We start from the raw sequence: 56,555 nt of genomic DNA, 5'->3' as shown, positions 1-56,555 counted from the left end.
GCACCGCCGTCGCCTCGGGCGGCCTGCCGTGGCGGTACACCTGCGACGGCCGGGTGGCGATCGCCTCGCCGCCCAAGCCGACCGCCGAGTTCGACGGCACCTCGTTCGTGCTGGAGCGGGCCCTGCCGGCGGACTTCGCGCTGGTACGCGCGTGGAAGGGGGACCGGCACGGCAACCTGGTGTTCCGCAAGGCCGCCCGCAACTTCAACCCGGTGTGCGCCATGGCCGGCCGGATCTCCGTCGCCGAGGTCGAGCACCTCGTCGAACCCGGCGAGCTCGACCCGGACGCGGTCCACCTTCCCGGCATCTACATCGACCGCGTCCTTCCGCTGACACCCGGTCAGGTCGCGGACAAGGGCATCGAGCGGCTGACCACGAGGCCCCGCCGAAGCGCGGGGCGAGGAGCGTGACCATGGCACTGACCAGAGACCGGATGGCCGCCCGCGCCGCACGGGAGCTGAGGGACGGCGACTACGTCAACCTGGGCATCGGATTGCCGACCCTGGTACCCAACCACGTCGACGACGCTGTGGAGTTGGTGCTGCAATCCGAGAACGGGATCCTCGGCACCGGCCCGTACCCGTACCACGGGGACCAGGACCCCGACCTGATCAACGCCGGGAAGGAAACCGTCACGGTGCGGCCCGGCGCCAGCTTCTTCGACTCCGGCGCAAGCTTCGGGATGATCCGCTCGGGCCGGATCGACGTGGCGATCCTGGGAGCGATGCAGGTCTCGGCGCGGGGCGACATCGCCAACTGGATGATTCCCGGAAAGATGGTCAAGGGGATGGGCGGCGCGATGGACCTGGTGCACGGCGCCCGCAAGGTGATCGTTCTGATGGAGCACGTGGCCCGGGACGGCACCTTCAAGATCGTCGACAACTGCTCGCTGCCCCTCACCGGCGAACGCGTGGTCCAGCGGATCATCACCGACCTCGCCGTGCTGGACGTCACCGACCGCGGACTGCGTCTCGTCGAGTGCGCGCCCGGGGTCACCGAGGCCGAGGTCCGCGCGGCCACCGAACCCGAGCTGATCCCGGGTCCCGCGTGAGAACCGCGCTGCCGTCCGGTGCGCCTCCGTCGCCGTGCCGGACAACGGCGGCCACGACCTCGGACGGAGCGCCGGCCCGCCGACGCCCGGGAGCCACGGGTGGATCGCCGCGACCAGCACGTCGGCTTCGAACCGAACCGCGGGCTCGTCCCGGCGCGTTGGCCACCGCCCGGTGCGGCGTGCGACGGCCGGTCCCGCGTTCGACCGGATGCCGTGCCGTGTGGTCCCGCCGGTCGGCGTCATGCCAAGACCGTCCCCGCACCGCGGCTCCGCCCTGTGAGCGAGTGGCCGTCGGCGGTGCGGTGAAAATGATCCCTCGGCCCCGGGACCGGCCGGGCGGCGCCCTGGGGAACAACGCCGGCATCATGGACAGCATGTCGGCGCCCGCCGACGTGAGCGACGCCGAGTGGGAGCGGGTCATCCGCGCCGAGGCCGTCTGCCCCGGGGGCACCGCGACCGGCATCACCGGGGACGCCGACCGGACCGCGCACGGCCCGGCGGCGCTCGGCCCGCACTTCGTCAGCCTCGGCCGGGTGCCGCGGCCCGAGGAGCAGGCGGCGGTGATCCTGTTCCTCGCCTCGGATGCCGCGAGCAACATCAACGGCGCGATCCTGCCCGCCGACGACGGCTGGTCCGCGGCCTGACACAGCGTCGGCCGCTCGGCACGAGCCCTCGTGCGACGTGCGGGCGAGGGCGTCAGCCGGTGACCCCGAGCTGGCTCAGCAGGGTCGCGTTGTCCTCGATGTGCCAGTCCTCGACGATCTTGTCGGTGCCGGCGTGCTGGATGTCGATGGCGTCGAAGCGGACCTGCTGGCCCTTGCCGTGGACGCCGTCGAAGGTGCCGGTGAAGTGGCCGCGGAAGACCAGCCGAGCGGTGATCTTGTCGCCCGTGATCAGGAGGTCGGCCAGTTCACAGGTCAGGTCGGGGACGGCGGCGCGGAAGTTCTTCGAGGCGAACGCCGGGCCGGTCGGCCCCTGCGGTCGGCCGGCGGGCAGGGTGTTGTCCTTGAAGCGTGGGCCGACGGCGGCGTCGAGGTACTTCTGCTCCCCGGTGTTCCAGAAGGTGTACAGCTGCTGGGCCAGGTGCACCTCCTGGGAGGCGCGCCGCCTGCCGATCGAGCGGTCCACGGTCAGCGCCGCAGGCTGGACCAGGCCGGGCGTGCGGTCGATGAGGCTCCGCGGCGACGCCTGCGAACTCGGCTCGGCGGCCTGGCGGTGGTAGTCCATGGCGCCGACGGCCATACCGGCGCCGGCCGTGAGGGCCGCCGCGCCGACGAGGGCGGCGGCGGTGATGAGGATGGTACGGGTCAGCTTGTGCATGAGCGGATTCCTTTTGCTGTGCTTGATGCAACTGTCGTCGCTGTGAAGGGGGTTGAGGGCCTGCGGGCGTGGCCGGCGGCCGGCAGGCCCACTGGCGGACCGCTGGACGGAGCCGAGCCGAAACAGCCTTCGAGGCCGCCCCGTCCGGGGCGCCGGGCGGCGGATGGACGGAGGAGCTGTCGCCGGCCGCCCGGGTGCTCCGGCCCGTCTGGCGGTGAGGTGCTCAGCGGCGCGAGCCCGGCGCGGCGGAAGCGGCCCGGACGCAGAACGTGAGCTGGGCGCCGGCCCGACCTGGCAAGCCCGCCGCGCGAGCGGCGGTGCCCGTGGTGCCGGCGCGGGTACGGATCTCGTGCGGGGGCATGCGGGGGAGCCCTGGCAGGGAGGGTCAGAGCTGGCGCAGCGCGCCGCCGTCGACGGCCCACTCGGCGCCGGTGATCTGGCGCGCGAGAGGCGAGAGCAGGTAGGCGATGACCCGTGCGACATCGTCGGGGCTGCCGAGCCGGGCGGTGGGCAGGCGTCGCACCTCGCGGACGAAGTGGTCGATCGCCGCCTCCGGTTCCAGGTGGAACTGGGCGGCGAGCTGCTCGGCGAATCCGCCGGGGCCGTCCCACAGCCGGGTCCGGGTCGGCCCCGGCGCGACGACGTTGGAGCGCACCCCGCGCGGGCCGAACTCGGCCGCCAGTGTCTTGGACAGCGACAGCAGCGCGGTTTTGGCGGCCGCGTAGTCCACCAGCGGCACGTCCGGCATCCTGGCCGCCTCGCTGGTGACGTGGACCAGGGAGCCGCCGCGCAGGAGCAGGGCGGGCAGCGCGGCTCGGGTCATCCGCACCGCGCCGTGGAAGTTGAGCTCGAACGTGGCGTGCCACTGCTCGTCACTCACGTCCAGGAATCCGGTGCGGGAGTCCAGCCCGCCGACGTTGTTCACGAGTCCGTCCAGTCGCCCGTGCCGGGCGAGCACCTCCTCCACCACCCGTTGGGCCGCGCCGGGCTCGGTGAGGTCGGCCGCCAGGCCGCTGACCCGCGGGCCGAGGGCTTCGACGCCCTCGGGGTGGCGGGCCACGGCGACGACGGCGGCGCCCTCGGCCGCCAGCACGCCCACCGTGGCCTCGCCGATCCCGGCGGACGCGCCGGTCACCACCACGACTGCGTCATCGAGTCGAAGGTCCATCGGTCGGGCTCCTTTCAGGCGAGGCGGCCGCCGCCGTCGACGTGCAGCACGGTGCCGGTGACGTACGGGTTGTCGATGGCGTAGAACACGGCCTTGATCAGGTCGTCGGGGGTGCCGACGCGGCGGGCGGGGTTGCGCTCGGCCACCTGGCGCAGGAACGCCTCCTTGTCCGCGCCCAGCCCGTCCCAGGAACCGCTGTCGACGATGCCCGGCGAGACGGCGTTGACCCGCACCGGCGCGATCTCGACCGCGAGGGCCTGGACCAGGAAGGCCAGCGCGCCGTTGGTGGTGGCCATCACGGTCCGCGACGGGGCCGGACGCCACGCGGCCACACCGGAGAAGAAGGTGAACGAGCCGGCATCGGCGACCTGGTCGCCCAGATGCTTGGCCAGCAGCAGGGGACCGACCACCTTGGCGGCGAACGCGCGCTGGACGTCGGCGAGTTCGAGGTCCTTCAGCGGACCGTTGGCCGGCATGGCCGCGGTGGAGACCAGGTGGTCGAAGCGGCCGGCCCGCCGGGACAGGGCCGCGATCGTGGCCTCGTCGGCGAGGTCGACCGGGATCACCTCGGACGGCCCGGACAGCTCGCCGGCGGTCCACTCAAGCTTGCGCGGATCGGGACCGGCCAGGACGAGGTCGGCGCCGGCGGCGGACGCCGCCTGGGCGAGCAGGCAGCCGGTGCGGGAACCCGCGCCCACCACGACCAGGCGCTGCCCCTTGAGGAACGCGTAACGGGACATGGGAGTACTCCTTCGAGGTGTCGGGAAGAAACCGCAGCGCTGTTGCCCGCGGCGGTCACACCACGACCTTCTCCCGGGGCCACGGGATGAGTCCAAGTCTTGTTTTCACCTGGAGCGATAAAATTTCCTCATGGCAACGCTGCGGCAGCTCGAATACCTGGTCACCGTCGTCGACACCGGTTCCTTCACCCGCGCGGCCGAGCGACTGCACGTCACCCAACCCGCCCTCTCCCATCAGATCCGCGCACTGGAGAGCGCTGTCGGGGGTCCGCTGCTCGAACGGCTCCCGCGCGCGATCCGCCTGACCCCCATGGGCCGCGCGGTCCTTCCGCATGCCCGCGCCGCGCTCGCCGAGGCCGAGCGCCTGCACTCCGTCGCCCGTCGCAGTGCCGGACTGGACGAAGGCGAGCTGGAGGTCGCGACCGTGTACTCGGTCAGCCTCGGCATCCTCCCGCCCGTCCTGCGCGTCTGGCGCCGGCGGCACCCGGGGATACGCATCCGGCTGCACGAGTACCCGCATGCCGCCCAGCTCCAGGCAGCCATGGCCGCCGGCGGGGCCGACCTCGCCGTCGGCCCTCCACCGGCCGACTGGGAGGGACCGACCCGCGAACTCGGCGTGGAGGAGTTCGCCGTCGTCCTGCCCGCCGACGACCCGCTGGCCGACTCCCCGACCCGCACCATCGCCCTCGCCTCGCTCGCCGACCGCGCCTGGGTCCACTACTCACCCGGCAACGGCCTCGCCGACCTGCTCGACGGCGTCTGTCTCCGGGCCGGCTTCCGGCCCGAGGCTGCCATCCGCGCCGAACAGACCTCCGCCGTCCCGCTGCTCGCCGCCGCCGGCCTCGGCCCCGCCCTCGTCCCCGCCAACATCATCCCGCCCCACTTCGACGGTGCCGCGCTCCGGCCAGACCCTCCCATCCGCCGCACCCTCACGGCCTACACGCGCACCCGCCCCGACCCGCTGACCGTCGCCTTCGCCGACCACCTCGGCCACCAGGCCCGCCTGAACCCCCTCCACTTCCCGGATCGCGCACCGGAATAGCCGGCTGGGGCGGCGCACGAACGGTCGACAACGGCGGCGACCAGCCGGCCGGCGTGGTGCGGTGAGAGTCCGGCGGTGAGGTCGGTGAGCGCGTGGGCGGCCAGGAGGCGGGGACGGGCACCGAGACCGATGACGCGACAGCGGGGGACGACACGGGCCACCTTCCCGCCGACGACGGCGCGCCCGAGAGGATGTTGCGAACATGTCAATGCGTCCCTTACCTTTACGCGCGTCAACTTGACCTGAGCACCAGGGTGTTGATGGCACGCCCTGGACCGCAGCCCGTATCCCACCGCGACCAGCGCTCACCGAGCGTTCACGTTCTGACCGCCCCACCACCGACCGTCGACGGCACCACCACGGCCGGCCCGAGCGCTTCGCGGTATCCCTCCACACTCTAGGAGCACCATGTTCGCAGCCGCCCTCTCGCGGTTCAGATCCGGTAACAGCGGTACCGGCCCTCGCCGGACCCTCCTCCGGGCGGGCGGGCTGCTGGCCGCGGTCCTCAGCGTGCCGATCCTGCCCGGCACGGCCTCGGCGGCGGCCGCCGAAGGCCACGGGATCCCGGTGCGCATGACGCACCCGGAGCAGGACCATGCCGGATCGGGGCTCCAGCACCCGAGCGCGGGATCACTGGCGCTGACCGCGTCGGCGGCCGTCAGCACGGGCCCGGCCGGTCTCGACGTCAGCCACTACCAGACCAACGTCGACTGGACATCCGTCAAGAACAACGGCGCCGCCTTCGCCTACGTCAAGGCCACCGAAGGCACCAATTACACGGACCCGTCCTATTCCCAGCAGTACAACGGCGCGTACAACGCGGGACTGATCCGCGGCGCCTACCACTTCGCGCTCCCCGGCAACTCGACCGGTACCGTCCAGGCCGACTGGTTCGTCGGCCACGGCGGCGGCTGGACCGCCGACGGCAGGACGCTGCCGCCCGCCCTGGACATCGAGTACAACCCGTACGGGGCCACCTGCTACGGGCTGAGCCAGAGCGCGATGGTCTCCTGGATCCGGGACTTCAGCAACGAGGTGCACGCCAAGGTCGGTCGCTACCCGACGATCTACACCACCACCGACTGGTGGACCACCTGCACCGGCAACAACAGCAGCTTCGGAACCACCAACCCGCTGTGGATCGCCCGTTACTCCAGCAGCCCCGGCACACTGCCCGCCGGCTGGTCGACCCAGACGATCTGGCAGTACGCCGACTCCGGAACCTTCCCCGGCGACCAGGACACCTTCAACGGCACGCTCACGGACCTCCAGGCCTTTGCCAAGGGAAGCGGCTACACCCCACCGCCCACCGCCAGTTGGCCCACTGTGCAGCAGGGAGCCAGTGGTGAGCGGGTCAAGACCGTCCAGTACCTGCTCAACGCCCATGGTTCCGCGCTGACGGTGGACGGTTCGTTCGGGCCGGGGACCGACTCCGCGGTGCGTTCGTTCCAGTCCGCGCACGGCCTCAGCGTGGACGGCGTCGTCGGACCCGCCACCTGGCAGGCCCTCATCGTCACCGTGCAGCAGGGATCGTCGGGACCCGCGGTCCAGGCGGTGCAGAGCCAGCTCAACGCCCATGGTTCCGCGCTGACGGTGGACGGTTCGTTCGGGCCGGCGACCGACTCCGCGGTGCGTTCGTTCCAGTCCGCGCACGGCCTCACCGTGGACGGCATCGTCGGTTCGAACACCTGGCAGAGCCTCGTTTCCTGAGCTTCGGCACGCCATCACAGATGAGGAGATCTCTATGACACGGGCACGACACTCCGTCAGCGGCATCGACCGCCGCGCCCTGCTCCGGGGCGCGGCGGGGCTGACGGCCACGCTCGGCTTGGCAGGAGCCGTCAACCTCCAGGCGGCGGGCCGGGCATCGGCCTACGGCTGGTCGCGCACCCTCCAGCAGGGCGCCTCCGGATCCGACGTGGTGGAACTGCAGATCCGCGTCGGTGGTTGGGCCGCGTCCAGTGCCCAGCAGACCTATGTCGCCTGGGACGGCGACTTCGGCCCGGCCACGAACGCCGCCGTGCAACGCTTCCAGTCCGCCTACGGGTTGAGTGCGGACGGCGTCGTCGGTCCGCAGACGCAGAGTGTGCTCAACAGCCTTGAGTCCAGCGACGGTTCCACCGCCCACTTCGACTGGAGCGAGTTCTCTTCGCAGGACGGCTCCGGTTTCAGCGGTGGCAAGGTCGACGCCGCGACGGTCAAGGAGAACGTGCGCCGACTGATGTACAAGCTGGAGGCCGTGCGCAAGAAGGCCGGAAACAGCTCGATCACGGTCGACTCCGGCTTCCGCAGCATCGCGCACAACGCCGCGGTGGGCGGCGCGTCCAACAGCATGCACGTCTACGGCGTCGCCGCGGACATCGTCGTCTCCGGCTACAGCACCCTGGGGACCTACAGGATCGCCGAGACCTGCGGCTTCTCCGGCCTTGAGGCCTACACGCACTCGTGGCAGCACGTCGACAGCCGGGTCCAGTACCCCTCTTACGGCTCCGGCTCGTGGTGGTGGGAGAGCGGCGTGATGTGATCCGCCCGCTCCGGTACACCGGGCCCGTCCGCGTCGTCATGGCACGGACGGGCCCGCCGTCGATCCGGTCGGCGATGCGCCGGTTCAGGAGGTGATCGCCTCACGAGGGTCACGCGGCCCGGCACAGGAGGGCGGCGGCCGGTCGCCCGCCCTCCCGGCCTCCTGGTCACTCGTGCCGCAGGGCCTTGTGTCCCTTCCGCTGCCCGCGGACCGCCACGGCCACCTGGAGCGGATCCGAGACGGACTTCACCGTCATGCTCGGGAACTCCCCGCCGTAGCCGACCGTGTTGAGCGCGACGACCCGGTAGACGTACGACGAGTTCACCGATGCCGTCGGGTCGACGAAGGTGCGGGTCTCGTGGATGTTCGGCTGGTCGAGTGGCGAGGCGACGGTGCCGGCGTCGGACCACGTGGTGCCGTCACTCGACCGCTGGACGACGAAGGACGTCTCGTTGATCGAGTTGTCCTGCCACTGCAACTGGATCCGCGCCCCGGAGCCCGTGCCCACGACCGTGGACGTGAGCCCGCTCGCCTTCACGGGCGGCAGTGCCAGCGACTCGGGACGCATCATGTCCATCTCCTCATGGCTGAGGATGTGACAGTGGATCACGTACTCCCAGCCGAAGTTCACCAGCTTGTTGCTGATGGCCGCCGTCGGGTTGCCCTGCGGGTCGACGTTGTTGAACATCGACGTGTCACCGGGTGGCATCGCCGGGTCCAGCGGCCGCACGGAGTTCGGCACCTCGAAGGGCACGGTCGGCACGACCGGCCGCAGCGCGACGATCGTGTCCTCCAGCGGACTCATCCGCACCGTGTCCTTCCAGCCCAGTTCGTTGCCGTCCGGCCGGATGACGATGTTGTCCCAGGTGACCCGGTTGAGGAGTTGGACGTCGTACAGGTGGAAGTGGATCGGGTGTGTGTCCACCCCGTTGTGGGTGAACCGCCAGATCTGCGTCCCGTCCGCAGCGGATCCGATGGGCGTCACCTTCACGTCTCCCCTGGGGAGATCGGTGCCGTCGATCAGCTCGGTCTGCGGGTTGATGTACGGGTACAGCGTGACGTTCTGTCCGCCTGGCGTGGGTGGCTGCGCCTCGACGCCGAGGTTCGCCTCCATCCGGCCGAAGTCGTCGAAGGACGTCGCGTTCATCTCGTCGTGGATGGCCTTCGGTTGCAGCGGCATCGTCGTCTTGGCGGTGGGCGCCTTGAGCGTGTTGAAGCTGAACTTCGAGGTGTCGTTCACACGGACCAGGCCGTCGCAGGTGTTCACCGTCGTGTTGGTGACGTTGCAGTTGCTGCTGGCGGCGAAGGACTTGCCGTAGGCCGAGTTGTAGGCCGACTGGCCGACGATCACCGGGTTCTGCCCGGACTCGAAGACGCCGGAGCCGTCCGCGTGGTGTTTGAAGGCGGCCTGCAGCCTGGTCAGGTCGAAGGCCGGGGCCGGCGTGGTGTCCGCGATGGTCACCTGCATGACCGTGCGGGTGTTGGGACCGTACCCCGGCAGGATCTTCGGGGCGCCGGTCGGGCTGAGGTCGGGCGCGCCCGTGTAGTAGTCGTACGACGCCACGCGCGCCGGATAGGCCGCGGGCGCGTCGTTGTAGAGGATGAGTGTCTTGCCGGCGAACTTGGAGAAGTCCACCAGCACGTCGGCGCGCTCGGCCGGCGCCAGGGTCAGCGAGTGCTTGTCCACGTTGCCGACGTCGAAGCGGGTCGGGTCGGTGATCCAGGTCGTCGGCTGCTGACCGTCGATGACGGCCGGCGCCGGCAGGAAGCCCCCCTCGTTGGCGATCTGGACCCAGTCCGGGCCGGCGGCGTCGTTGTTGGAATCGACCGGGGTGGGTGAGACGTTGGGATCGGTCTGGGCGGCCTCCAGCTCGTTCGGTTTCAGCGCCACCTCGGTGGTGCCGTCACCCTGCTTCGGGTCGGCGCCGTACCACTGGAAGTTGAAGAACCGGTCGTTGGCGGCATTGAGCAGCCGCAGCCTGTAGGTCTTCGGCTGCAGCGTCACCTTGGGGTAGGCGACCCCGTTGACGATGGGCGTGTCGTTGAACTGCTCCATGCCCATCGAGACGTTCGGCGTGCCGGGGATCTGCTCCGGCTCGCAGTACGGCGCGGTCTGGTACTGCCAGGTCGACGGATCGTCCAGCTTGCACGTGGGCTCGTAGTACGGGTTCGCGATCGGCCCGTACTTGGCGTCGCCGGCCGGCGGCCAGAACCACGGCCCGTACATCCAGCGCCCGTACGAGCTCATGCCTGACGGGTCACCCGGGTTCTGCGCGGGCATGTAGACGTGGTGGTACCAGAAACTGCCCTTGGTACCCCAGCGTTTCGTGTTCCAGGTGGGGTCCTGGCCGTACGACACCGTCTTGCCGTTCGCGTCCTTCTGGTCCTTGAGCTGGGAGTCGTCCGGCACGAAGGTGCGGTCCTGGACGAGCAGCGGGAGGGTCGAATCGGCGTCGGGGATCGTGCCGTTGCCGACCAGCGCCTTCTCGGTGTCGTCGGTGATGGTGTAGCCGGCCGCCTCACCGGCGTAGACGTTCAGCCGGGTGATGCCGTAGGAGTGGTCGTGGTAGAACATCAGCCGGGCGCTCTGCTGGTTGGTGTAGTAGAACGTCGAGCAGCCGTCGTCCTTCGCCGCGCAGAGTTCCGTCCCGCCGCCGTCCGTCATGTCCGGCACGTTCTGGACGCTGACGCCCTGCGGCCAGTCCGTGTTCTCGCCGGCCGGGGTGATCCACTGGTGGGGGGTGCCGTCGCTGATCCACGGCGTGATGCCGCCGTGCAGATGCAACGTGGCCCGGTTGTCCTTGAAGCAGCCCGTCTTGTCGTTCGTGCACGCCGGATTGCGCACCTCGTCCATGACGGTGCCGTCGTTCTTCGGCGCGGGCATCGCCATCGGGCCCATGCCGGAGCCCATGCCGGTGCTGTCGACCGGCAGGAAGAGGTCACCGTCGGCGCCCTTGGGGAGCAGGTTGCGGAACACGATCCGCACCGGCCGGTCCTTGGTCGCGGTGATGACCGGGCCCATCCACTGCGGTGAGGTCACGCCCGTGTACGGCAGTTGCTGCCGGGTGCCGTCCGTCAACTCGTTGTAGAGCGGCACTTTGCGTCCGGGCACGGCGTCGGTCGACAGCTGGACATAGCCCCGCACCAGGGTCGGCGGCAGGTCCGAGGAGAACCGGGTGCGGTACTGCACGAGACCGATGACGTATTCGTCGGCCGGCTTGCCGCTGGTGGTGACGGACTCCGGCACCCCCAGGGGGATGAATTTCTCCGACGGCTTCGTCGACGGTTCCCGCAACTGTCCGACGTCGGGACAGCCCGTACCGTCCGCCTTGGGGTCGCAGGTCGTCGGCAACTGGTCCTGGAACTTCTTCATCCCGACCGAGAGGTAACCGGCCCCGGGGTCGGTCACCTTGACGGAACTGATCGCACCGACGCTCGTGCCGGCGTCCGCCGTGGCCCCGGAACCCTTGCCCGTCGGGTCCGTGACGGTGACGTCGGGCGTTCCGGTGTAGCCGGAGCCGATCGTGTCAGCGGTGAGCGCCAGGAGCTTCAGGCTGCTGGAGGCAGTCGCCGGCGTAGCGCCGGGAACCGGATCGGCCAGCGTCCCGTTGTGGATGCTGACGCCGGGTGCGCTGCTGTAGCCGCTGCCGGGGTCGTCCACGGTCACCTTGCGGACACTGCCGTCGGCGGCCAGATCCGCCGGGTCGACGTGGCCCTTGGCCACGGTGCCGTTGGGGTCGTCGGGAAGGTCGAAGTCCACGGTCGGCATGGTGTAGCCCGATCCGCCGTCCTTGACGGTCACGGCGTCCACCCCGCCGGAGGCGGTCGCCGCGGCACCGCTGCCGCCACCACCGGTGATGTCGACCGCGAAGCGGCCGTAGCCGCCGCCCCCCGCCGTGACGGTGTAATCGATCACACCCCCGCTCGACTGGACGGTGGCGCTGGCGGTCGCCGCCGTGGTGCCTCCGTCGACGGTGACGGACGTCGCACCGGCGACGTAGCCGTGGCCCGGCGCGGTCACGTCGATGCCGGCGATGCCACCGGTCTGCGGGTCCACCGTGGCGGTCGCCTCGGCGCCGGTCCCGGTGGTGGCCGGGGCCACCGTCGCCGCGAAGGAGTACGTGCGGTCCTGGGTCGGGTAGAGCGGGTACTCGCTCGAACCCACGGTCACCGTGCCGCCCTCGGCCGGAGGCACGTTGGTCGGCGGAGAGGTGCTCTTGTCGACGCCGGCCGGGTACATGAAGGCGTCGACGCCGGACGCCACACCGGTGTCCACCGGGATTCCCTGACCGTAGAAACCGATGACGTCGCCGGCCTTGACGGCGACGTCGGGGACGTCGTACGTCGCGACCTCCCCGTTCTTGGAGGCCGGCTCGGGCACCGTCTCCGGCCCGCTGTCGGCCACGACGGTGTACTGCTTCGGCGTGTCCGTCGGCCGCAGGACGTAGGCGTGGAAGAGGCCGCCCGCGGACCCCGTGGGGCTTCCCGCCGGGTCGACCTGGTTCCAGGTCTGGAAGCTCTTGAGGGTGCCCTTGGGCAGTGGAGAGCCGTCCAGGACGACGAACACCGGCCCGAGCTCGCCCGGCGGCGTCGCGTAGTCGGTCGCGTTCGCCCGGTCGACCAGCTTGTTCCCCACCGACATGGCGATGGACTTGATGACCACTTTGGCCTTCGACTGGGTGAGCGGGCTGTTGGCCCAGTTCGGCCAGGGGCCGAAGTAGTGCGGGACCTTCGTCTCGTCCGTCGGGCTGCTCGGCCCGCCGGCGGAAGCCGCCTGCGCCTGCTGCGCCGACGACGGCGGCAGCCCCACCAGGACCGCTGCTGCCACCGCCCCGACGCCGATCAGCGCGACCGTACGCCGTCCTCTTTTCCCCCGCGGCCTCGTCGCCTGTCGCATGAACACGCCTTCCTCCTCCCCTCGGTCACCCGTCCGCCGTCGCGAGCGGGTCCGGCCCCGATCGGCCCAGCGGGAGGCGGCGGGAACGAGTGCCCCGGGTCCCTGCCGCAGGCTGGTGGCGTGTTCCACGGGGCCGGGCGACAAGTGTGCGGTCGGCCGCCGAGCGCATGGTCGAAGATGACGCGACTCTCATCAAGCTGTCATGACGGCACCGCGAGGGCCCGGACCGCCGCCCGGGACGTTTCCGAACGCCTGGCGCCGTCGCTCCGCGTGCGGTCGTTTCCTGTGATGTCATGACACCCAGCCGTGGTGGGCGCCAAATCAGAACAATTCCCTCACCTTTGTGAAACCGCCTGCGCAGCGCCGGGCGTGGCCCTTAAAAAGGTTCGGGGGAGCTGTAGAGGGCGGTCCGGAGGGACGCCGTCGGGCACACGGCGGGGGGGAAGGCGGTGGGCCGTCATGGCTCGGCTGTTGGTGGTCGAGGACGAGGCGCGACTGCGCGCCTACCTCAGACGTACGCTCGGGGTGGACGGGCACCTCGTGGACACCGCGACGACCGGTCCGGAGGCCGTTCGCTGCCTGCGGGGCGGCGAGTTCGACCTGGTCGTGCTCGATCTCATGCTGCCGGGATTCGACGGTTTCGAGGTGATGCGGCGCGCCTTCGAACAGCGCCCCGACCAACGGGTGCTCGTCCTGTCCGCCGCCATGGACGTCGGAACGCGCGTCCGCTGCCTGCAGATCGGGGCCGTCGACTTCCTCGGCAAGCCCTTCGCGACCGCGGAGTTGGTGGAACGCGTCCGCACCAGGCTGCGCACGGCGTCCACCAGCGTGTCCCGGCGATGGCTCCATGTCGGGGACGTCACCCTCGATCTCGAACGGCAGGTGCTGAGCCTCGGCGGCAGGGACGTGTCCCTCTCGCACCGGGAGTTCATGCTGCTCGGCCATCTCATGCGGCGAGCGGGACAGGCATGCAGCAGGCATGAACTCCTGGCGAGCGTCTGGGGGTACGCCGACGACCTCGGGAGCAACGTGGTCGACGTGACGGTCCGCCGGATCCGCGGCAAGGTGCCCCGGCCGGTCATCGAGACGGTGCGCAACATCGGGTACGCGTTCAATGCCGGCTGAACGCCGACGTCTTCTCTTCGTCGGCTGGGTCCTCTTCGTGACGTGCAGTCAGCTGTTGCTGTTCGTCGTGCCCAGCCTGGAGACCGTGGTGTTCCACCTGGTGTGGGTGAGCATGTCCATCGTCTACGGCATCCAGGGCTGGTCGACCCGTCGTACGGCCGTCGTGCTGATCGCCGTCGCCCTGGTCACCGGAACAGCGCTGGGCGAGTTCGTCACACGGGGCTCCGCCGGCTGGGACGAACTCGCCGAGGTACCGCTGATGGCACTGGTGTTCCTCGCCATGGTCTGGCACGTGCGCCGGCGGGCCGCCGCCCTCGCCGAGATCCAGGGCCTCGTCGAGCGGGAGCGTCGCGCGCAGGACCTCAAGGAGCTGTTCGTGCGCACCTGCTCGCACGAGATGCGTACGCCGATCACGGTGGCCCGCTGCTACGCGGAGATGGTGCAGAACGAACTGCCGGGCCCGCAGGGCAAGGAGGACCTCGACGTCGTGCTGGACGAACTGGACAAGCTCGGCCGCCTCGCCGGACGTCTTCTCGTCCTGGCCGACGCGTACGAGTCCACCGAGTTCGACCGGGGCCCCGTCGACCTCGGCTCGCTCCTGCGGCGCACGCTCCAGCGATGGCGGCCGGCCTCGGACCGCGACTGGTTCGTGGACGCGCCCTTCGTTCTGGTCGAGGGCGACGAGTCCCGGATCGAGGCCGCCCTCGACGCCCTGGTGGAGAACGCCGTGAAGTTCACCGGGGTCGGGGACGCCATCACTCTGCGCTGCCGGGCGACCCGCGACGGTGCCCTGATCGAGGTGGAGGACACCGGCATCGGTTTCGCGCGGTCGCGGGCCGACGACGAGAACGGCCTGCCATCGCCGTCGTACCGCTCCGGAACCGGGCTCGGCCTGGCCATCGTGCGCGCCGTCGTCGAGCGGCACGGCGGAAGCCTCACCGTGGACTCCGAGAGGCCGACCGGCTCGTTGCTCCGGATGCTTCTGCCCCCGCACCCGCCGGGCGGGGGAGCCGGCCACTGACCAGGAGCGCCGGCCGGACACGCTCGGCGCCGCGGTGCGCCCCGGGCCGGGCTGCGTCACGCGACCGGCCCCGAAGGCGCGGCGGACGTGCGGTCCGGTGGTGACCGGCGCGTGCTCCGGTACCTGTGACGTTCGAACCTTCGGGTGCGCTGGTACTTCAGGGCACTCCTGTGACGGTTGCGCCCTGTCCATGGCTGTGATGACTACTACCACGGGGATTTTGGGTGGGGCATGAGGACTGAACACAGAGGCGGGCGCGGTCGTCGTCGAGCCGGCCTGAAAACACGCACGTGGCTGGCGGTGGGGGCGGTCGTCGCCGGCGGCGGTGTGGCTGTGGCGACCGTCGCGATGGCCGGGTCGAGCGGCCGTGCAGGGGCGCCGGGGGCGCCGGGACCGGTCAGGACGCGTGTCCACTCGCTGTCCCTGACCGGGGCCGACGCGTCGCTCAAGTCGCTGGGGGCCCGGTCCACGGCTCCGTTCAGCATGGTGGGCGTCACCTGGAACGGTGCGCACGCCAAGTTGCGCGGCACGGTGGAGGTGCGGACCCGTTCCGCCGCCGACGGCCACTGGACGTCGTGGCTGAAGATGCAGCAGCCGGACGAACTGCCCGACGCCGCTGAGCTGAACCGTCCTGGTGTGCGCGGCGGGATGTCCCCCATGTGGTCGGGGCCGTCGAACGGCATCCAGGTTCGCGCGACCGGCGCGGGCAAGACTGCGGCGCTGCCCGCAGGGTTGCGGGTGGACCTGGTCGACCCGGGCAAGCCCGCCGCCGGCGGGACGCAGGGTTCCGGCATGGGCCTGGCGGCATACGCCCTCGACGCGACCGCCACCGATACCGCGACGGCCACAGCGGGCGGCGACACCTCGGGCGCCCCGGCCGCGACGGACTCCGCGTCGCCCACAGACTCGGCGTCGCCCACGGACTCCGCGTCGCCCACGGACTCGGCGTCCGTCTCGCCGTCCCCCGGGTCCACCGCCTCGGCTTCCGTCTCCGCCTCGCCGGGCGCGTCCCCGACGTCCTGGCCCAGCCAGCTTCCGTCGCTGTCCCAGGCGTACCCGTCCTGCACGACCTCCTCGGGCAGTCCGTCGCCGTCGGCGTCGCCGGCCCCGCCGGACCCGATGCCGGCCGCGACCACCTCGACGGTGGCACCGCCCACCGTGGTCACCCGGGCCGGCTGGGGCGCGGACGAGTGCGCGCGGGAATCTGGTTACCCGACGTACGGGTCGGGCGTGAAGGTGATGTTCGTCCACCACACGGACACCACCAACGACTACTCGTGCGCCGACTCCCCGGCGATCGTGCGCGGCATCTACGCCGAGCACCTCAACCAGGGCTGGCGCGACCTCGGGTACAACTTCCTCGTCGACAAGTGCGGCACCGTCTTCGAGGGCCGCTTCGGCGGAATGGCGCTGCCGGTCGTGGGCGCCCAGACCTACGGGTTCAACACCAACAGCATGGGCGTGGCCGCCATCGGCACGTACACCGACCTCAGCGGTGGCGACTCCACGGCCAGCACCTTCCCCGGGGCCGCGCCGAGCCAGGCGATGCTGGCCTCCATCGCCCGCATCGCTGCCTGGAAGTTCGGCATGACCGGTGTGAACCCGGGCACCGGTACCGCGTCGCTGCCCGAGGGCTCCTCCGACAGTTATGGCTTCACCCTGGGCAACAGCTACAGCTTCGACGTGATCTCCGGGCACCGTGACGGCTTCGCCACCGACTGCCCCGGCAACCAGCTCTACAACGCCCTGAGCACGATCCGCTCCTATGCGGCAGGCCCGGTCGGTCCGGTCTCCGTCACCGGGATGTCCGGCGGGGCGGCCAAGTCCGGGACGAGCTACTACACCAAGGGCGCGGCCACGGTGAGCTGGACGACCGCCACGCCGTCCGCGGTGATCTCCGGCTTCGACGTCCTGGCCGACGGCAAGGCCGTGGCGCACACCTCCGGCTCGGCCCGTTCCGCCTCGATCTCTGTCGCCGCCGGCAATCACAGCGTCCAGGTGCGCGCCACCCACGTTCGCGGGACCACCACGCTGTCCGGCTCGCTCACCCTGGTCGGCGACACGACCGCGCCCACCTTCCCGACCGCTCCCGGCGTGAAGGTACGCACCGGCACGGCGAACTCCACCGCGGTCCCGGTCACGGTGACCTGGAAGGCCGCCGACAACGCCGCGCTCGCCAAGGTCATGGCGACGTCGCCGTCCTCGGCCACCTTCGGTCCGACGGTGACGTCCTGGAACACCGTCGCCAAGCCCGGATCGTCGGACCTGTTCGCCCTGAAGGCGTACGACGTGGCCGGCAACACCGCGGGTGCCTCCGTGTCCCGGACGCCGACCATCATCCAGGAGACCTCCACCACCCGTACCGGCACCTGGACCCACCGGAGCGGCACCAGTTACCTGGGCGGCTACTCCTACAGTTCCTCGTCCGCCAACGCCTCGATCAGCTGGACCTTCACCGGACGCTCGGTGGCCTGGATCGTCTCGCGGGCCTCCACCTCGGGCCAGGCGTACGTCTACGTCGACGGCACCAAGGTCACCACGGTGGACCTGAAGTCCTCGACCACCCAGTACCGCCAGGCGATCTGGACGAAGACCTGGTCCAGCTCCGCCAAGCACACCCTGAAGATCGTCGTGGTCGGTACCTCGGGCCGTCCGACCGTCACCACCGACGGCATCTCGACCATCGGCTGACCGGCAGCTCCGCCCCACGCGGCAGCCCTGTGCCACGGACTTCCGACGGCACAGGGCTCCTGCGGGCACACCCGGCTCGGCCGTCCTGCCGGCAGCTCGGCTTGCTGTGTCCGGCTTGTCAGTCCCACCAGAAGGACCAGAGGGGAGAGTTGACGAGTGAGGCGGCGTGGTCGGGGTAGGGGACGGTGCCGTCGTTGACGTTGTCGGCGCCGGTCAGCACGTGTTCGAGGGCGACGTGGGCGGCATGGTCGGCGTCCCGGGGCGGGCGGGCGACGGAGACGTGGATCATCGCGCCGTCAAAGGCGACGACCCGCGCGCCGAAGCGGTCCTCCCAGCTGCGGAGCAGGGCGCACAGCAGGGGCAAGGGCGCTTCCGCGTGCCGGCCCATGACCGCGGGTACGTCGGCGGAGCGGGTGGCCGGAACCAGGGCCAGGTGAGGCTTGGGCAGCGGGCACGGGCCGGTCATGAGCCGGGAGACGGCGGTGCGGGCGGCGGTGTCGGGGTCGGCTCCGGCCAGGGAGGTGATGCCGGCCGCCAGGCCGGGCCAGCGGTCGAACGGCGCCCCGGGGTCCTCGTCCCAGGGTTCGACGTCCTCTGGCAGGTCCTCGGGTTCTCGCGGCGCCGCGAGCCGCCTCAGCTGGGAGGCCCGATAGGAGTGCCAGTCCCGTTCCAGCACATCGTGAAGGTCCAGTGCGTCGACGGCCGCGAGGGCGGTGGGCCGCCCAGGTCCGTACGGGGCGGAGACGAGCAGGGGCCACAGCCCGGTTTCCTCGCGTGCACTCTGGCAGTGCGTCCACGACCCCGCGGGATCCGAAACCGGCTCCGCGGACAGCCACATGCGCGGTGGCGGGACGTCGCCTCGGGCGACTTCGGGGAGCCCACGGCCCGGCGGAAGCCCATCGGGCAGTGACGAGAACATGCGCGCACGGTAGCCGCGCTCACTGACACCGCCCGTCCGGACCGTCGCTCATGCGCTCGTCGTAGCCGGTGGTGGGGTCGACGACGCGACCGGCGGCCCACCAGTTCTCCCTGGCTGTCTCGTTGATCGTCATGAGGATGTCCTCCTCGGGGACGTCGGCGAACAGCCCGAGGTTGTCGACGATCGCCTGGAACAGTTCGGCCTTCTGCTCGGCGGTGCGGTGGTTGAAGGACAGCTGGATGAACATGGCGCGCTCGCCGCGGCGCAGGCCGAACACGACCGGTTGCATATGGAAGTTGTCGGGCGAGACCTCGTGGAAGACGTGGAACTGGTCGTCTTGGGGGACCTTCAGGACGTCGACCATCGCCTGGTGGATGCCCAGCGACACATTCCGGCGGTACTCGGAGGTGGTCCCCTGGCGCAGATAGACGTTGATCAGAGGCATGATCTACTGACTTCCTTTTCTCGGTTCTTTTCCGGGTGGTTCTGGGGTGCTCGTTCAGGCCCTCCACGCTAGGAACGCGGGGGGTATTCCGCCAGCGAATGTTCGGCATAATGGTTATGCGGATTACTCATGGAGACGTTCATGGAGACGACCCTGGTCGGGCTGCGGGTGCTGCGCGAGGTGGCGGAGCGGGGCACTTTCACGGCCGCGGCAGAGGCGCTGGGGTACACGCAGTCGGCCGTCTCCCGGCAGATGGCCGCGCTGGAACAGGCGACCGGCGCCCGGCTCTTCGACCGCTACGCCGGCGGTGTCCGGCTGACCGGCTCGGGCCGTGCCCTGCTGCGGCACGCCGTCGTCGCCCTGGACGCCCTGGAGGCCGCCGACCGGGAGTTGCGCGGAGCGGAGGAGGTCGAGAGGGGGCGTGTCCGGCTCGGCTTCTTTCCCACCGCCGGAGCGCTGATCGTGCCCCGTGCCCTGGCGATGCTGCGCCAGGAGCACCCGCACCTTGAGGTGACGACGCGTGAGGCGACCACTCCCTCGCTGGTGCGCGCGCTGCGCGCCGGCACCCTGGATCTCGCGATCCTCTCCTCCAGGCCACCGCACCGCTCGCCCGACACGGACGATCCGCCCCTGAGTGTCGAGCCGCTGCTGGAAGTGCGCCTGGCCGTGGCGGTGCCGACAAGCGGCCCGTTCGCCGAACGGGGCAGCGTCAGCGTCGAGGAGATCGCGCGCGAGCCGTGGATCGCCAGTCCCGGTACCGCGGACGAGCCGCTGCTCGGCGTCTGGCCCGGTCTGCCCGGGCGGCCCAAGATCCGCCACACCGCCCGCGACTGGCTGACCAAGCTCCACCTGGTCGCGGCCGGTGCCGGCATCACCACAGCCACGCCGACGCTGCTGCCCGTCGTCCCGCCCGGCGTACGCCTCGTGCCCGTCGAAGGCGTCACGGAGGAGGTACGACGCGTCAGCCTGGTGCGCATGCCGGGCCCCCTCAAGGCACCCGCGCACGCGCTGGCACGTACCCTGCGCCGGCAAGCCGCCGACCTCGCGGACCTCCCTGACTGACCGTCGGCTCTGTCAGAGGTGACCGCTAACATCCAGCACCTCGTGAAACAGCGCAGTCGGATGCAGGGAGGGATGCGGCGTGGGCGCTTCGGGCTGGGAGTACTACGTGCCGTACCAGGAGGACCTCGACGCCGCGCTCCAGGAGTTGAGGGAGCAGACGTTCCGCGTGGGCGACTACTTCTGGGCGCGCGAGGGGGATGGAACGCTGCCGGAGGAGCGGAGACCGAGGCCGTCGACCGAGGAGGAAATGTGGGCCGACGAGTGGCAGCAGCACTCCGGCACGCACTCGATCCTCGACGTGTTCCGCGTGCAGCGTGAGGACGAGGAGCCCGAGATCTGCGCGGTCCAGCCGGTGACCGGAGAGGAGGCCCGGAGGGCCACGGGCACGGATCGGCTGACCCGGGCGCACATCCCGGCGATCGAGAACCTCGCCCGGGAACGCGGCTACGGACGCTGTGCCGTGCTTCACGGAGCCGACGGGAAACCGGAGGAGATCTACTTCTGGGGCTGGTCCGGAGACTGAGCTACCACCTGGCCTCGGGCTCGGGCTCGTAACGGGGAGCCGGCCTGGAGGAGTTGGGCGAAGGCCCGTCGAGGAGGGGTCCGGTGGGCTGCTCCGGGTGGGCCGGTCGGCGGCGTGCGGCGACCAGCGCCGGGACCGTGAGCGAGGCGAGGGTCGAGAGCAGGCCGCCCAGGAGCAGGGTGGATCTGGGTCCGAGGGCGTCGGAGGTCAGGCCGATCAGGGGGGCGCCGAGGGGGGTGCCGCCGAGGAGGACGAGGAAGTACACGGACAGTACGCGGCCGCGCAGGTGCGGGGCGGCGTGGAGCTGGGTCAGGGCGTTGGCGGTGGTGGTGACGGTGACCGCCAGGTAGCCGGTGGGCAGCAGCAGGGCCATGAAGGTGCCGTAGCCGGGCATCAGGGCGAGCGTGGATTCGAGCACTCCGAAGACGGCCGTCGCGGTGACCAGGCGCCGGGCGGTGGGCGGTCGGCCGGTGTGGGCCGTGTGGAGCGCGCCGACGAGACTGCCCATGGCGTAGGCGGCCGAGAGGTAGCCGAAGGCGGCGGCGCCGGAGTGGAAGACCTTGATCGCCATGAGGGAGATGGTGACCTGGAAGTTGAGGCCGAAGGTGCCGACGACGGCGATGAGCGCGGTCGGCAGCAGCAGGTCCGCGGTGGCGGTGATGTGGCGGAGTGCCTCGGCCAGGCGGGGCGCGCCACGAGGGGGCCCGCCGCGCTCGTGCGGGGCAGCGGCGGGGGTGAGCAGGCCGTAGAGGACGGCCGCGTACGAGACCCCGTTGACGAGGAAGACCGGTCCGATGCCCACGGCCGCGACGGTCAGCCCCGCCGCGGCGGGCCCGAGGATGCGGGCCACGTTGAACTGCGCGGAGTTCAGACTCACCGCGGCCGGCACCCGGTCCCGGCCGACCAGTTCGGTAATGAAGGCGTTGCGGGCCGGACTGTCCACGGCGGTGGCGATGCCGAGCGAGAGGGCCAGCGCGTACACGGCCCACAGGTTCACCGCGCCCGTCACCGTCAGCAGCCCCAGCAGCAGGGACTGCGCCGCCATGGCGGTCTGCGTGATCAGCAGCAGTCGGCGCTTGGGGTACCGGTCGGCCAGGACGCCCCCGGTCAGGCCGAACAGGGTCTGGGGCAGGAACTGCAGCGCGGTCACCCCGCCGACGGCGCTCCCGCTGTTCCCGGTGAGGTGCAGGACCAGCAGATCCTGGGCGGCGCGTTGCATCCAGGTGCCGACGTTGGAGGTCAACTGGCCCAGCAGATAACGACGGAAGGGCCGGACGGTGAGCGCGTCGAGCGCCGGGCCCGGGGCCTTCCGCGTCGTCCGTGGACCTCGTGCGCCCCGTGCGCCCCGTGCGCTCCGCGCCTTCTGGGCGATCCGTGCGCTCATGCCGTCCGGCCGGCGACGGCGTCGTGGGTGTCCGCTACGGGCGGGCCGACGACGGCGTCGTGGGTGTCCGCTACGGGCGGGTCGGCGTCCGTGCCGCGGTCGCCCACCGCGGGCGTGCCGGCGTCGGCGTCGTCGACATGGTGGAAGGTCGGACGGGGGTGCATGAGGAAGTCGTGGTGGGAGATGTTCCAGGCGTAGGCGCCGGCCATCGCGAAGGCGATCCGGTCGCCCACCCGGAGCCGGCCGACCGTGGCGCTGCGAGCCAGGACGTCCTTGGGCGTGCACAGTTGCCCGACCAGGGTCACCGGCTCGTCGCGGACCTCCGGGCGGGGCCAGTTCCGGTGCCAGGAGTCGTCGGGGATGACCTCGAAGGGCTGGTCGTGCTCTCTCGCGGCGGGGGTGCGCAGGTGGTGGGTGCCGCCGCGCAGGACGGTGAACGCGGTGCCGCGGCTGGACTTCACGTCCAGGATCTGGGTGACGTACCAGCCGCAGTAGGCGGTGACCGCGCGGCCCGGTTCGATCCGCAGTGTCAGGGCGGGATGGCGTTCCAGCGTCCTGCGCAGTCCGATGCCGAAGGCCCGCCAGTCGAAGACGTTGCGGGGGTCGGCGTAGTCGACGCCCATTCCGCCGCCGATGTTCACCTCGGTCAGGTCGATTCCCCGTTGCCACGCCCATCGGTCCGCCCAGCCCATGATCTGGTCGACGAGGGCGAGATGGGCGCGGGTGTCGAGACCGCTGGCCAGGTGGACGTGCAACCCCCGCAGCCGGACGCGGTGGTCGGCGGCGATGATCTGCAGGCAGCGGTCCAGTCGGCTGGGGTCCAGGCCGAACGGGCTGGGCCCGCCGCCCATGGCCAGCGCGACCGCGCGGACTGCCACGGGCACGTTGACGCGCAGGAGGACGTCGGCGGTGCGGTCGCCCAGTACGGTCGTCAGCGTGCGGAGCTCCTGCTCGCTCTCGATGTGCAGGCGCTCCACCCGGGCGTCCAGGGCCTGGGTCAGCTCGGCCACGGTCTTGCCGGGTCCGCCGAAGGAGATCGGTGCGTCCGGGAACAGGCCCCGGACATGGCGGAGTTCGCCGCCCGAGGCCACCTCGAAGCCGTCGACGTGCGCGGCGAGGGCCCGCAGCAGCCGGGGATCGGAGTTGGCCTTCGCCGCGTACAGGAACCGGACACGCCGAGGCAGGGCGGCACGGATGGCACGGGCGTGGGCGCGCAGGCCGCGCACGTCGTAGACGTACGCGGGCAGGTCGTCGTCGGCGAGCCGGTGGATGTGCCGGAGCAGGGCGGCTCTCACAGGTGCACCTCGCGGGGGAAGTCCGCGCCGAGCGGACTGGTCAGGGGGACGTAGGTGGCGTGCCGGTCGGCCCTGCGGGACCAGCGCAGCAGGAGGTTGGCCTTGGCGGGCAGCGGAACTCCGGAGAGCAGGGCGCGCAGCCGGGGCGGGTGGCCGGCGGCGCGCGCACAGGCGCCGAGGTGATCGCGGACCAGGCCCCAGAGCGCGGGCTCCCGTGCCGGGTCGAGGTCGGCGAGGGCGCCGAGCACCTCGGCGACATGGTTGACCAGCAGGCAGTACACGACCCGGTTCCAGCCGCGTTCGGCGTCGTAGACGAGCGGGCCGCGGACGTCCTCGGGCAGGGCTGCCAGCGCTCGTTCGTGCGGGCGGGGCAGGAGCTTGGTGCCCTCCAGGTCGCGGAAGATCATCTGCGCCGGTGTGCCGTCGGGGTTCACCGCGACGACGACGTTCTGCAGATGCGGCTCCAGTACGACGCCGTGATCGAAGTACGCGGCGAGCACCGGCGGCAGCAACAGCCCCAAGTAGGCGTCCCACCAGGGCAGTACGTCGCCGTCGCCGCGGGCCAGCAGGTGCGAGACGTGGGCGGCGCTGGTGGGGTACTCGTCGGCGACGGCGGCGGCGAGCAGGGGCGTCACCCCGGGCCGCAGGTGGTCGCGCAGCCCGGAGCGGACGATGACGCCGAGGCCCTCCAGCAGCGTGGTGTCGCCGCCGTCGGCGGCGAGCGTGCGGTAGCCGGGCTCGGCGAGCAGCGCGCTTCCGGGGAAGCGTTCGGCGAGCCCGGCCATGACCGGCTGGACCAGTCGGTTCAACGCGACGGCGCCGGACAGTTCGTAACTGGCGTGCCTTCGAACGCAGTTGGTCAGCCGGACGTTCAGGCTGAACTTCAGGAACGTGTCCGCGTCCCGCTGGTACAGCGTGCGCACCGACGCCGTGGGCACCCACTCGGGCCCGCTCACTCCGCCGTCCACGACGTCCCCCGCGGTCATCGCCGCACGCAGCCGCTCGTGCCGGCTCAGCAGCCGGAACTGCCAGGGGTGCACCGGCAGCATCACGAACTCCGGGTCGGCCGACGGGCACAGCGCGTCGAGCGCGCTCACGTCGCCTTCCTGCCGCACGAGTCGGCGGCGCACGGCCAGGTGCCGCAGGCGCAGCCGGGCCCCGGTCTCCGGCCCGTACGCCAGCCAGTCCGCCGGATCACCGGTACGGGCCTTGGGGGTGGGATGGAAGCGGTGTCCGAAGACCAGGGACTGTTCCGACGCCAGGTAGAGATCCTGACGCGGCATTCCGCCGGCCCGGTGTTCCAGGGCGGTGCGGATCGTCTCGTGGCTGTCGGCGACCTGGTCCAGGAACTCGCTGTTGGCCACACCGGTACGCAGCTCCAGTTCCTCCTGGATGTAGCCGGCCAGTTCCCGCCAGCCCACCGCGGCCCAGGTGCCGTCGTCGAGCCGTTCGACGGGGCCGTGGAAGCGGTGTGCGCCGATCATCGAGACACGGCGCAGCCGTGCCCGCAGGAGCAGGTCGCGTCGGGGCAGGCGGACCAGGAGACGGCCGCCGTCGACGGTGGCCTGGTGCTCGGGCGCGGAGACCTCGCGGATCAGGCAGTTGAGCAGGGTGTGGGCGGTGACGGCATCGGCGGTCCCGGCGGGTAGATCGGTCCGCGTCGCCCGAGCGGGGACGGTGGTGGAAGTCATCGGAGGCTCCGGTGCGGGTGCGGGTGCGGGTGCGGGTGCGGGTCAGCGGTGGCGAGCGAGGGGATTGGGTACGGCGGTCCACTGGGCCTTGCCGGGGTCGTCCGCCAGCCGCATCGCGATGGTCGCCTTCAGCGGCAGGGTGTCGCCGAAGAAGGCCGCGGCGTCGCCCGTGTCCGGCAGCTGCGCGTACACCCGGCGGCCGACCCGGGCCACCGTTTCCCACAGCGCGCCGGGATCGACCGAGCGGGTCCGGGCAAGGACATCGACCAACTCGCTGAACACCCCGCTGAGCAGCCCCCCGAACAGCTTGGTGCGCAGGGTGCAGGCATTGTCGCCGGCACGAGTACCGGCCAGGGACGGCAGGGTGAATCCCCAGGCGCCGAGCCTGTGGGGACTGATCCGCACCCCGTCCAGATCCCGGTACAGCACCCGCACGGGCCGGCCGTCCCGCAGCGCGACGAGCGTGTTCTGGCCGTGGGCCTCCAGCGCCACCCCCATCGACAGCAGGGTCAGGGCGGGCGGCAGCACGAGTTCGGCGAGTTCGGCCAGCCAACGCACCGGATCGCCCGTCACCACGGTCGCGCCGGTGGCGTGTACGGCCGTCAGCGGTACGGCGATCTCGTCGGCGTCGAGATGGGCCTCGGTGGACTCCCTGAGCATCGCGGCCAGGCTCGCGGAGGCCCGCCCGGCCACACGCACGGTGCCGCCGCCGAGTTCCCGCAGGATCCGCAGGCCGACGCCGTACCCGGCCTTGTCGACGACCGCCGAGACCAGCTCGGACAGGGGCGGCCCGTCGGCCACCTCCGCGGGGGAGAGGGTGCGCCGGTAGTTGGTGACCTGGACGTCGAGGGCGGTCTTGATGTGACAGCCCGCCAAGCCGGCCGATCCTGTGGGGCCGGGCTGCGGAGCCAGCGTGCGCAACGACAGCAACGGGCGGGCCGGAACCGTACGTTCGACCGTGGTGAGGTCGGGGTGGTGCACGAGGACATGGTCCCGCTGCCAGGGGTGGACGGGGAGCAGGCGTGTGCCGCCGTCCCACAGCTCCTCGGGCCAGGAGCCGGTGCCCTGCCACCGGTCGGCGGGCACGCGCAGCAGCGTCAGGTGGACCACCGGGTGGTGCTCGGGCGCGTAGGCCAGCACCTCGCTGACGGACATGCCGGTACGGGTACGGCAGCAGGGATGCTGAGGGTGCCCGTCGACCACCGCCTGTTCGGCGTCGACCGAGTCCCGCGGCGGCGCCGACCCCCCGGCGTTCGCCGCGCGCGCCAGGGCGAGGTTCACCACGCTGTTGTCGAGTTCCGCCGCCAGTCGCCGGGCGGCGGGGGTGCGGAGCCCCAACTGCGCGAGCAGCGCGGCGGGTTCACGGACCGGTCCGTCGGGCCCGGTCACGGCGAAGTCGTCGGGTACCTCGGCGAACCGCCGGGCCCCGAGGCCGGCCGCCGCGAGCCGGGTGCCGTGGCCGAGCGTCACGACCAGCGTCTCCCCCTCCCGCCGCCGAGCGGTCACTCCGGGGAGCGCCTCCCGGGCGAGGGCGCCCCAGAGACGGCCGAGCACGGCGGCCCGCGCACCCGGCAGCGCGGCCGTGAAAGGCTCCACGAGGTCCGGGCGCGCCCGGCGCAGTTCGTTCGTCGTCGTGTCGAGGGCATGGATCGGCATGGCGCGTTCCCGGATGTCGGTGGGATTTCCTGATCCGGACCCTAGGCGCCGTCGGGTAAGCGGAAATCCAGCGCGGATAAAGCGACGGCCGCGCAGGGGACGACCGGAATTCGGGGAGACCCGGGATTCTCCCGATCAGCGCGTCCGACTTCCGTGGCACCGCTCTGACCTGGTTGAACACCCGATTCTTAACTCTCCCCTCACCGCGTCCTGTCCGTGTGCTGTGTGTCTCCTGTCGTTCACGCGACATGGCGCAGAATCACTGAGAAGAGGGAACGCTCCGGCGATTTCTGCGCGCGACCCGGTCGCCGTTTGTGAGCCTGGCGGTATGCACGTGTTGCTGATCGAGGACGACGACCGGGTGGCCGAACCGCTGGCGGAGGGACTGCGGCGCTTCGGGTTCACCGTGGAACACGCGCGAACCGGCGCCGAGGGCCTGGCGGCGGGCGAACCCGCCATGGTGCTGCTCGACCTGGGGCTGCCGGACATGGACGGCATCGACGTCTGCCGCGCCCTGCGCGCTCGGTCGGCGGTGCCGATCATCATGATCACTGCCCGGGACTCGGAGGTCGACCGGGTGCTCGGCCTTGAGCTGGGCGCGGACGACTACGTGTCGAAGCCGTTCGGGGTCAGAGAGCTGGTGGCCCGGATCCGAGCCGTCACCCGCCGGGTCCGGGCCGTACCCCCCGACGGCGGCGGCTCCGTCCCGAGGGCTTACGGAGGACGCCCGACCGAGGTCCGCGGCGCCGACCGGATCGGCCCCCTGAGCATCGACCGCCGCACCCGGCAGGTACGGGTGCACGAGTTCCCGGTCGCCCTGGCCCCCAAGGAGTTCGACCTGCTGGTCTGCCTCGCCGAGGACCCCGGAGCCGTCTGCTCCCGCCAGCAGATCCTCGACACGGTCTGGGAACCCCATTACTACGGCCCCACGAAGACCCTCGACGTCCACATCGCCGCGCTCCGCCGCAAACTCGGCGACCCCTCCTGGATCGAGAACATCCGCGGCATCGGATTCCGCCTCACCCCGCCCACCGGCCCGTCTGCCGGCGCCGCGACACGGACCGAGCGGTGGCAGGGCACCCCGTGATCCGCCGTCTGCTGTTCAGCTACCTCGGCCTCATGCTGCTCGTCCTGCTGGCGCTCGAAGTGCCGTTCGGATTCGTCTACGCCCGCGGCGAGCTGAACCGCTTCACCGACACGGCGGAACTGGGCGCCGCGACGCTCGCCGCCGTGTGCGAGGAGAAGCTCGAACACGGACTGGCGGCGGACCTGCCCGGCCTCGCCCGCAGCTACGCGCGACGCACGGGCAGCAGCGTGGTGGTGACCGACCCCAAGGGCGTCGTCCTCACCGACACCGCCGGTGCGTCGGTCGGACGGAACATCTCCGCCGAACCCGACATCGCCGTCGCGCTGCGCGAAGGGCCCACCACCGGGATCAGCGAGGACCTGGCCCCGGGCCGGAAGGTCCTGTTCGTGACGGTCCCCGGCACCTCCAGCGACGACGTGCCCTGCGTCGTACGGTCGCTGTACTCCCTGGCGCCGCTCGCGCAGAAGGTCCGGGCCACCTGGCTGCTGCTCGCCCTGGTCGCCCTGGGCGCGCTGGCCATGGCGGCCCTGATCGGGTTCGCCTTCGCCCGGTGGATCACCCGGCCCCTGCGGGACCTGGAACAGGCCACCGCGCAACTGGCCGACGGCCGCCTCACCGACCCGCCCGCCGCCGACCGCGGGCCACCGGAACTGCGCCGGCTCGTCGCCTCCTTCACCCGCACCGCGACCCGCCTGCAGCATCTGCTGCACACCCAGGAGGCCTTTGCCTCCGAGGCGTCGCACCAGCTGAAGACCCCGCTGACCTCGCTGCGCCTGCGGCTGGAGAACTTCGAGCCGCACCTCGCGCCCTGCGCACAGGCGAGCCTGAACGAGGCACTCGACGAGGTGGGCCGACTCAGCCGCATGGTGCAGGGACTGCTCGCCCTCGCCCGGCTGGAGAACTCGGCGATCACCCCGGAGCCCGTCGACCTCGACGCCGTCATCGCCGAACGCGCGGCGATCTGGACGGCGTTCGCCGGCGATCAGCACGTGGGCATCACCGTGACCGGGCCGAGAGCGGGGGAGGTGTGGGCGGTCGCGGGAGCACTGGAGCAGATCATCGACAACCTTCTCTCCAACGCGCTGCGCGCCTCCCCGCCCCGCACCGTCATCACCCTGGCGACCGCCACCGAACCGGCCACCGGTGGTCGTACGGCTCCGCTGGTCGAGCTGCATGTGATCGATCAGGGTCCGGGCATGAGCGAGGCGGACCGGACCCGCGCCTTCGACCGTTTCTGGCGGGCCCCGGACGCCCACCACGACGGCACCGGCCTCGGCCTGCCCATGGTGCAGCGGCTCACCCATGCGAGCGGCGGCGAGGTCACGCTGGAGGCGGCTCCCGGCCGCGGACTGGACGTCGTCGTACGGCTGCGCTCCGTACGTCCCGCCCAGCCCGTGGCCCACCGCAGGATCCCTCCGCTGCGCGGTCACGCCGCGGCCGGAAGCCGGCCGCCCGGCGAACCGGCCTTGCGACCGGATGCGTGACCGGGCCGGCCAGTCGTCGTCGCCGACCGGTGAGGGCGGCGTTCACGGCCCGGCCGCGGCCACCGTACGATCGCGGGCTCCACGACGCGTTGCGCGGGGTCGCCCGGACCCGATCGCCTCCGAGCCCGATCCAGGGTGCGGCGGGGCGGGCCGGGTCGTGGTCGTGATGAGATGTCGTCGGCGTTCTTCGCCTGAGGAGGGGATGCTCTGGTGAGCGTGGGGGAGGACCTGGTGCGAGAGGACCCGGCCGCGATGGCTCGTCGGCCGCCCGCAGTGGACCCGGAGTTGCGGGCCGTGCTGGCGGGTCTGGACGGGGTGGCGAGATCTCCGCTGACCCCGGCCAACCTCGTGGCCAGGCAGCGGGCGGACGCCACTTCCCGGCCGCGGCCGACGATCGGGGAACTGCGTGCCGACGGCCGGTTCGAGGTGGAAGAGCTGCACAGACCGCCGGCCGGAGACTCCGGCGAGGTGGTGCTGGTCAGCGCCCGGCCCGCCGGGGCGACCGGACCGCTGCCCCTGCTGTACTACCTGCACGGCGGTGGGCTGGTCATGGGCAACGCCTGGTCCGTGTTGCCGCGGTTGCTGCGCGAGGTGGCACTCCCGCTCGGCCTCGCCGTTCTGTCCGTCGAGTACCGGCTGGCCCCGGGCACGCCGTATCCCGGCCAGTTGGAGGACTGCTGGACCGGCCTCGTGTGGGCCACGGAGCGGGCGGCCGACCTGGGTCTGGACCCGGACCGCGTGATCCTCGGCGGGAAGAGCGCCGGCGGCGGGCTGGCCGCGGCACTCGCCCTTCTGGTCCGCGACCGCGGTGGGCCGCGGCCGATCGGCCAGTTGCTGCTCAGCCCGATGCTGGACGACCGCAACAGCAGCTTCTCCAGCCACCAGATGGCCGGCCGCGACACCTGGGACCGCACCTCCAACGCGACCGCGTGGCAGGCGATGCTGGGCGAGCGGTACGGCTCCGACGACCTGCCGCCCTACGCGGCCCCCGCCCGCGCCACAGACCTCACCGGGCTGCCCCCGGCCTACCTTGAGGCCGGGTCGGCCGAGACCTTCCGGGACGAGGTCGTGGCCTACGCGAACATGATCTGGCAGGCCGGTGGCGCGGCCGAACTCCACGTGTGGCCCGGCGCCTGCCACGGCTTCGACACCCTCGCCCCGCACGCGGCCGTCAGCCGCGACGCCCGCGACGCCCGTGTCCGCTGGCTGCGCCGCCTCCTGCGCCCCGTCCCCGCGCCGGGCGAAAGCTGATCAGTGGCGAAGGCCGGGAGACGTCTCGCTCGCGTCGACCGCGGACTTGCGCGACCTGAGGGCCCAGGTGCGGCGGGCCCGCTGCCTGACCGGCCGTGAGCTAGGCAGTTTCGTTTGGATCAGTTGGTCGTTGGTCCGGGTGTGCCGTTGACTGATGCGCAGTGGGCGCGGATTGAGCCGTTGCTCCCGGACCGGACGCCGAAGCGGGGTGGCCGTTGGCGGGACCATCGTGAGGTGATCGACGCGATCGCCTACAAGTTCCAGACCGGCACGCAGTGGGTTCACCTGCCGGAGAGGTACGGCAACTGGCGAGGTGTCTACAACCGGCTGCGGATGTGGGCCGTCGACGGTACCTGGGAGCGGGTGTTCACCGCCCTGGTGGCCCAGGCCGACGCGGACGAGGGCCTCAACTGGGCCGTGTCGGTGGACTCCACGATCGTGCGGGCTCACCAGCACGCGGCCGGAGCCCGCAAAAAGGGGCCCCGGCCGGCGAACCGGATGACCATGCCATCGGCCGGTCCCGCGGCGGACTGACCACGAAGATCCACCTCGCCGCCGACGACCGCTGCCGGCCGCTGGCCTTCCACCTCACCGCCGGACAGGCCGGTGACGCACCCGCCTTCACCGACGTCATGGCCCGCCTGCGCGTTCCCCGCCGGCGAGGACGGCCCCGCACCAGGCCGGACCTGGTCCTGGCCGACAAGGCGTACTCCTCCCGCGCGATCCGCGAGCACCTGCGCAAACCCGGCATCCGGGCAGTGATCCCCGTCCCCGCCGACCAGCGCAAGCATCGGCTACGTCGGGGCAGCCGCGGCGGCAGGCCACCGGCCTTCGACCGCGAGACCTACAAGCAGCGCAACACCGTCGAGCGGTGCATCAACCGCCTGAAGCAGTGGCGCGGCATCGCCACCCGCTACGAGAAGACCGCCACCATCTACCTGGCCGGACTCCACATCGCGGGCATCTTCCTCTGGTCTGCCCGGTGATCCAAACGAAACTGCCTAGTGCCGGGGAAGTTCGAAGGCGTAGGCACGCGGCGCGGCGCATCCCTGGCAGGTGCCGGCGAACCGAGCGAGGGTGTGGTCGTCGGCGTCGGTGATCGCGTTCCGCCAGAGACAACGGAACTCCCCACATGCGCAGGGCCGTTCGCTGACAGCGATGAGTGCACGCGTGGCGGAGTCGTAACCTCTCTCTGCCGGAACCTGTGGGAAAGAGTCCGTACCATCGGGATCGGGCAGTCCGTACCGCTTCCGTACCCATGACGTCGCCTTGGCGGTCAGAGCCCCTGACCCGCCGCATTCGACACATTTACCCGGCCCCGCGTTGTTGCCGGCACAGACGCATCGTCCGTAGCCGCCGCTGCCGCCGCTGTAGGGCCTGCCTTCGCACAGCAGGCACACTCCCCAGCCGTGACAGTCGTCGCACAACACACCGGGGACCGTGCTCAGCGTGAACCATGGCCGGCCCAACTGCCGTCCGGTGTACACGACCGGCGTCCAGCCGGTGAACGTCAGGAGTCCGGGCCCGCTGCCCTCGTAGACCCTGACCTCGAAGTCCTCCCGCCGGGCCGTTGCCCAGCTTTCTCCCGGCGGGCCCGGAGACCGCCGGTGCGCGGTCCAGCCCTCCGTGGTGAAGGCGCGCAGGACGTCGTCGAAACCGGGAGACGACGGGCGATCGTCTCCGCCGACACAGCACAGGAAGAGGAAGCGGTGACCGACTGGCGCGGGATCCCGCAGCCGTACCGGGTCGGTCCACTCACGGGCCACCACGGGGCGGCGGTCCGGATACAGCGCGGAAGCGATCCGCAGGAGCTCTCCTTTGAGCCAGACCGCGCTTTCCGGTGTGCCCGGGTGCTCGGAGAAGACCTCGTCCATGTAACGCCCCCCTGACTCGATCACGGAGCAAGATACTTCAGATCACGCTCCTCATCAGCCGTCAATTCCGGCCTGAGCCGCAGGGATGTGCCGCCGGCCCGTCTGCGGCACCGCGACTCCGGTACGGCTTTCGTGGGGTCGCCCTCGATGATTCCCCCGGCCTGGGCGCCACCGGCGGTATTCCGTGCCTGCCGGGAGTCTCGCGTTCCTTCCTGGTTCCCCACGGTGAGGGCGTGCTGGAAGGCGCGCCTGTAAGCGGTGGGAGTGGTCTGGACTTCGCGGGCGAAGTGGAGACGCAGGTTCGTCGCGGTTCCCAGGCCGGTCTCGCCCGCGATCTCCTCGACGGTGAGGTCGGTGGTCTCCAGGAGGCGTCGGGCCTGTTGGAGGCGCTGCGCGTTGAGCCAGCGCAGAGGCGTGGTACCGGTTTCCGCGGTGAAGCGGCGGGCGAAGCCGCGGGGAGAGAGCGAGGCTCGGCGGGCCAGGTCGGCCACGGTCAGGGGGTGGTCGAGGTGCTGGAGGGCCCAGGCACATACGTCGGCCATGCCGTTGCCCGCGACGGGCAGGGGCCGGGAGACGTACTGGGCCTGGTTGCCCTCGCGGTGGGCGGGCACGACCAGCCGGCGGGCGAGTTCGGCGGCCGCGTCCGCGCCCAGGTCCTCGCGGACCAGGTGCAGGCACAGGTCGATGCCCGCGGTGAATCCTGCGCTGGTCATGACGGGGCCGGCGGCGATGTAGAGGGGCGCGGGGTCGACGTCGACCGCGGGATAGCGGTGGCCGAGATCGGGGGCGTCCAGCCAGTGAGTGGTGGCGCGGCGCCCGTCGAGGAGGCCGGCTGCCGCCAGCGCGAAGGCGCCCGTGCACACCGAGACGACGCGGGCGCCACGTGCCGCGGCGGCTCGCAGGGCTTCGGTCACCGCGGGCACGGGTGGATCGTGCGGCGCGTAGCCGGGCACGATGATCGTGTCGGCCTCGGCCAGGGCGTCCAGCCCCCGAGGGGCGACGAGGTCGAACCCGGTGGACGTGGCCACCGGCCCGGCCTCGGCGGCGCACAGGCTGAACCGGTACAGGCCGGGAGAGCCGGGTGCCCCGAACACCTGCGCGGGAATGGCGAGGTCGAAGGCGACGACCCCGGGGAGCGCAAGGGCGACGACATGGTGCATGGCAGAAATCTTATGGCTGCCGTCATTTCTGCCTATCGCGGTGCTCGCGCCCCTCTCCGCACGATGGACCGACCACCGGATGCCACTCAGGGCCCCGACCAGGGAGAACACCGATGCGTTTCCTCGACGCCGCCTCATTCACCGCGGAACGCCCCTGGGGTGCCACCGATCTCGCGTCCCTGGACGACGCGACGGTTCGGCTGCACTGGACCGACCAGCCGTACCAGTGGCACGTCAACGACGGTCCCGAGGTGTTCGTCGTCCTGGACGGGGCAGTGGACATGCACTACCGCGTGGACGGCGTCGAGCATGTCGAGCGCCTGACGCCAGGCCGGGTGTGCTGTGTCGAAGCAGGGGACGCCCACGTCGCCCACCCCGCACCGCGGGCGCGCGTCCTCGTCGTCGAAAGGCGCGGCAGCGTCTGAAGCCGGTGGCTGGTCGGGCCCGGTTCGGTGGGGCGTCCACGGTCCGGCGGGGGGCGACGCGTGCACCGTGCCCGGTGCGGGCGCCGCTCCCGTCGAACCGCCGCGGCTCGGCGCCAGGGACATTCTCCACGTCCTGGCGCGCCGGAAAGTGATGGCGCGGCGGGGGAGCGGAACACGCGCGGCGGCACGCTCCTGCCGTTGCCGTTGCCGTTGCCGTTGCCGTTGCCGTTGCCGATGGTGAACAGGTCGTCCAGCCCGGCCGGGTTCGCACCCGGTCAGGGGACGCTGTCGAGCCGGTCGATGAGGATCATCGCCACGTCGTCCGTCAGGCGGCCCCCGGTGTGGCGGAGCAGGTGCTGGTGCAGTTGTTCCAGAAACCCCTGCGGAGTCGCGGCGTGGATTTCTTCCATCGCCTGCGAGAGGGCGAAGAAGTCGTTGTCGCGGTTACGGGCCTCGATGACGCCGTCGGTGTACAGCAGCAGCCGGTCACCGGGGACGAACGGATAGCTGTCGGGCTTGGCGGGAGGATCGGCGAGCAGATCCTCCAGACCGAGAGGCGGCAGCGGGCAGTCGGGCATCAGGGCCTGGACGCTGTCCTGGTGCAGCAGTATCGGAGGCGGATGGCCGCGGTTGACCAGCTGCACCACCGGTTCGTCCGGGACCTGGGCCAGGAGAGCGGTGGTGAATCCCTCCAGTACGGCTTCCTGCTCGAACGCACCGGGGATGGCAGCCTCCCGCCGCAGCGCGGCCGCGCAGCGGTTCGTGACCTCCGCCAGTTCATCCTCATAGTGGGCGGCCTCCCGGAAAGCGCCCAAGGTCACCGCCACCGCGCGAATAGCGCTCAGACCCTTGCCCCGGACATCCCCCACGACCAGCCGCACGCCGTACGGCGTCTGCACCGCGTCATAGAGATCACCGCCGACCTGTGCCCCCGTTCCGGCCGCGAGGCACAGGCCGGCAGCCCGCACCGGGCCCAGCCGCGCGGGAACAGGCCGCAGAATGACTTCCTGTGCTGCCACCGCGATCCGGCGGACCTGGTCGAGCTGGCTCTGCCTGCGCGTACGCACCGCTCTACTCAGGATGACACTGGCCACGGACACCACCAGCAGACCCAGGAAGTTGCCGAAGACCTGAGGGGTGGCCCACGCGTGGTTGAAGGTGGCCGTGGTCACGTTGACCCCCAGGGCGACGGCTACCGCGAACAGGGTGCCTCCCGGGCCCATCGCCAACGCGGCCAGGGCCGGTACCGAGGTCAGGACAGGGCCGGTGACCAGGGCGTGGGCAGGCGACAGCTCGATAGCCAGTACACCCAGCGCGATCACGAAGGGCACACACTGCGCCAGGGTGAACAACACCCTGCTGTGACCGCCCGCCCCCGCTCCGGGAGGCGAACGCAGGAGCCAGCGCATACCTCCAGCCTGCCTTCCCGCAGGCCGGCGCTCCACCTGGCACACCCATGAGCCGCCCGGCCGGCCCGCCCGGCGAACTTGGTCGACGACCAAGTGGACCTTGGCGCTCAGGCCGTCGCGGGAGCGGGCCCCAGCGTGGGCGGCGGCCGAATTTCTTGTCCGGCCACCGAAATATGGGGTCCAGGGCCCCAGGATTAGGCTGACCGGCGTTCCGCCCTCCCCGCCTGACCCGGAGTGCCGTGTGCTTGAACCGTTGACCGTAGCCGTCGCCCAGCCTCGCTGCGTCGACCTGGACGTCGCCGCCAACGCGGCTTTGCACTCCGAGGCGGTGCTGCGCGCGGAGGCACGGCTGGTCGTCTTCCCGGAGTTCTCTCTCACGGGTTACGACCTCGCCGCACCGGCCGTGGCCGCGGACGACCCCCGGCTCGCCCCGCTGGTCGACGCGTGCCGCAGCACGGCAGCGACGGCACTGATCGGCGCTCCCTGGCAGGGCGAGGACGGGCGCGAGTACATCGCGACCCTGGCCGTCACGGGCGAGGGGGCGGCGCCGGCGTACGCGAAAATGCGTCTGCACGGGGCGGAAGGGCTCCGCTTCACCCCGGGCGAGAAACCCGCGGTGCTGGAGATCGACGGGTGGCGGTTGGGGCTCGCCGTGTGCCGCGATGCGGCGGTGCCGCGACACGCCGCGGAGACAGCAGCCCTGGGCATCGACGCGTACGTCGCGAGCACGCTCTATGGCGCGGGCCCCGAGCAGTCGGCCCGACGGGACGCGCATATGCGGGAGCGGGCAGTGGAGCACGGTGTATGGGTCGTGCTGTCGACCGTGGCGGGGCCGAGCGGCGCGTACCGGGAGACCTCTGGCGGCTCAGGGGCGTGGTCGCCCGACGGTTCGCTGGTGGCGCAGGCCGGGCCCGAGCCCGGTGCCGTGGTGATCGTGACACTCGGCTGACGGTTCATGACCGTGGCCGCCCCGGCCGAGTTGATCGTGGTGGCGCGCAGGAGGCGGCCGATCACCGCGCTGACACGACCTCGACTCCCACCTCGACTCCCGTGACAGGGAGCGGTGAGCGAATCGACGGACGGGAGGGTGCTTGCCGACCGAGCATGCTGCCGATGCCGTGATCGACTCTGCCCGCCGCCGCTGCTGCCGTCCATCCGCTGGGTCCTGGCTCTTGCACGTCAGCGGTCGCCGGATCTGGTCTCTCGCGGCATCCCAGGGCCTCATGCCTTGTCATGGACGCAGGAACGGCTGCTGTCATCGGTGCGGCGATCGGAACGCTCGGAGGTTTTGGCGGCGGCTTGGTCACCGCTATGAGCCAGGGATCGCAGCAGAGACGGCAGCGGCAGATCGACCGGGAACTCAGGCTGGAGGAGGCTCGCCGCGACGCCTACGGCACATGCATCAGCACTTCCAAGCAAGTGTCGGCGGCCTGGTGGAAGTTGGCAGCGAGTCTTCGCGTCGAAGGGAGTACCGAGGAGCAGTGGCGTGAACCCGCGGCCGACGCCCATGCGGCATGGGCTCCCTTCAGTTCCGCGGTGGCTGAGGTCACCGTCGTAGGCCCCGCATTCGTGGCCGACGCGGCCGATGCCCTGCGGCGGGCGATGTATCGCCTGGACATGGCTGGGACGGCCTGGCATGAGGCTGCCCGCCGAACGGGAGTCGGCCGCCTGGAAGACCTCGACGCCCGGTACATGCGGGCAGTATAAGCAAAGCGCGCACCAGGCAGCGCCTTTCAGGCAGCAGCCCGCAGGGCGTTGCGGGCGGAGAGCTAGGTGTTGCGGGTCATGAGGTTGTTGACGGGCCGGTGAGTTCGGCTTGGTTGTCTGCCGCCCATTGGGCGAGCTGCGCCAGGGGCCCGTTCGCGAACGATTCGCCAAGCGGCGAGAGTTGGTAAACCGCGCCGGGATGCTCCGACGATCGCTCGGTGCCGCGCACTTCCGATGGCCGCGGGATGTCCGCGCGGATCTGCCGACGGCGCAGGTGGCCGCGGATCGCGCGAGACGAGTAGGCACGGTCGGCCAGGACCATGGCGTGGCGGGTCCGCGGCCGGGTAGGGCCGGTCCTCGGCACCCCCCTGACGTTGCCGGGCGAGCTGGGTCCCAGGGACAGTGCGACGAGCCGATGACGTCCAGCGTCGTGCGCCGCACGGCGAGGATGACTCAAAAGCGTCGGCCATGCCCGTCAATTTTGAACGCGTTCAACTCTGTGGTCTAGGCTCGCCCCGAGATGAAGGAGGGGGAGTCGATGAAGATCGTGATTCCTGGAGGGACCGGACAAGTCGGCGGGGTCCTGAAGCGCGCGCTCGGCGCCGCCGGCCACGAGGTCGTGACCCTCACCCGACGCCCCCCGCGCGAGGGCGAGGTCCGGTGGGACGGTAAGACCCTGGGGCCGTGGGCGGCAGCGGTCGACGGCAGCGATGTCGTCATCAACCTGGCCGGTCGCAGCGTGAGTTGCCGGTACACGGCGGCCAATCTGCGGGACATGATGGACTCCCGGGTCGATTCCGCACGGGTCGTGGGCGCTGCGATCGCGGACGCTGCCCGTCCTCCCCGGGTCTGGCTGCAGATGAGTACGGCCACGGTGTACGCGCATCGCTTCGACGCCCCCAACGACGAGGCCACCGGCCTGATCGGCGGGACCGAAGCGGGCGTGCCGGACTACTGGGCGTACAGCGTCGCCATCGCCAAGGCCTGGGAGCGGGCTCAGCGGCAGGCCGAGACGCCGGCCACCCGCAAGGTCGCCCTGCGCTCGGCCATGGTGATGAGCCCGGACCCCGGCGGGGTCTTCGCCGTCCTGCTCGGGCTGGCCCGCCTGGGGCTCGGCGGCCCGGTCGCCGGCGGAGCGCAGTACGTGTCGTGGATCCACGAACACGACTTCGTTCGCGCGGTGGAGTTCCTGATGGATCGTGAGGACATCACCGGACCGGTGAACCTGGCGGCTCCGCAACCCCTTCCCCAGCGTGCGTTCATGCGCACTCTGCGTTCCGCGTGGGGTGTTCCGGTGGGCCTCCCGGCGACCAGGTGGATGGCCGAGGTCGGCGCGTTCGCCCTGCGCTCCGACACCGAACTGCTCCTGAAGAGCCGCCGCGTCGTCCCGGGCCGACTGACCCGGGCCAACTTCGACTTCCAGTACGCCCGGTGGCCGCAGGCCGCGGACGAGCTGGTGCGTCGGGTGCGCGAACGAGTCGGGGGCCGTTCCCCGGCGCGCCGATGAACGGTTCGAGAGGCCGGCTTCACATCGGATTCGCCATCGACAGCCTCCACTGTCGGCCCGGCATCGACGGCGCCCACGAGAGGGGCGGAGACGGGCCAGATCGGCTACTTCCGCCGCAACCACGGGTGTTCACACCGCGGGTCGACCGCTACAGCCAGATCGTCGTCCGCACCAACCGCATACGGATCACTGCCTGAAGGAGGGGTCGAACGTTCACGTGCTCACCGCGCCTCTTCGCACCAGGCGGAGGTGTCGGCGTCGGTGAGGCGGACGGACCGTGACGTCGGAGATCGCCCACTCGACACGGGAACACGGGAGAACGACGCCATACCAAGCGGCACGGCCGGCCACAGGAAGGATCCGGTGGGGCTGGTGGCGGGTGCTGGGGTGCGGTGCCGGGGGTGAGCGCCTGTGCGCCCCCTGGGCGCTCTCCCGAGCCTTCGGGAGCGCGGGGCACCGTCGGACCATGGGGGACATCAGGGAAGCGTGCGTGGGCCGCGGTGACGGCACGGACTGCCCGAACGGGGAGATCTTCGAACCGGGCGAGAACGGGCCGCGGTGCGAGGAGTGCCGGCATCACTGGGAGCTGGACGAGACGGAGCCGGGACGTCGGGCTGCCGGGGACGACGGGCTGACGTGGCCGTCGGGGGATCCGAGGGAAGCGGGGCCGGGGGCCGCGGCGTAGTGGCGGCGATGCCGGGGCTGCGGTGCTGGGGCGGGGGTGCCGGCACGGACACGGGGTGAGGCCCGGCCGTCGAGGGGACGCGGCGGCCGGATTTCCCCATACGCTCGGAGTGATGCCCCAGCCAGTGAAGGCGGCTGGGTCAACGACGGCCGGTCAGTCACCGCCTTCGGTGTACCAGGAGCGGGATTCTCCTTCGTGGTGACTTGGAACCGAGCGGCGCCACCCATATGGAGCGTTCCTCGGAAACATGATGTGACCGCCGGGGTGGGCGATGAACGTCCACCGGGTGCCGGCCGGGGGTAGGAGCAGCGTGAACTTCTCGTTCGTGTGCGGGTGGTGCGGCGCCGAGTGCGTCATGTGGGGCGAGCCGGTCATGTCGTGGTGGGCCGACAAGTACGAGTTGCCGAACGAGTTCGAGTGCTGGAACTGCGGCAGGGGACAACACGACCCCCGTCGACACGACCCCCGCCCCGCCCTGGACGCCGACCGAGTGATGCGAGAAGGTCCCCGAACTCCCGCGCGACGCATCTCCTGCTGATCCTCCCCCGGGCTGCGGGCGCCGACAGCAAAGAACGACATGCACGGCGGACGGGCGGGCAGGGTGATCCGTCACGAATCCTGCCCCTGCACCGGCCTTGAAGCGCACGACGGCACACCTTGGCCGCGTCGACCGGCTCGTTCGGGAAGCCCGGGCCCCGGGTGACGACGGGCCCGGCCGCGGGTGCCCGCAGGCCGTGTGCGTGTCGAGCCCTCGGCGCGTCGTCGGTTCGGAGGCGGCCGGGCCGTCACCGGTCACTCCGTGATCCGGTAGCGACCCAAGACGATCTTGATCAGCTCGTCGGTGATCTCCTCCATGGTCGCGTCGACCCAGCCGACGACCCAGTCGTGCATGAGGCCGTTGACGGCTCCGATGAAGGCGGCGGCGGCGATGCGGTAGTCGTCGGGGGGAAGCTCACCGCGTTCGAAGGCGTCGTCGACCTGCCGGCCCAGCAGATCGATCCAGACGGAGCGGCGAGCCAGGCGCTGGCGGTCCAGGCGGGGGCTGACGCCGACGATCTCGACATAGGCGATCCGGGCATGGCGCGGGTCCGAAGCGGCGCCCTTGACGTAGGCGCGGAGCATCTGGACGACCCGGTCGCGCGGCGGCTTGTCCTGGATGGTGGGCAGGATGTCGAGCACGGCCTGTTCGGCGACGTCGTTGACGTACAGGTGCAGTTCGGACAGCAGGTCTTCCAGCGTGCGGAACTCTTCGTAGAACTGACGGGTCGACAGCCCGGCGGCCCGGCACAGGTCGGCGATCTTGGTGTTCCGGTAGCCGCGGACGGCGCCGAACATCTCCAGACCCGCCTCCAGGAAGCGCCTGCGGCGCTCGGCCCGTCGCTCGGTCGCGTCCTTGCCTCCGTATCGGCCCTCCGCCGGGGTGATCCTGCCCGCCACTGTGCCTCCATCAGGTGATGCGCAGAATCCTCCCGCACCGGTCTTGCGGCGGACGTCCCCCCTCCCTACCATCCAGTAACCAAGTTCGAATACGGCGATACTCAGATTTGGTCGGAGGGTTCCGCGCGCGGCCCACAAGGCCGGCGGATCCCGGGCCGGCCATGCTCAAGCTCCCTGTCACCGATCGCTCCCTGTCACCGATCGCTCCCTGCCACGATCGCTCCTTGCCACCGATCGCCAACCGCCGACGCCGCGGCCCGCGTGCAACGCGCCCTGTTGTGCGGACGGACGTGTGCGTCGACCCGGACCGGTACCGCTCCGCGTTTCCGCCCCTTCGTGGGCACTCACCCTGGGAGAAGCAAGCATGCACGCTGCGAGTACCCCTGCTCGGACGGCCCCCGCACGGACCGGGCACAACAGCCTCGGGCGCCGACGTCTGCGGAACATCACCGTGGCCGCCGCTCTGGCCGCCGGCGTCATCGCGCCTGCCGTCACGACGAACACCGCCCACGCTGCCCCCGCCCTGCGCGAGGTGATGTTCGTCGGCAACAACTGGGACGGCACCGCCGACGTCATCAATCCCAGCGGCGACTTCGGCGAGATCGGCCGGATCAACGTCGTCCCCGACAAGACCGAGCGCCTGGCCGCCATCTACACCAACCCGATCAACCTGGCCGTATATCTGGGTATCCGGGCGACCGCCGGGGAGGGCCACGACCAGCTCGTCGACGACCTGTACTCCACCCCCGACGGCAGCGCCCTGGTCGCCTCACGGCCCAGCTTCGGTGACGTCGTGTCCATCAGCCTGACGACCGGCAAGGTCAACTGGCGCTTCCCGGTGTCGGGTTACCGCTCCGACCACATGGCCGTCTCCCCGGACGGCACCAAGGTCGCGGTCTCTGCCTCCCTCAGCAAGACCGTTTACGTCCTGGACATCAACACGGGCAGGCAACTCGGCTCGTTCAGCACCGGCGACAAGCCGCACGAGAACATCTGGACCGACGGCGGCGAGTACATCTGGAACATGTCCATCGGCAACGTCGAGACCGCCTTCGACGATCCGTCCATGGACTGGACCAAGGGCGACCGGCACATCACCGTCGTCGACGCGAGCACCTACAAGGTCGTCAAGACCATCGACATGCGCTCGCGCCTGGATGCCTTCGGCCGCAAGGACCTGTCCAACGCCGTCCGGCCCGCGGTGTTCAGCCCCGACTTCTCGAAGCTGTACTTCCAGGTCTCCTACTTCAACGGCTTCCTGGAGTACGACGTCGCCACCGACAAGATCACCCGGATCAAGACCCTGCCGAAGAACCCCGCCACCAGCGACGACCGCACCACCTTCGTCAACGACTCGCGCCACCACGGCATGTCCATGAACCCCGATGGCAGCAAGCTGTGCATCGCGGGCACCATGGACGACTACGCCACCATCGTCGACCGCGCCAGCCTCCAGGAAGGCCCGCTCGTTCCCGCCTCCAAGCCCTACTGGGCCACCGTCAGCGGCGACGGCCGCGACTGCGTGATCTCCGAGAGCGGCGCCGACAAGGTCACCGCCATCGACTTCGCCACCGGCCAGAAGGTCGCCTCCGTGCCGGTCGGCGACCACCCCCAGCGGGTCCGCCTCGCCCACATCCCCGCCGACTGGACCAGCCCCACCGGCTGACCTCCGTCCGGTCCAGGGGCGCAGGGCGTGCGAGCCGCCCTGCGCCCCGACGTGCCGGCGGGTGCCCGCGTGTGTCGGTCGGGGCAGGCGGGAGCCCGCGGTCCGGCCTGGTGACTGACCGGGCTGTGCGCCCCCTCCCGCCCCCCCCGAAAGCGCGGTCGCGGGTCCGGGCAGAATGTGCGGATGGACGAGTTGCGGCCGGTGCACCGGCACCCCGCCCCCGAACGGTACGGACGCCTGCGCGTGCGGAAGGACGATCTCTCTGCCGCGCTCCGGCTCACCCAACGCGTCCCAGGGCCCGCCGCCTTCGGGACGGTGGCGGGCGTGTGCGCGCCGGGCTTCGACGCCTACGTGCGGATCCTGCACCCGGCGGGGCTGGGCGAGCGGCCGGTGCGGTGGTCGACGGTGGCCGCCGCCCACGGCACCCGCGTCACGCCGGGCACACGCTGGTACGACATCGTCGGCATGGGTCCCGACTACTTGAACGCCGCGGAGTACGGCATGCCCGGCGTCTGGGACGAGCACCCCTGGGAGGGGCCGACTCCGCCTGCTGTCGCCGAGGCGCTGATCCCCGTGCTGGCCCGGCACACCACGACCGCGGAGCGGTGCTGGTTCGGGCTCTGGAACGGCTACGGCCGTCGGGACCTCGACTGGCTGCCGACGTTTTCGACCCCCGGCCGGGAGGAGGTGCTGCTGTCCGGCGCGTTGGCCGACGCCGTCTCGCCGGTGGCCCTGGACGAGTTCGCCGAGCTGCCCGACCTGTGGTGGCCCGAGGACCACGCCTGGTGCCTGGGCGGGGACGTCGACCTGACCAGCACCTACGTCGGTGGGTCCACGCGCCTCGTCGCCGGCCTGCTGGCCGCGCCGGACCTGGAGTCGTACCCGGTGGGCCCGGACGACACGGTCGTCGGTTGAGCGCGTCGAGGCGGTCGGTCGCGCACGTCCGTGCCGAAGCCGCCCGCTCCGCCGTCGAAGCCGCCCGTAACCAGGCCGCCACGCCTCCGGAGCCGGACGACCGCGACCAGCCGCCGGGCAGGCTCCGCCGTGGCCTGTTCCGCCGCGGTACCTGACGTCCGTACGGCGACGCCGCCCTGCGCATCGGAACGGGGGAGAGGCGGTGTCGCCGGACGCTGCCCCGGGTCGGTCCGGGACGGCCACCGGCCCTTCTCCACCGCGCGCGGCTGATACCAGTCGAACTGCTCGGGGTCAGCCGATACCGGGTGCCGAGGGACGGAACTCAGTGCGTGGGAACCGGCTCGGACGACGGCCGCCACTCCCGCCTGATCAGCCCGTAGACCCACGAGTCAGAGACCTCGCCGTTGACGACGCAGTCCTCCCTCAGCGTCCCTTCCCGTACGAAGCCGAGCTTGTCGAGCACACGGGCGGATGCCACGTTGCGCGTATCGGCCTCGGCTTGGACTCGATTCAGGTCCAGCGTGTCGAATGCCCACCGCAGCAGAGCGCGCGCGGCCTCGGTCGCATAGCCGTGGCCCCACGCCGCGTCGTCGAAGCAGTAGCCAAGCGCCGCGCTGCGGTACTCCGGATTCCACCTGCTCAGGCTGCACCAGCCGATGAACGCCCCGTCGGAGACACGATCCACGGCCAGCCGCGCCCCGCTGCCCTCCTGCGCCATCTGGCGGCAAGCCGTGATGAACTTCTCGGCGCGCACGCGTTCGCTCCACGGTGGCGCGTCCCAGTAGCGCAGCACGTAGGCGCTGCTGTGCAGTGCGAAGAGGTCGTCCGCGTCCGAGTCTTCGAAGGCGCGCAGCCGAAGGCGAGCGGTGTGCAACGACGGGGTGGGCAGTGACGTCCTCAAGTTCCCTCCCCTGATCGGTGGCCGATCAATCAGACATCCGATGCGGGTCACTCGCAACAGGTTTTCTCGGCCGGGCTGGCAGAGCAGGCTTGTTGCGGGCCACGCCGGAGGGGCTACGGCTCGCCGAGCGGGGGGAGAGAGATCCGCTGGGAGCGATCTCCACGTCGCCTCACCCACCGCACGCGCTCGCAGCGGGGCGTCGGCCGCGGCGAACACGGCCGTGATCTGCCGACAGGCCGGATGATCCGGCAGCGCCGGTAGATTCCTCTGTCGAACCCGATCGGACGGCCGCCCTGGCTGCCGCGCCGTCGGTGGTTGGCGCGCTGGTCCGTGGGCTCCGGGATTGTGTGCTTGATCTGGTGTCGCCGCACGTAACGGCGGTTGTGGCGCGACCAATAGGCTTTGTCGCCGCCCAGGTGGTCAGGCCGAGTCCGCGGGCGGCCGCCAGCCAGCCGCGGAACCCGGATCTGTTCCAGTACGGGGATCAACTGCGGGGCGTCCCCCCGGCCGGGCGTGATGGCGAAGGCGAGCGGGCGCCGCCCGCCCTCACCCATCAGGTGGATCTCGCAGGCACCTGCTGCGTGCTGATGAGCGCGACAGGACGTGGAGTTCACGCTGACCATGCTCCCCTGGGCCGGTCCCGGGGCGCGTTGTCGTGGACGGAGGCGGTCAGCACCGCCACCGCGATCACCAGGCCCGCCATGTCGACGGCCGGTCCCCGCCCGCGGTCCGGGACCTTCTTGGCGCCGCTGACGGAGGGGTGCCGGGCCTTCGATGAGGTGATCACGGGATCGATCAGACTCCAGCGCTCGTCGGACAAGAGGAGCTGACACAATGCCTGGACTCGCCTGTAGGTGATCACATAGCAGGCGACCTTCAGGAACGCCTCGTGGAGGTCGTCGCGGATCTCCCAGCGGATCCGTAGCCGTCGGAAGCCGTGGATCCACGCGTTCGTCCGCTCGACTCCCCAGCGGGCCGCGCCCAGGCCGGAGCCATGCGGAACTCCGCGTCGGGCGATGGCCGGCTTGATGCCGCGCTTCCACAGGAGCCGACGGTACTTGTCGGAGTCCTAGCCCCGGTCGGCGAACAACTGTCGCGGCCGGTGACGGGGGCAACCGGTCACTCCGCGGATCCGCGGATCGCGTCGAGCAGGGGCGGCAGCTGAGTGATGTCGTGGCGGTTGCCACCGGTCAGGTGGCTGGCGAGCGGGGTGCCGCCTGCGTCGGTGATGACGTGGTGCTTCGAGCAGGGCCGGGCACGGTCGACCGGGCTCGGCCCGGTTTTGGGCCGCCCCGACGGGCCTGGTGGTGGGAGCCGTCGATCACCGCCCGGACCAGTCCAGCTTCCCGGCACGGTGCAGCTCGGTCAGCAGCACCTGGTGCAGCCGGTCCCACACCCCGGCCTCGTGCCGGTCCCGCAGCCGGCGCCAGCACGTCATCCCGGACCCGAAGCCGAACTCCTGCGGCAGCCACTCCCACTGGATCCCGGTGTGCAGCACGAACAGGATGCCCTGCAGGCGAGAACGGTCGTCCAGCGGCAGCCGGCCGGGATGGCGCGGACGCCGCTGCCTGACCGGCAGCAACGGCTCGATCCGCCCCCACGGGTCATCCGGCACCATCCACGGAGGACCGTTCCCCTTCCCCGTGACTCGTTCAACGAGTCGGCCAGGAAGGAGATATGGCTACGACCCGGCTTTCTATCAGGTGCTCGGACTCCCGCAGCCGACGGCCTGGAAAATAGGCTGCGGTCAGCTGAACTGGGGTGATAGGCAAGCGATGTGACAGAGAGTCTTGAGTTTTCCACCCTGCTGCGACTGATCGACGAGCGGTCGGCCGCGTTCCGGAGTGCGGTTGCCGCCGCGCCCAGCCTTGACGCGCCGGTGCCGTCCTGCCCCGAGTGGACGTTGTTCGATCTGGTGCAGCACCTGGGTACGGGCCAGCGCTGGTGGGCCGCGATCGTCGCCGCGGGCCCGGCCGAGGCTCCGCCGGCCAAGGATGCCGCGGAGGTGCCGCGCGAACTTGAGGCGCTGCTGGCCTGGTACGCCGAGTCGAACGAGCTGTTGCTGAGTGCGCTGCACGAGGCCGGCCCGGAGCGCGAGTGCTGGGCGTGGTGGGGCGCCGGCGTGTCGCCGGCGAATGCCTGGGGCGTTGCCCGGCGCCGGGTGCACGAGGTGCTGGTGCACACCTACGACGCCCAGCTCGCCGCAGGCGCCGTGCAGCCGATGCCGACGGACGTCGCGATCGACGGCGTGGCCGAGTTTCTCGACACCTGCAACTCCACCCCGGCGGCCTGGCCGCACGAGGCCGCCATCATCCACTACCACGCCACCGAGGGCCGCTCCTGGCTCCTCGCGTTGGACGGCACCGGCGCCTGGCCCGCACCCCTCACGGACGATGCCGCGCCCGCCTCCGCTTCGGCCACGGGCACGGCCGAGCAGCTGCTCCTCTTCGTCTGGGGCCGCCTCACGCTGCGCGACCTGAAGATCGAGGGCGACCAGCAGGTGTTCGAGCAGCTGATCGCCTGGGAGCCCGAGGAGTAGCCAGTCAATTCCGCCGGCGGACGGCCTTGATGACGTCCGCGTCGGTGGACATCGCGAACAGCTCCGCCTCCGCGCGGCGGACGGCCGGTACGGCCCGGGCAGCGGAGATGCAGCGGCCTCGCACCTTCCAGCGACGACAGATGCGACGTCACGTCACATACCGCCCGCCGAGGGCGAGGCGTAGCGGGGGGCTGTAGGTCCGGATTATTTCATCAGGAGGCATGGAGGCCATCGGTTCGAGGCGGAGGATGTAGCGGGTCACGATCAGGCCGGCGATCTGGGCGCAGAACGCCGCGGCGCGTTTGCGGGCGTCCCTGCCGCCGATCCGGGTCGCGATCTTGTCGATCAGTTCCTTCTCCGTCATGTCCTTGACCAGGTCGGCGAAGGCCGCGTCGTGCGCGGCCCCGGCCACGAGGGCCCGTAGGGGTGTGCCGGTCGCGGGGTCTTCCCACAGACGGAGGAGGGAGTGCAGGGCGCGTTGGGGGAAGGTGGCCGGGTCGCCCTGGGCGGCGCGGCCGAGGATGTCGGAGGGGTTGACGGTCAGGGCCAGGGCCGCGCTGAGCAGGCCCTTCTTGGAGCCGAAGTAGTAGCTGATCAAGGCGAGGTCCACGCCCGCCTCGGCGGCGATGGAGCGCAGGGTGACGTCCTGGTACCCGCCTTCGAGGAAGCGCCGGCGGGCGACGAGGAGGATCTGGGCGCGGGTGTCGGGTTTTCCGGGCCTGCGTCCCCGGGCGCCGGAAGAATTCATCACCGTTGAGATTGTAGCGGTGGCCCGGCCAGGGTGAAGAGGTTCCGTTCCCCGCCCCGAAGGGCTTTCTCCGTGCTGACTTCGTCACCGCCTGCCGTTCAGGTCCCTGGCCGTCCCCTGCGTCAAGGCGCCGTCCTGGCCGTCACCTGTCTGGCACTGGCCACCGTGATGGCCGCGATGGCCTCTCTGAACGTCGCTCTGCCCGACCTCGCGCGCCAGACGCACGCCACCCAGACCCAGCAGTCGTGGATCATCGACGCCTACAGCCTGGTCTTCGCGTCCCTGCTGCTGCCCGCGGGGGCGCTGGGTGACCGGTTCGGCAGGCGCCGGGCGCTGCTCGTCGGCCTGATCGTGTTCGGGGCGGGTTCCGCGCTCGCGGTGTTCACCACGAACCCGGACCAGCTGATCGGGCTGCGCGCGCTGCTGGGGGTGGGGGCCGCGTTGATCATGCCCGCCACCCTGTCGACCATCACCAGCGGCTTTCCCCGTGCGCAGCGGGCGCGGGCGGTGAGCATCTGGTCGGCGGTCGCCGGGGCCAGCGGGGTGCTCGGCCTGCTGACCTCGGGCACCTTGCTGGAGTGGTGGACGTGGCAGTCGGTGTTCTGGTTCAACGTGCTGCTGTCCGCGGTCGCGCTGGTCGGCACGCTGGCCTTCGTGCCGGAGTCGGCCGATGCTCGCCCGGCGCCGCTGGACGTGGTCGGCGCGATCCTGGCGGCGGCCGGCATCGCGGCGCTCGTCCACGCGGTGATCGAGGCTCCGGTCGACGGCTGGAGCGACCCGGTCACGCTCGGCGGCATCGGGCTCGGCCTGGTCGTCCTGGTGGCCTTCGTCGTCTTCGAGCTGCGCAGCCGGCATCCGTTGCTCGACCCGCGGCTGTTCACCAACCGCCGCTTCGCGGCCGGCTCATTGTCGATCACGCTCCAGTTCTTCGCCCTCTTCGGGTTCATCTTCGTGATGATGCAGTACCTCCAGTTGGTGCGCGGCGACAGCGCGCTGACGGCCGCGCTCTCCCTTCTGGCCATGCCGATCGGGATGATCCCCGCCTCCCGGCTCAGCCCTCGCCTCACCCAGCGGCTCGGTGAGCGCATCCCCTGGGTGGCGGGGCTGCTCGCGCTCGCCGTCGGCCTCGGCGTCCTGGCCCATCTGGACGGTGGCAGCGCCTACTGGCACATCGCCGCCGGGCTGGTACCTCTCGGTGCCGGCCTGGGACTGGCCATGCCTCCGGCCACCACCTCCATCACCAGCGCCGTGCCCAAGAGCCTGCAGAACGTCGGCTCCGCCGTCAACGACCTGGCCCGCGAACTCGGCGGCGCGCTGGGCATCGCGGTGCTCGGCAGCATGCTGACCGCCGGTTACCGCGACAACCTCCACCTGACCGGGGTCCCGCCCCACGTCGCGGAGGCGGCGAAGTCCTCGTTGGCAGGCGCCGCCGCGGCCGGCCCCCGCGTCATGCACCAGGCCCAGGACGCGTTCGTCACCGGACTGCACACCTCCCTGCACGGCGGCGCCATCACCGCGGTCGTCACGGCCATCGCCGTGGCCGTCCTGCTCCGGCGCCGCCGAACCTCCGGCGACAGGACGCCGTGCCTCGCCCCTGCCGAACCGGTGCCGTGCGGAGGACGAGACCGGACGGATGCGGCCTGACCACGCCCGGCGCGAGAACCGAACGGTGGCTCGGTGGTGGCCGGTTCGGGGAGCTCACCGAGGGGATCCCACCCTCGGTGAGCCCGGTGTCAGTCGTCGACGGCCTGGTGGAGCGTGGTCCAGAAGCCGTTCATGAGCCGCACCGGATCCGCGGACGGCGGCCTGGCGAGGCGGCAGCAACGCGGCGTCCTCGCGCAGGAGTTCACGGCAACGTCCGCATCGGCGGCGTACATCCGGACCGCCGCCAGCTCCAGCAGGGTGATGGCCTCGCCGACGCTGTCGCGCTCTGCGGCCATCAGCACGCGGGCCGCTTCGAGCTCCGGTACCGCCTCCTCCAGCAGGCCGACGCGCATCAGCGTGGCCCCCGGCAAACACCGGTGGGAGACGAGTATGCGGCGCTCGCCGAGCCTTTCCGCGGCGGGCGTGCTGACCTCCCGGTACGCCTCGATGGTGGTCACCACGCGGTCGATTGAAAGGCCGGCGCCTTCGGCATCGGGGATCTGCGGCTCGGGCGCGGCTCGGTCCGCGAGGACGGTCCGCTGGTCCTCGACCCCGACGGTGGGGAGTTGAAGTCGGGGAAAGGACACGCGGGTGGTGTTCTGAGTGCGGGGCCCCCACAATGCGGTCATGGACGTGAGTCGCTTGGCCGCGCGCACCCAGGACGACCTGCGTCGGAGGAATCTGTTCCTCCGGAGGGGTGACACGCCGACGACCCTGGAGGTCCGTGTCGACGATGGCAGCCGTGGCGGTTTCCTCATCGGCTGGGTGAAGCAGGAGCCGCATTCCTTCCGCCCGGGACACCGCGCGTGGCAGTCGTACGCGAGGTCGGCCATCAACGAGCCCGGTTACTGGCACGGCCGCGTCAGGGGCAGGTACGAAGTCTACGGGGGAGGGGGTGAGGAGACGATCGAGAAGGCCCTGTACGAGGTGCTCTACGCCGCCTCGTACGGCGATGTACTGGCCGCGAGCGAGGCCGGATCCGGCAGGTCCGGAACCTATGTCGGCACGATCGACCAGCGGCAGGCCGAATGGCTGGGCTCGCTCGACCTGCCGGAAGGGATGACGCACCTCGGTGGCGGCAAGATGCGGTTCACCGACATTGCCGTCGCCTACTTCCGTGGCGGCCCGCAGTCGGGCCCCTACATCGACGCAACCTACCTGCTGTACCTCGATCCGATGGATGATCCGTACCAACTCACCCGGGAAGGGGACGCGTGATCCGGCTCCACCTCGGCTCCCGGGCTGCGGCTTCGTCCCGGGCGGGGCAGGTGTCCGCCACGTCGAGGAGCCACCGGGGCGTGCTTACCGCACTCGGTCAGCGGCCCTCGGCGCGCGCCATGCCATCCGGCCCTGGCGGGAGGCGGCCGGTGCACGAACCGACAAGCTCGCCATCGCCTACCAGGCCGCACTCCACCTCGCCGGCATCCTCATCTGGACCCGACGCTGACCAAAGAGACAGAACCCAGCCGAGTTCGCCGAGTCCATGAGCCCGTCCAGGTCCGGATCGGGGCTGGGCTCGGCCGCGGTGAGGTTGCGGACCACGACATGGCCTACATGGGCTTGACGACCCAGATGCCCGCCGACGGCGCTGGAGTCGCGCACATCAAGGCGCATGGCCAGTACCGCAACGGGCAACGTTCGCCCCGCTTGCGGCTACCCTCTCGGCGTGGTCAACGAGGGCAACCCCGCCGCGGTCGACCTCGGCCGGATCACCCGAGCCGTGAAGCGCGAGTCGTGGATTCAGTGACATCCCCGCCCTGAAGTCCGACGGGAACCGCCGGGGTTCGCGGGGTGACGGCGCGGCGTCGACGCCGGGGATCGACGAGGACCGCCGCACCGTAGCCGGTGTCGTCGGGGTTGAGGTCGGTGCCGGGTGCCACGACGCGGTCGATGTGGTCGAGCACAGTGGGTTCCAGGACGATGTCCGCTGAGCTCAGCTGGCTGTGCAGGTGCTCGGCGGTGCGGGGGCCGATGACCGCTGCGGTGACCGCGGGGTGGGTGGTGACGAACGCCAGTGCCAGCTGGATCAGTGTCAGACCGGCTTCGTCGGCGATCCGGGCCAGTTCGGTGGCCGCGTCGAGTTTGGCCTGATTGCCGGGGACGTCCAGGTCGTAGTGGGAGAGCGTGGTGCGGAAGGGCATCGTCCGCGTGCGGTGGCTGGACGGGTCGGCCGCGTCCCGACGCCAGCGGCCGGACAGCCAGCCCCCGGCCAGCGGGCTCCAGGCGAGTACCCCCATCCGGTAGGCCTCGCAGGTGGGCAGCACATCGGTCTCGACGCCCCGGGCCAGGAGGGAGTACGGCGGCTGTTCGCAGACGAATCGTTCACGTTGCCGCCGTTCGGCGGTCCACTGCGCCTGCACGATGGCCGAGGGGGAGAATGTCGAAGAGCCCGCGTAGCGGATCTTGCCTGCGCGTACCAGGTCGGACAGCGCACCCAGGGTCTCGTCGACGTCGGTGGTGGGATCGGGCCGGTGTACCTGGTAGAGGTCGATGTATTCGGTGTCCAGGCGGCGCAGACTCTCCTCGCAGGCCCGAACGATCCAGCGCCGCGAGGCGCCACGTTCGTTGAGGCCGGGGCCCATCGGGCTCGACACCTTGGTTGCCAGGACGACCTCGTCGCGCCGTCCGGCGACTGCCTTTCCGACAATGACCTCGGACTCACCGCCCGAATACACGTCGGCCGTGTCGATGATGTTGACACCCGCATCGAGCGCGGTGCGGATGAGGGCGATCGAATCGTCATGGTCGGGGTTCCCCCACTTCCCGAACATCATCGAGCCCAGGCACAGCGAGCTGACCTGGACCCCGGTACTCCCCAGCGTGCGGTACTGCATGGCGTGGACGGCCCTTCTGCGGACGCGGCAGTGCGACGGGACGGCCGGCATCAGCCTGCTACCGTCCCGGCAACCGGAGTCGACTCCGGTTGCTGCCCGCACGATAAGCGGAGTCGACTCCGCTTAGCAAGCAGAGAGGAACACGCATGACGGATCCGTTCGTCCGGCCGACCCGGGCCGACGCGCGAGCCAACGAGGACAAACTGCTCGCCGCGGCCGCCCTGGCCTTCGCGCGGGACGGCGCCGCCGCGACCCTGAAACAGATCGCGAAGGACGCGGGCGTCGGGATCGGCACCCTCTACCGGCGCTTCCCGACCCGTGAGCAGCTCGTCGACGCCACCTACCGCTACGAGACCTCCCGTCTCGCCGACCGGACGTCGGCACTTCTCGGTCGGCTGCCCGCTGACCGGGCCCTGCGGTCCTGGATGTCGGAGGTGTTGGACTACCTTGCCGCCAAACACGGCATGGCGGACACGCTCAAGTCCCTCCTGCGGAACGACGAGCATCTGAGCTCACAGACGCGCGAGCAGCTGACCGGTGCGGTCGAAGAGTTCCGTCTCGCCGGCGTCGCCCAGGGGGTGATCCGGCGGGACGTAGCCTCCCACGACATCCTCATGGCTCTGGCGGGTGTCACCCTCGTGGCCGGGGCCGGCCATCAGCGGGAGCAGGCTGAGCGGCTGCTTGACCTGCTGATGGACGGCATCACCCGCTCTGACGGATGGCGCGGGGGCGTGCAGCGGCCCACGCCGTGATCGTGTGCGCCCGGACGCTCACGGACCGGGGCCGCCCTATGCCCTGACCCCGGTCCGACGCCGGCCAGAAGCAGCCGGGCCGAGGCCGGGGTCCGCGTCAGCTGCTCCGGCATCACGAGTTCGAGTTCAGGAGCGGCGGGCGGCCGCGAGGTTGTCGGCGAGGCGGAGCAGGTCCGGGCCGAGAGGAGAGTCGGCGCTCCAGACCGCTTCGAAGGAGATCTGTACCTCGCGGCCCTGGTCCAGCAATGGGCGGTGGCAGACGTCGGGCGAGGTGAGTTTGGAGCGGGGGATCATCGCCGAGCCCAGGCCGAGCTTCGCCCAGTCCTCCAGGACCCGGTAGCCGGCGGCCTCGCCCGGATAGCTGTTCAGGGGCATCTCATGTGCCTCGAAGAGCTGGGTGGTGAACGTGGTCAGGCCGCAGGTGTCGGGGACGAGGATGAACCGCTCCTTGCCGGCCTCCGCGAGTTCGACGGGGGTCGCCTCCGTGGTGCCGGGGCTGACGACGACGATCGGCTCGACGTCGATGACGCGGTGCTCGAAGCGCGGCATCGCGGACACGGCCGGGATGAGGATGATGTCGAGCCGGCCTGCGAGCAGGCATGCGCGCAGGTCATGCATGTTCGCCTCGCGCAGCACGAGGTCCCGGGGTGCGGGAAGGGCCTGGACCATGGCGAACGCCCGGGCTACCAGGTGGGAACCGATCAGGGGCGAGACGCCCATACGGATCTTCTGCTCACCGGGTTCGGTCAGCCGCCTGGCCTCGGCCGCGACGGCGTCGAGCGCGACCAGGGCACGCTCGATCAGTGGCAGGATTTTGACGCCGAACGCGGTCTGGGTCACTCCGCGCGGCGATCGGTCGAAGAGCTTGTCGCCGAGGCGCTCCTCGAGCTTGGCGATCCCGTTGGACAGGGCGGGCTGTGTGACCCCGTAGGCCCGTGCGGCGGCGCTGAACGACTTGGTCTCCGCGACCGCCTGCGCATACCGAAGCTGTTCGAGATTCAGGCGATCCGTCGCCATAGCCATGGCTTATCGCTCCATTCGCTGATGTCCCCTACCGGGCTCGTCATCCTCTGCTTACGGTGGGGTTCCTGCTGATTCAGCATAACCAGCAGCTATACGTATCGTCGTTCGGAACGGAAAGGCGCCATGTCGGACACCGCCGTGACCATGGTCGTGACCGAGCCCTGTGGCCCCGTGCACCCCGCCACGGCCGGGCCGGCATCGCCGCCCGCCCGGTGGGTCCGTGTGTCGGTCGCGGCGAGCGGCGTGTGCCACGCCGACATCGGAACGGCCGCCGCCACCGGCAAGGGCATCGCTTTCCCCGTCACCCCGGGCCATGAGGTTGCCGGCGTGATCGCGGAGACGGGCGACGAGGTCGTGGGCTGGGCGGTCGGGGACCGCGTGGCCGTCGGCTGGTTCGGCGGCAGCTGCGGCCACTGCGCGTACTGCCGTGTCGGAGACGTCGTCCACTGTCCCGAACGCAGGATTCCCGGCCTGTCCTACCCGGGCGGCTGGGCCCAGAGCATCACCGTGCCCGCCGACGCGCTCGCGCGTGTCCCCGACGGGCTCGACCTCTTCGACGCGGCCCCGTTCGGCTGCGCGGGAGTGACCACCTTCAACGCCGTCCGCAAGGCGGGTATCCGCGCGGGCGGACGCGTCGCCGTCTTCGGGATCGGCGGCCTGGGCCACCTCGCCGTCCAGTTCGCGACGAAACTCGGATACGAGACGGTCGCCATCGCCCGCGGCGCGGACCGCGAGCCGCTCGCCCTCGACCTCGGCGCCCGTCACTACATGCTGGTGACGTCGCTCGCGCTGGGAGTCGCCGCGAGAACGGACTGTGCCGCTCGTGCTCCGGCGGCGAGGGCGCCCTCGGCGTCACCGCTTGAGAAGGTATCGATCCCGCTGACCTGCCCGGGCGCCCGAGCGCAACTGACGGCCCCGGCTTGATGCGTGAAGGCGGCTCCGTGCCGGCGCACGAACGAACTCCGTACGACTCACCGCACGAACCCCCCAACCCCCGGCCACGCCCGGCTTCCTTACCCGCCCTCATACCGCCACCCGCCCTCATACCGCCACCCGTCCTCATACCGCCGCCCCGGAAGAGAGATGACCAACACCTCACCCGTCAGAACGACGGCCCTCATATCCGATGCCGACCAGGCACAACGGCGCATCCTGCGCGTTCTGGTCGCCTCCCAGGTCCTCAGCGGCGCCGGACTCGCCGCGGGCGTCACCGTCGGCGCCCTCCTCGCCCAGCGCATGCTCGGCTCCACCAGCCTCGCCGGGCTGCCGAGCGCCCTGTTCACCGCCGGCTCCGCCCTCGCGGCCGTCGCCGTCGGACGCATCTCCCAGGCCCGCGGCCGACGCCCGGGACTGGCCGCCGGATACCTCACCGGGGCGATCGGCTCGGCGGGGGTCATCACCGCCGCCATCGTCGACAACCCCGTCCTGCTGTTCATCGCCCTGTTCGTCTACGGCGCGGGCACTGCCACCAACCTCCAGGCCCGCTACGCCGGAGCCGACCTCGCCGCACCCGGCCACCGCGCCCGCGCGGTCTCCACCGTCCTGGTCGCCACCACCCTCGGCGGCGTCGCCGGCCCCAACCTCGCCGCCCCCACCGGCACCTTCGCCGAACACCTCGGCATCCCCAACCTCGCCGGACCGTTCATCCTCTCCGGCGCCGCCTACGCGCTCGCCGCACTCGTCCTCTCCCTCTACCTCCGGCCCGACCCCCTCCTGACGGCCCGCACCCTCGCCGAGACCGAGGAAGCCGATCCCGCGACCGCCCCAGCCACCACCGACACCGCCACCACGGACGGTCACGGCAGCGTGGTCCTCGGCGCGCTCGTCATGGTCCTCACCCAACTCGTCATGGTCGCGATCATGACGATGACCCCGGTCCACATGCACGACCACGGCCACGGCACCGCCGCCTCCGGCCTCGTCATCGCCATCCACATCGGCGCCATGTACCTGCCCTCCCCGCTCACCGGATGGCTCGTCGACCGCTACGGCCGCATGAAGATCGCGGCCGCCTCCGGGCTCACCCTCCTGGCGTCCGGCATCCTCGCCGCGCTCGCGCCCGGCGACTCGATCGCCCTCCTCGCGCTCGCCCTGGCCCTGCTCGGCATCGGCTGGAACTTCGGGCTCGTCTCAGGCACCGCGATCATCACCGACACCGTTCCGCTCGCCACCCGGGCCCGGACCCAGGGCCTGGTCGACGTCTCCATCGCCATCGCCGGAGCGACCGGCGGCATGGCCTCCGGCATCATGGTCGCCGCCACGAGCTACCCTGCCCTCGCCCTCACCGGCGGCATCCTCTCCCTCGCCCTTCTGCCCGCCGTCGCCGTCACCGCCTACCGCCGATGAACCCCCTGAACCACGAGACTCCGGCCCCTGACATCACCGTCGACGGCACCGGCCTCCTCTGCGTCACCCTCCTGCTTCGCCTGCGCGGGGAGATCGACGGCGCCGAGCCGGGCACGGTCGTCCACGTCATCGCCACCGATCCCGCGGCTCCGCTCGATCTGCCCGCCTGGTGCCACATGACCGGCCACCACTACCTCGGACCCGTGCCCGGTCACGACCCGGACCGGTACGCCCTGCGTCTCGCCGCCGAGCCGACGCCGACCCGACGCGATGCGCCCTGGCACCGGGACGAGTGACTTCCCCTGACTTCTCCGCGTGCTCGCGACCAGCCGCACCGCCGGCGCCCCCGGCGCGGGAGCGGGGAGTCCGCCCCACGCCTCACACCTGCGGTGTGGGGTGAACACCCTGCCCCGGCTCCAGCGGGGCCCTTCCCCGGCTTCAGCGGGGCCCTTCCCCGGCTTCAGCGGGGCGAGCCCGTGGGCCGCTGCTCGTCGCCACTCGGCGAGCGCGAAAGTGCCGTCGGCAGCTCGGCGGACAACGCGCTCGCCGAGTCCTTCAACGCGACGTTCAAACGCGAGACGCTCCAGGGCCGCAAGCACTGGTCCAG

Annotated in this window: 47 protein-coding genes and 5 pseudogenes (1 of these 52 running past the window's edge); 29 read left to right on the top strand and 23 right to left on the bottom strand. The window is 71.2% G+C overall.

The annotated features are described in order from the left end of the window. From ACWDD7_RS29480 to ACWDD7_RS29470, 3 genes and pseudogenes are all read left to right on the top strand, one after another. On the top strand, positions 1 to 410 hold the 3' portion of the coding sequence (locus tag ACWDD7_RS29480) for a CoA transferase subunit A (RefSeq protein ID WP_351872169.1). The gene continues 370 nt to the left of window position 1, outside the view; the window shows 410 of its 780 coding nt (coding positions 371-780); its start codon lies off the left edge, out of view; the stop codon is at positions 408 to 410. 2 nt (positions 411 to 412) lie between these two features. Next, the gene (locus ACWDD7_RS29475; protein WP_450459632.1) at positions 413 to 1,051 is read left to right on the top strand and encodes a 3-oxoacid CoA-transferase subunit B; all 639 of its coding nucleotides are present in this window, start codon (positions 413 to 415) and stop codon (positions 1,049 to 1,051) included. 344 nt (positions 1,052 to 1,395) lie between these two features. Then, a pseudogene (locus ACWDD7_RS29470) lies at positions 1,396 to 1,695 on the top strand (SDR family oxidoreductase); the annotation flags it as partial. Positions 1,696 to 1,747: 52 nt separating this feature from the next. Here the strand turns inward: ACWDD7_RS29470 and ACWDD7_RS29465 are convergent. The 3 genes from ACWDD7_RS29465 to ACWDD7_RS29455 all read right to left on the bottom strand — a co-directional run bounded on the left by ACWDD7_RS29465 (position 1,748) and on the right by ACWDD7_RS29455 (position 4,279). Beyond that, on the bottom strand, positions 1,748 to 2,371 hold the full coding sequence (locus ACWDD7_RS29465; protein ID WP_450459631.1) for an ester cyclase: 624 nt from the start codon (positions 2,369 to 2,371) through the stop codon (positions 1,748 to 1,750). A 385-nt stretch (positions 2,372 to 2,756) separates the two neighbouring features. Next, a complete protein-coding gene (locus ACWDD7_RS29460) occupies positions 2,757 to 3,539 on the bottom strand; it encodes an SDR family NAD(P)-dependent oxidoreductase (protein ID WP_450459630.1) in 783 nt (260 codons plus the stop codon). A 14-nt stretch (positions 3,540 to 3,553) separates the two neighbouring features. Further along, on the bottom strand, positions 3,554 to 4,279 hold the full coding sequence (locus tag ACWDD7_RS29455; RefSeq protein WP_450459629.1) for an SDR family oxidoreductase: 726 nt from the start codon (positions 4,277 to 4,279) through the stop codon (positions 3,554 to 3,556). A 130-nt stretch (positions 4,280 to 4,409) separates the two neighbouring features. Between ACWDD7_RS29455 and ACWDD7_RS29450 the strand changes: the two genes are divergently transcribed. From ACWDD7_RS29450 to ACWDD7_RS29440, 3 genes are all read left to right on the top strand, one after another. Further along, a complete protein-coding gene (locus ACWDD7_RS29450) occupies positions 4,410 to 5,321 on the top strand; it encodes a LysR family transcriptional regulator (RefSeq protein WP_351872154.1) in 912 nt (303 codons plus the stop codon). Between the two features lie 408 nt (positions 5,322 to 5,729). Further along, complete coding sequence (locus ACWDD7_RS29445) at positions 5,730 to 7,031, top strand: GH25 family lysozyme (RefSeq protein ID WP_351872151.1); 1,302 nt, start codon at positions 5,730 to 5,732, stop codon at positions 7,029 to 7,031. Between the two features lie 34 nt (positions 7,032 to 7,065). After that, positions 7,066 to 7,845 (top strand): D-Ala-D-Ala carboxypeptidase family metallohydrolase, encoded by a 780-nt coding sequence (locus ACWDD7_RS29440; RefSeq protein ID WP_351872147.1) that lies wholly within the window; start codon positions 7,066 to 7,068, stop codon positions 7,843 to 7,845. A 166-nt stretch (positions 7,846 to 8,011) separates the two neighbouring features. Here the strand turns inward: ACWDD7_RS29440 and ACWDD7_RS29435 are convergent, their stop codons facing one another. Continuing rightward, the gene (locus ACWDD7_RS29435; protein WP_450459657.1) at positions 8,012 to 12,742 is read right to left on the bottom strand and encodes a multicopper oxidase domain-containing protein; all 4,731 of its coding nucleotides are present in this window, start codon (positions 12,740 to 12,742) and stop codon (positions 8,012 to 8,014) included. Between the two features lie 459 nt (positions 12,743 to 13,201). Here ACWDD7_RS29435 and ACWDD7_RS29430 point away from each other — a divergent pair, with 459 nt between their 5' ends. The 3 genes from ACWDD7_RS29430 (at position 13,202) to ACWDD7_RS29420 (ending at position 17,579) form a co-directional block, all read left to right on the top strand. Next, a complete protein-coding gene (locus ACWDD7_RS29430; RefSeq protein ID WP_351872144.1) occupies positions 13,202 to 13,867 on the top strand; it encodes a response regulator transcription factor in 666 nt (221 codons plus the stop codon). Continuing rightward, positions 13,857 to 14,888: a sensor histidine kinase gene (locus ACWDD7_RS29425; protein WP_450459628.1), complete on the top strand. Its 1,032-nt coding sequence runs from the start codon at positions 13,857 to 13,859 to the stop codon at positions 14,886 to 14,888. Before ACWDD7_RS29430 ends, ACWDD7_RS29425 begins: the two co-directional genes overlap by 11 nt. Positions 14,889 to 15,221: 333 nt before the next feature. After that, the gene (locus ACWDD7_RS29420) at positions 15,222 to 17,579 is read left to right on the top strand and encodes a peptidoglycan recognition protein family protein (RefSeq protein ID WP_450459627.1); all 2,358 of its coding nucleotides are present in this window, start codon (positions 15,222 to 15,224) and stop codon (positions 17,577 to 17,579) included. Positions 17,580 to 17,697: 118 nt separating this feature from the next. Here ACWDD7_RS29420 and ACWDD7_RS29415 read toward each other — a convergent pair whose 3' ends face one another. Continuing rightward, a complete protein-coding gene (locus ACWDD7_RS29415) occupies positions 17,698 to 18,255 on the bottom strand; it encodes a DUF4253 domain-containing protein (protein ID WP_450459626.1) in 558 nt (185 codons plus the stop codon). Positions 18,256 to 18,517: 262 nt separating this feature from the next. Further along, entirely contained in the window at positions 18,518 to 18,943 is a 426-nt protein-coding gene (locus ACWDD7_RS29410; protein WP_450459625.1) for a tautomerase family protein, read from the bottom strand. Between the two features lie 141 nt (positions 18,944 to 19,084). On the opposite strand from ACWDD7_RS29410, the gene ACWDD7_RS29405 reads away from it, so the two are divergent. Both ACWDD7_RS29405 and ACWDD7_RS29400 read left to right on the top strand, forming a co-directional pair. Next, positions 19,085 to 20,005, top strand: coding sequence for a LysR family transcriptional regulator (locus ACWDD7_RS29405; RefSeq protein WP_450459624.1), 921 nt, complete (start codon positions 19,085 to 19,087; stop codon positions 20,003 to 20,005). Between the two features lie 79 nt (positions 20,006 to 20,084). Continuing rightward, the gene (locus ACWDD7_RS29400; protein ID WP_450459623.1) at positions 20,085 to 20,528 is read left to right on the top strand and encodes a hypothetical protein; all 444 of its coding nucleotides are present in this window, start codon (positions 20,085 to 20,087) and stop codon (positions 20,526 to 20,528) included. A 1-nt stretch (position 20,529) separates the two neighbouring features. On the opposite strand, the gene ACWDD7_RS29395 is transcribed toward ACWDD7_RS29400, so the two are convergent. The 4 genes from ACWDD7_RS29395 to ACWDD7_RS29380 are packed head-to-tail and all read right to left on the bottom strand — an operon-like array spanning position 20,530 to position 26,554. Next, entirely contained in the window at positions 20,530 to 21,912 is a 1,383-nt protein-coding gene (locus ACWDD7_RS29395) for an MFS transporter (RefSeq protein WP_450459622.1), read from the bottom strand. Continuing rightward, positions 21,909 to 23,207, bottom strand: coding sequence for a type III PLP-dependent enzyme (locus ACWDD7_RS29390; RefSeq protein WP_450459621.1), 1,299 nt, complete (start codon positions 23,205 to 23,207; stop codon positions 21,909 to 21,911). The genes ACWDD7_RS29395 and ACWDD7_RS29390 overlap by 4 nt, the downstream gene beginning before the upstream one ends. Beyond that, the gene (locus ACWDD7_RS29385; protein ID WP_450459620.1) at positions 23,204 to 24,898 is read right to left on the bottom strand and encodes an IucA/IucC family protein; all 1,695 of its coding nucleotides are present in this window, start codon (positions 24,896 to 24,898) and stop codon (positions 23,204 to 23,206) included. The genes ACWDD7_RS29390 and ACWDD7_RS29385 overlap by 4 nt, the downstream gene beginning before the upstream one ends. Before the next feature lie 42 nt (positions 24,899 to 24,940). Further along, positions 24,941 to 26,554, bottom strand: a complete 1,614-nt coding sequence (locus tag ACWDD7_RS29380; protein WP_450459619.1) for an IucA/IucC family protein — start codon at positions 26,552 to 26,554, stop codon at positions 24,941 to 24,943. A 328-nt stretch (positions 26,555 to 26,882) separates the two neighbouring features. Here ACWDD7_RS29380 and ACWDD7_RS29375 point away from each other — a divergent pair, with 328 nt between their 5' ends. The 4 genes from ACWDD7_RS29375 to ACWDD7_RS29360 all read left to right on the top strand — a co-directional run bounded on the left by ACWDD7_RS29375 (position 26,883) and on the right by ACWDD7_RS29360 (position 31,362). Continuing rightward, positions 26,883 to 27,641 (top strand): response regulator transcription factor, encoded by a 759-nt coding sequence (locus ACWDD7_RS29375; protein ID WP_450459618.1) that lies wholly within the window; start codon positions 26,883 to 26,885, stop codon positions 27,639 to 27,641. Then, positions 27,623 to 29,125 carry a sensor histidine kinase gene (locus ACWDD7_RS29370; RefSeq protein WP_450459617.1) on the top strand — a complete coding sequence of 501 codons (1,503 nt, stop codon included), beginning with the start codon at positions 27,623 to 27,625 and terminating at the stop codon, positions 29,123 to 29,125. The genes ACWDD7_RS29375 and ACWDD7_RS29370 overlap by 19 nt, the downstream gene beginning before the upstream one ends. 252 nt (positions 29,126 to 29,377) lie before the next feature. Further along, the gene (locus ACWDD7_RS29365) at positions 29,378 to 30,376 is read left to right on the top strand and encodes an alpha/beta hydrolase fold domain-containing protein (protein WP_450459656.1); all 999 of its coding nucleotides are present in this window, start codon (positions 29,378 to 29,380) and stop codon (positions 30,374 to 30,376) included. A 123-nt stretch (positions 30,377 to 30,499) separates the two neighbouring features. Continuing rightward, a protein-coding gene (locus tag ACWDD7_RS29360; protein ID WP_450459655.1) for an IS5 family transposase occupies positions 30,500 to 31,362 on the top strand; the annotation gives its coding sequence in 2 pieces (ribosomal slippage) (positions 30,500 to 30,857 and positions 30,857 to 31,362; 864 coding nt in all). 15 nt (positions 31,363 to 31,377) lie between these two features. On the opposite strand, the gene ACWDD7_RS29355 is transcribed toward ACWDD7_RS29360, so the two are convergent. Both ACWDD7_RS29355 and ACWDD7_RS29350 read right to left on the bottom strand, forming a co-directional pair. Continuing rightward, complete coding sequence (locus tag ACWDD7_RS29355) at positions 31,378 to 32,250, bottom strand: hypothetical protein (RefSeq protein WP_450459616.1); 873 nt, start codon at positions 32,248 to 32,250, stop codon at positions 31,378 to 31,380. A 20-nt stretch (positions 32,251 to 32,270) separates the two neighbouring features. Continuing rightward, complete coding sequence (locus ACWDD7_RS29350) at positions 32,271 to 33,410, bottom strand: GlxA family transcriptional regulator (RefSeq protein WP_450459615.1); 1,140 nt, start codon at positions 33,408 to 33,410, stop codon at positions 32,271 to 32,273. A gap of 113 nt (positions 33,411 to 33,523) precedes the next feature. Here ACWDD7_RS29350 and ACWDD7_RS29345 point away from each other — a divergent pair, with 113 nt between their 5' ends. Next, positions 33,524 to 33,835 carry a hypothetical protein gene (locus ACWDD7_RS29345; protein ID WP_450459614.1) on the top strand — a complete coding sequence of 104 codons (312 nt, stop codon included), beginning with the start codon at positions 33,524 to 33,526 and terminating at the stop codon, positions 33,833 to 33,835. 275 nt (positions 33,836 to 34,110) lie between these two features. Here ACWDD7_RS29345 and ACWDD7_RS29340 read toward each other — a convergent pair whose 3' ends face one another. Continuing rightward, positions 34,111 to 35,166 carry a PP2C family protein-serine/threonine phosphatase gene (locus ACWDD7_RS29340; RefSeq protein WP_450459613.1) on the bottom strand — a complete coding sequence of 352 codons (1,056 nt, stop codon included), beginning with the start codon at positions 35,164 to 35,166 and terminating at the stop codon, positions 34,111 to 34,113. Between the two features lie 331 nt (positions 35,167 to 35,497). Between ACWDD7_RS29340 and ACWDD7_RS29335 the strand changes: the two genes are divergently transcribed. Beyond that, on the top strand, positions 35,498 to 36,193 hold the full coding sequence (locus tag ACWDD7_RS29335) for a carbon-nitrogen hydrolase family protein (RefSeq protein ID WP_450459612.1): 696 nt from the start codon (positions 35,498 to 35,500) through the stop codon (positions 36,191 to 36,193). Positions 36,194 to 36,477: 284 nt separating this feature from the next. Continuing rightward, the gene (locus ACWDD7_RS29330) at positions 36,478 to 36,951 is read left to right on the top strand and encodes a hypothetical protein (RefSeq protein WP_450459611.1); all 474 of its coding nucleotides are present in this window, start codon (positions 36,478 to 36,480) and stop codon (positions 36,949 to 36,951) included. Between the two features lie 220 nt (positions 36,952 to 37,171). Here the strand turns inward: ACWDD7_RS29330 and ACWDD7_RS29325 are convergent. Beyond that, a pseudogene (locus ACWDD7_RS29325) lies at positions 37,172 to 37,315 on the bottom strand (IS5/IS1182 family transposase); the annotation flags it as partial. A gap of 174 nt (positions 37,316 to 37,489) precedes the next feature. Here ACWDD7_RS29325 and ACWDD7_RS29320 point away from each other — a divergent pair. Further along, positions 37,490 to 38,458: a TIGR01777 family oxidoreductase gene (locus ACWDD7_RS29320; protein WP_450459610.1), complete on the top strand. Its 969-nt coding sequence runs from the start codon at positions 37,490 to 37,492 to the stop codon at positions 38,456 to 38,458. A gap of 1,477 nt (positions 38,459 to 39,935) precedes the next feature. On the opposite strand, the gene ACWDD7_RS29315 is transcribed toward ACWDD7_RS29320, so the two are convergent. Continuing rightward, a complete protein-coding gene (locus ACWDD7_RS29315; RefSeq protein ID WP_392213113.1) occupies positions 39,936 to 40,580 on the bottom strand; it encodes a TetR/AcrR family transcriptional regulator in 645 nt (214 codons plus the stop codon). A gap of 364 nt (positions 40,581 to 40,944) precedes the next feature. Between ACWDD7_RS29315 and ACWDD7_RS29310 the strand changes: the two genes are divergently transcribed. Both ACWDD7_RS29310 and ACWDD7_RS29305 read left to right on the top strand, forming a co-directional pair. After that, positions 40,945 to 42,246 (top strand): YncE family protein, encoded by a 1,302-nt coding sequence (locus ACWDD7_RS29310; protein WP_450459609.1) that lies wholly within the window; start codon positions 40,945 to 40,947, stop codon positions 42,244 to 42,246. A 183-nt stretch (positions 42,247 to 42,429) separates the two neighbouring features. After that, positions 42,430 to 43,161, top strand: a complete 732-nt coding sequence (locus ACWDD7_RS29305; protein ID WP_450459608.1) for a hypothetical protein — start codon at positions 42,430 to 42,432, stop codon at positions 43,159 to 43,161. A gap of 322 nt (positions 43,162 to 43,483) precedes the next feature. On the opposite strand, the gene ACWDD7_RS29300 is transcribed toward ACWDD7_RS29305, so the two are convergent. The 4 genes and pseudogenes from ACWDD7_RS29300 to ACWDD7_RS29285 form a co-directional block, all read right to left on the bottom strand. Beyond that, a complete protein-coding gene (locus ACWDD7_RS29300) occupies positions 43,484 to 44,062 on the bottom strand; it encodes a GNAT family N-acetyltransferase (RefSeq protein ID WP_450459607.1) in 579 nt (192 codons plus the stop codon). Positions 44,063 to 44,313: 251 nt separating this feature from the next. After that, a pseudogene (locus ACWDD7_RS29295) lies at positions 44,314 to 44,703 on the bottom strand (IS5/IS1182 family transposase); the annotation flags it as partial. Then, positions 44,673 to 44,849: a hypothetical protein gene (locus ACWDD7_RS29290; protein ID WP_450459662.1), complete on the bottom strand. Its 177-nt coding sequence runs from the start codon at positions 44,847 to 44,849 to the stop codon at positions 44,673 to 44,675. The pseudogene ACWDD7_RS29295 and the gene ACWDD7_RS29290, both read right to left, overlap by 31 nt. 51 nt (positions 44,850 to 44,900) lie before the next feature. Next, positions 44,901 to 45,680: pseudogene (locus ACWDD7_RS29285) on the bottom strand (IS5 family transposase); the annotation flags it as partial. Between the two features lie 159 nt (positions 45,681 to 45,839). On the opposite strand from ACWDD7_RS29285, the gene ACWDD7_RS29280 reads away from it, so the two are divergent. Next, entirely contained in the window at positions 45,840 to 46,601 is a 762-nt protein-coding gene (locus ACWDD7_RS29280; RefSeq protein ID WP_450459606.1) for a maleylpyruvate isomerase family mycothiol-dependent enzyme, read from the top strand. 148 nt (positions 46,602 to 46,749) lie between these two features. Here ACWDD7_RS29280 and ACWDD7_RS29275 read toward each other — a convergent pair whose 3' ends face one another. Beyond that, positions 46,750 to 47,349: a TetR/AcrR family transcriptional regulator gene (locus tag ACWDD7_RS29275; RefSeq protein WP_450459654.1), complete on the bottom strand. Its 600-nt coding sequence runs from the start codon at positions 47,347 to 47,349 to the stop codon at positions 46,750 to 46,752. A gap of 177 nt (positions 47,350 to 47,526) precedes the next feature. Between ACWDD7_RS29275 and ACWDD7_RS29270 the strand changes: the two genes are divergently transcribed. Further along, positions 47,527 to 48,993, top strand: coding sequence for an MFS transporter (locus tag ACWDD7_RS29270; protein WP_450459605.1), 1,467 nt, complete (start codon positions 47,527 to 47,529; stop codon positions 48,991 to 48,993). 89 nt (positions 48,994 to 49,082) lie between these two features. Here the strand turns inward: ACWDD7_RS29270 and ACWDD7_RS29265 are convergent, their stop codons facing one another. Next, on the bottom strand, positions 49,083 to 49,580 hold the full coding sequence (locus ACWDD7_RS29265; RefSeq protein ID WP_450459604.1) for a hypothetical protein: 498 nt from the start codon (positions 49,578 to 49,580) through the stop codon (positions 49,083 to 49,085). A gap of 55 nt (positions 49,581 to 49,635) precedes the next feature. Here ACWDD7_RS29265 and ACWDD7_RS29260 point away from each other — a divergent pair, with 55 nt between their 5' ends. Further along, entirely contained in the window at positions 49,636 to 50,211 is a 576-nt protein-coding gene (locus ACWDD7_RS29260; RefSeq protein WP_450459603.1) for a hypothetical protein, read from the top strand. A 491-nt stretch (positions 50,212 to 50,702) separates the two neighbouring features. Here the strand turns inward: ACWDD7_RS29260 and ACWDD7_RS29255 are convergent, their stop codons facing one another. Further along, positions 50,703 to 51,827 (bottom strand): aldo/keto reductase, encoded by a 1,125-nt coding sequence (locus ACWDD7_RS29255; protein ID WP_450459602.1) that lies wholly within the window; start codon positions 51,825 to 51,827, stop codon positions 50,703 to 50,705. A gap of 146 nt (positions 51,828 to 51,973) precedes the next feature. Here ACWDD7_RS29255 and ACWDD7_RS29250 point away from each other — a divergent pair, with 146 nt between their 5' ends. Further along, entirely contained in the window at positions 51,974 to 52,579 is a 606-nt protein-coding gene (locus ACWDD7_RS29250) for a TetR/AcrR family transcriptional regulator (RefSeq protein WP_351867890.1), read from the top strand. Between the two features lie 126 nt (positions 52,580 to 52,705). On the opposite strand, the gene ACWDD7_RS29245 is transcribed toward ACWDD7_RS29250, so the two are convergent. Then, entirely contained in the window at positions 52,706 to 53,602 is an 897-nt protein-coding gene (locus ACWDD7_RS29245; RefSeq protein WP_450459601.1) for a LysR family transcriptional regulator, read from the bottom strand. Positions 53,603 to 53,725: 123 nt separating this feature from the next. Here ACWDD7_RS29245 and ACWDD7_RS29240 point away from each other — a divergent pair, with 123 nt between their 5' ends. The 4 genes and pseudogenes from ACWDD7_RS29240 to ACWDD7_RS29225 form a co-directional block, all read left to right on the top strand. Further along, positions 53,726 to 54,526 (top strand): alcohol dehydrogenase catalytic domain-containing protein, encoded by an 801-nt coding sequence (locus tag ACWDD7_RS29240; protein ID WP_450459600.1) that lies wholly within the window; start codon positions 53,726 to 53,728, stop codon positions 54,524 to 54,526. A gap of 159 nt (positions 54,527 to 54,685) precedes the next feature. Next, positions 54,686 to 55,948: an MFS transporter gene (locus tag ACWDD7_RS29235; RefSeq protein WP_450459599.1), complete on the top strand. Its 1,263-nt coding sequence runs from the start codon at positions 54,686 to 54,688 to the stop codon at positions 55,946 to 55,948. Beyond that, positions 55,945 to 56,244 (top strand): sulfurtransferase TusA family protein, encoded by a 300-nt coding sequence (locus ACWDD7_RS29230; RefSeq protein WP_450459598.1) that lies wholly within the window; start codon positions 55,945 to 55,947, stop codon positions 56,242 to 56,244. The genes ACWDD7_RS29235 and ACWDD7_RS29230 overlap by 4 nt, the downstream gene beginning before the upstream one ends. A gap of 219 nt (positions 56,245 to 56,463) precedes the next feature. Next, a pseudogene (locus tag ACWDD7_RS29225) lies at positions 56,464 to 56,555 on the top strand (transposase); the annotation flags it as partial.

This window comes from Streptomyces sp. NPDC001056 (assembly GCF_053598955.1).
This window is presented reverse-complemented; position numbering and strand designations above follow the sequence as displayed.

Coding starts and splice junctions, on each gene's coding strand:
- ACWDD7_RS29425 (WP_450459628.1), top strand. CDS start 13,857: ATGCCGGCTGAACGCCGACGTCTTCTCTTCGTCGGCTGGGTCCTCTTC.
- ACWDD7_RS29380 (WP_450459619.1), bottom strand. CDS start 26,554: ATGCCGATCCATGCCCTCGACACGACGACGAACGAACTGCGCCGGGCG.
- ACWDD7_RS29250 (WP_351867890.1), top strand. CDS start 51,974: ATGACGGATCCGTTCGTCCGGCCGACCCGGGCCGACGCGCGAGCCAAC.
- ACWDD7_RS29445 (WP_351872151.1), top strand. CDS start 5,730: ATGTTCGCAGCCGCCCTCTCGCGGTTCAGATCCGGTAACAGCGGTACC.
- ACWDD7_RS29455 (WP_450459629.1), bottom strand. CDS start 4,279: ATGTCCCGTTACGCGTTCCTCAAGGGGCAGCGCCTGGTCGTGGTGGGC.
- ACWDD7_RS29460 (WP_450459630.1), bottom strand. CDS start 3,539: ATGGACCTTCGACTCGATGACGCAGTCGTGGTGGTGACCGGCGCGTCC.
- ACWDD7_RS29235 (WP_450459599.1), top strand. CDS start 54,686: ATGACCAACACCTCACCCGTCAGAACGACGGCCCTCATATCCGATGCC.
- ACWDD7_RS29230 (WP_450459598.1), top strand. CDS start 55,945: ATGAACCCCCTGAACCACGAGACTCCGGCCCCTGACATCACCGTCGAC.
- ACWDD7_RS29320 (WP_450459610.1), top strand. CDS start 37,490: ATGAAGATCGTGATTCCTGGAGGGACCGGACAAGTCGGCGGGGTCCTG.
- ACWDD7_RS29375 (WP_450459618.1), top strand. CDS start 26,883: ATGCACGTGTTGCTGATCGAGGACGACGACCGGGTGGCCGAACCGCTG.
- ACWDD7_RS29395 (WP_450459622.1), bottom strand. CDS start 21,912: ATGAGCGCACGGATCGCCCAGAAGGCGCGGAGCGCACGGGGCGCACGG.
- ACWDD7_RS29475 (WP_450459632.1), top strand. CDS start 413: ATGGCACTGACCAGAGACCGGATGGCCGCCCGCGCCGCACGGGAGCTG.
- ACWDD7_RS29430 (WP_351872144.1), top strand. CDS start 13,202: ATGGCTCGGCTGTTGGTGGTCGAGGACGAGGCGCGACTGCGCGCCTAC.
- ACWDD7_RS29240 (WP_450459600.1), top strand. CDS start 53,726: ATGTCGGACACCGCCGTGACCATGGTCGTGACCGAGCCCTGTGGCCCC.
- ACWDD7_RS29275 (WP_450459654.1), bottom strand. CDS start 47,349: ATGAATTCTTCCGGCGCCCGGGGACGCAGGCCCGGAAAACCCGACACC.
- ACWDD7_RS29450 (WP_351872154.1), top strand. CDS start 4,410: ATGGCAACGCTGCGGCAGCTCGAATACCTGGTCACCGTCGTCGACACC.
- ACWDD7_RS29330 (WP_450459611.1), top strand. CDS start 36,478: ATGGACGCAGGAACGGCTGCTGTCATCGGTGCGGCGATCGGAACGCTC.
- ACWDD7_RS29440 (WP_351872147.1), top strand. CDS start 7,066: ATGACACGGGCACGACACTCCGTCAGCGGCATCGACCGCCGCGCCCTG.
- ACWDD7_RS29310 (WP_450459609.1), top strand. CDS start 40,945: ATGCACGCTGCGAGTACCCCTGCTCGGACGGCCCCCGCACGGACCGGG.
- ACWDD7_RS29345 (WP_450459614.1), top strand. CDS start 33,524: ATGCGTTTCCTCGACGCCGCCTCATTCACCGCGGAACGCCCCTGGGGT.
- ACWDD7_RS29435 (WP_450459657.1), bottom strand. CDS start 12,742: ATGCGACAGGCGACGAGGCCGCGGGGGAAAAGAGGACGGCGTACGGTC.
- ACWDD7_RS29355 (WP_450459616.1), bottom strand. CDS start 32,250: ATGGACGAGGTCTTCTCCGAGCACCCGGGCACACCGGAAAGCGCGGTC.
- ACWDD7_RS29305 (WP_450459608.1), top strand. CDS start 42,430: ATGGACGAGTTGCGGCCGGTGCACCGGCACCCCGCCCCCGAACGGTAC.
- ACWDD7_RS29255 (WP_450459602.1), bottom strand. CDS start 51,827: ATGCAGTACCGCACGCTGGGGAGTACCGGGGTCCAGGTCAGCTCGCTG.
- ACWDD7_RS29385 (WP_450459620.1), bottom strand. CDS start 24,898: ATGACTTCCACCACCGTCCCCGCTCGGGCGACGCGGACCGATCTACCC.
- ACWDD7_RS29350 (WP_450459615.1), bottom strand. CDS start 33,410: ATGCACCATGTCGTCGCCCTTGCGCTCCCCGGGGTCGTCGCCTTCGAC.
- ACWDD7_RS29365 (WP_450459656.1), top strand. CDS start 29,378: ATGGCTCGTCGGCCGCCCGCAGTGGACCCGGAGTTGCGGGCCGTGCTG.
- ACWDD7_RS29410 (WP_450459625.1), bottom strand. CDS start 18,943: ATGCCTCTGATCAACGTCTATCTGCGCCAGGGGACCACCTCCGAGTAC.
- ACWDD7_RS29245 (WP_450459601.1), bottom strand. CDS start 53,602: ATGGCTATGGCGACGGATCGCCTGAATCTCGAACAGCTTCGGTATGCG.
- ACWDD7_RS29405 (WP_450459624.1), top strand. CDS start 19,085: ATGGAGACGACCCTGGTCGGGCTGCGGGTGCTGCGCGAGGTGGCGGAG.
- ACWDD7_RS29465 (WP_450459631.1), bottom strand. CDS start 2,371: ATGCACAAGCTGACCCGTACCATCCTCATCACCGCCGCCGCCCTCGTC.
- ACWDD7_RS29270 (WP_450459605.1), top strand. CDS start 47,527: ATGGCCTCTCTGAACGTCGCTCTGCCCGACCTCGCGCGCCAGACGCAC.